The sequence below is a fragment of the Rhizobium sp. BK491 genome (assembly GCF_014194925.1).
GTDB lineage: Bacteria > Pseudomonadota > Alphaproteobacteria > Rhizobiales > Rhizobiaceae > Rhizobium.
This window is the reverse complement of sequence record NZ_JACIAR010000015.1, coordinates 1-47,318: the sequence shown is the minus strand read 5'-3', so window position 1 is coordinate 47,318 and position 47,318 is coordinate 1. Positions and strand designations below refer to the sequence as shown.

46 protein-coding genes and 8 pseudogenes are annotated in these 47,318 nt (G+C 58.6%); 20 read left to right on the top strand and 34 right to left on the bottom strand.

From position 1 onward, the window contains the following. The 10 genes and pseudogenes from FHX05_RS28555 to FHX05_RS28510 all read right to left on the bottom strand — a co-directional run. Window positions 1-514 (bottom strand): annotated as a pseudogene (locus tag FHX05_RS28555) (IS3 family transposase); the annotation flags it as partial. Between the two features lie 229 nt (window positions 515-743). After that, the gene (locus FHX05_RS28550) at window positions 744-1,133 is read right to left on the bottom strand and encodes a response regulator (RefSeq protein WP_183876125.1); all 390 of its coding nucleotides are present in this window, start codon (window positions 1,131-1,133) and stop codon (window positions 744-746) included. A 14-nt stretch (window positions 1,134-1,147) separates the two neighbouring features. Next, entirely contained in the window at window positions 1,148-2,188 is a 1,041-nt protein-coding gene (locus FHX05_RS28545) for a sensor histidine kinase (protein ID WP_183876122.1), read from the bottom strand. A 6-nt stretch (window positions 2,189-2,194) separates the two neighbouring features. Further along, window positions 2,195-3,634, bottom strand: coding sequence for an ATPase domain-containing protein (locus FHX05_RS28540; protein ID WP_183876120.1), 1,440 nt, complete (start codon window positions 3,632-3,634; stop codon window positions 2,195-2,197). A gap of 344 nt (window positions 3,635-3,978) precedes the next feature. After that, on the bottom strand, window positions 3,979-4,587 hold the full coding sequence (locus FHX05_RS28535; RefSeq protein ID WP_183876117.1) for a general stress protein: 609 nt from the start codon (window positions 4,585-4,587) through the stop codon (window positions 3,979-3,981). Between the two features lie 25 nt (window positions 4,588-4,612). Then, window positions 4,613-4,921 carry a PepSY domain-containing protein gene (locus FHX05_RS28530; RefSeq protein WP_112339583.1) on the bottom strand — a complete coding sequence of 103 codons (309 nt, stop codon included), beginning with the start codon at window positions 4,919-4,921 and terminating at the stop codon, window positions 4,613-4,615. 797 nt (window positions 4,922-5,718) lie between these two features. Continuing rightward, a pseudogene (locus tag FHX05_RS30620) lies at window positions 5,719-5,907 on the bottom strand (hypothetical protein); the annotation flags it as partial. Window positions 5,908-6,362: 455 nt separating this feature from the next. After that, complete coding sequence (locus FHX05_RS28520) at window positions 6,363-6,986, bottom strand: PAS domain S-box protein (RefSeq protein ID WP_183876115.1); 624 nt, start codon at window positions 6,984-6,986, stop codon at window positions 6,363-6,365. A 48-nt stretch (window positions 6,987-7,034) separates the two neighbouring features. After that, window positions 7,035-9,236 carry an ATP-binding protein gene (locus FHX05_RS28515; RefSeq protein WP_183876113.1) on the bottom strand — a complete coding sequence of 734 codons (2,202 nt, stop codon included), beginning with the start codon at window positions 9,234-9,236 and terminating at the stop codon, window positions 7,035-7,037. A gap of 325 nt (window positions 9,237-9,561) precedes the next feature. Continuing rightward, window positions 9,562-9,960, bottom strand: coding sequence for a response regulator (locus tag FHX05_RS28510; RefSeq protein ID WP_183876111.1), 399 nt, complete (start codon window positions 9,958-9,960; stop codon window positions 9,562-9,564). Window positions 9,961-10,727: 767 nt separating this feature from the next. Here FHX05_RS28510 and FHX05_RS28505 point away from each other — a divergent pair. The 7 genes from FHX05_RS28505 (at window position 10,728) to FHX05_RS28475 (ending at window position 14,494) form a co-directional block, all read left to right on the top strand. Then, window positions 10,728-11,042, top strand: coding sequence for a plasmid stabilization protein (locus FHX05_RS28505; RefSeq protein ID WP_183876108.1), 315 nt, complete (start codon window positions 10,728-10,730; stop codon window positions 11,040-11,042). Window positions 11,043-11,093: 51 nt separating this feature from the next. Beyond that, window positions 11,094-11,387 (top strand): DUF3175 domain-containing protein, encoded by a 294-nt coding sequence (locus tag FHX05_RS28500; protein WP_183876106.1) that lies wholly within the window; start codon window positions 11,094-11,096, stop codon window positions 11,385-11,387. A 33-nt stretch (window positions 11,388-11,420) separates the two neighbouring features. After that, window positions 11,421-11,585, top strand: a complete 165-nt coding sequence (locus FHX05_RS28495) for a hypothetical protein (protein ID WP_183876104.1) — start codon at window positions 11,421-11,423, stop codon at window positions 11,583-11,585. 306 nt (window positions 11,586-11,891) lie between these two features. After that, window positions 11,892-13,007: an NADP-dependent oxidoreductase gene (locus FHX05_RS28490; protein ID WP_246699141.1), complete on the top strand. Its 1,116-nt coding sequence runs from the start codon at window positions 11,892-11,894 to the stop codon at window positions 13,005-13,007. 121 nt (window positions 13,008-13,128) lie between these two features. Then, window positions 13,129-13,656 (top strand): DUF4142 domain-containing protein, encoded by a 528-nt coding sequence (locus FHX05_RS28485; RefSeq protein ID WP_183876127.1) that lies wholly within the window; start codon window positions 13,129-13,131, stop codon window positions 13,654-13,656. A gap of 26 nt (window positions 13,657-13,682) precedes the next feature. Then, on the top strand, window positions 13,683-14,261 hold the full coding sequence (locus FHX05_RS28480) for a DUF2934 domain-containing protein (RefSeq protein ID WP_183876102.1): 579 nt from the start codon (window positions 13,683-13,685) through the stop codon (window positions 14,259-14,261). Beyond that, entirely contained in the window at window positions 14,258-14,494 is a 237-nt protein-coding gene (locus tag FHX05_RS28475; protein ID WP_183876100.1) for a hypothetical protein, read from the top strand. The genes FHX05_RS28480 and FHX05_RS28475 overlap by 4 nt, the downstream gene beginning before the upstream one ends. A gap of 343 nt (window positions 14,495-14,837) precedes the next feature. Here the strand turns inward: FHX05_RS28475 and FHX05_RS28470 are convergent, their stop codons facing one another. The 13 genes from FHX05_RS28470 to FHX05_RS28410 all read right to left on the bottom strand — a co-directional run bounded on the left by FHX05_RS28470 (window position 14,838) and on the right by FHX05_RS28410 (window position 27,006). Beyond that, the gene (locus tag FHX05_RS28470) at window positions 14,838-14,993 is read right to left on the bottom strand and encodes a hypothetical protein (protein ID WP_183876097.1); all 156 of its coding nucleotides are present in this window, start codon (window positions 14,991-14,993) and stop codon (window positions 14,838-14,840) included. Between the two features lie 199 nt (window positions 14,994-15,192). Beyond that, window positions 15,193-15,468, bottom strand: coding sequence for a cytochrome C oxidase subunit IV family protein (locus FHX05_RS28465; protein WP_183876095.1), 276 nt, complete (start codon window positions 15,466-15,468; stop codon window positions 15,193-15,195). A 7-nt stretch (window positions 15,469-15,475) separates the two neighbouring features. Further along, window positions 15,476-16,114 carry a cytochrome c oxidase subunit 3 gene (locus tag FHX05_RS28460; protein WP_183876093.1) on the bottom strand — a complete coding sequence of 213 codons (639 nt, stop codon included), beginning with the start codon at window positions 16,112-16,114 and terminating at the stop codon, window positions 15,476-15,478. Next, window positions 16,107-17,777 carry a cbb3-type cytochrome c oxidase subunit I gene (locus FHX05_RS28455; protein ID WP_183876091.1) on the bottom strand — a complete coding sequence of 557 codons (1,671 nt, stop codon included), beginning with the start codon at window positions 17,775-17,777 and terminating at the stop codon, window positions 16,107-16,109. The genes FHX05_RS28460 and FHX05_RS28455 overlap by 8 nt, the downstream gene beginning before the upstream one ends. Continuing rightward, on the bottom strand, window positions 17,774-18,715 hold the full coding sequence (gene coxB, locus FHX05_RS28450) for a cytochrome c oxidase subunit II (RefSeq protein ID WP_348648354.1): 942 nt from the start codon (window positions 18,713-18,715) through the stop codon (window positions 17,774-17,776). The genes FHX05_RS28455 and coxB overlap by 4 nt, the downstream gene beginning before the upstream one ends. Beyond that, entirely contained in the window at window positions 18,712-19,518 is an 807-nt protein-coding gene (locus tag FHX05_RS28445; protein WP_183876087.1) for an SCO family protein, read from the bottom strand. The genes coxB and FHX05_RS28445 overlap by 4 nt, the downstream gene beginning before the upstream one ends. After that, window positions 19,515-19,916: a hypothetical protein gene (locus tag FHX05_RS28440; protein ID WP_183876085.1), complete on the bottom strand. Its 402-nt coding sequence runs from the start codon at window positions 19,914-19,916 to the stop codon at window positions 19,515-19,517. Before FHX05_RS28440 ends, FHX05_RS28445 begins: the two co-directional genes overlap by 4 nt. Continuing rightward, window positions 19,916-20,968: a hypothetical protein gene (locus FHX05_RS28435; protein WP_183876083.1), complete on the bottom strand. Its 1,053-nt coding sequence runs from the start codon at window positions 20,966-20,968 to the stop codon at window positions 19,916-19,918. The genes FHX05_RS28440 and FHX05_RS28435 overlap by 1 nt, the downstream gene beginning before the upstream one ends. Further along, window positions 20,965-21,498 carry a cytochrome c gene (locus FHX05_RS28430; RefSeq protein ID WP_183876082.1) on the bottom strand — a complete coding sequence of 178 codons (534 nt, stop codon included), beginning with the start codon at window positions 21,496-21,498 and terminating at the stop codon, window positions 20,965-20,967. Before FHX05_RS28430 ends, FHX05_RS28435 begins: the two co-directional genes overlap by 4 nt. After that, window positions 21,495-22,055 carry a DUF3341 domain-containing protein gene (locus tag FHX05_RS28425; protein WP_183876080.1) on the bottom strand — a complete coding sequence of 187 codons (561 nt, stop codon included), beginning with the start codon at window positions 22,053-22,055 and terminating at the stop codon, window positions 21,495-21,497. Before FHX05_RS28425 ends, FHX05_RS28430 begins: the two co-directional genes overlap by 4 nt. Then, window positions 22,048-23,385, bottom strand: a complete 1,338-nt coding sequence (gene nrfD / locus FHX05_RS28420; protein WP_183876078.1) for an NrfD/PsrC family molybdoenzyme membrane anchor subunit — start codon at window positions 23,383-23,385, stop codon at window positions 22,048-22,050. Before nrfD ends, FHX05_RS28425 begins: the two co-directional genes overlap by 8 nt. Next, the gene (locus FHX05_RS28415) at window positions 23,382-26,333 is read right to left on the bottom strand and encodes a TAT-variant-translocated molybdopterin oxidoreductase (protein ID WP_183876076.1); all 2,952 of its coding nucleotides are present in this window, start codon (window positions 26,331-26,333) and stop codon (window positions 23,382-23,384) included. The genes nrfD and FHX05_RS28415 overlap by 4 nt, the downstream gene beginning before the upstream one ends. A 4-nt stretch (window positions 26,334-26,337) precedes the next feature. Next, window positions 26,338-27,006, bottom strand: coding sequence for a cytochrome c3 family protein (locus FHX05_RS28410; RefSeq protein ID WP_183876074.1), 669 nt, complete (start codon window positions 27,004-27,006; stop codon window positions 26,338-26,340). Between the two features lie 201 nt (window positions 27,007-27,207). Here FHX05_RS28410 and FHX05_RS28405 point away from each other — a divergent pair, with 201 nt between their 5' ends. After that, window positions 27,208-27,414: a hypothetical protein gene (locus FHX05_RS28405; protein ID WP_183876072.1), complete on the top strand. Its 207-nt coding sequence runs from the start codon at window positions 27,208-27,210 to the stop codon at window positions 27,412-27,414. A 386-nt stretch (window positions 27,415-27,800) separates the two neighbouring features. On the opposite strand, the gene FHX05_RS28400 is transcribed toward FHX05_RS28405, so the two are convergent. The 6 genes and pseudogenes from FHX05_RS28400 to FHX05_RS28375 form a co-directional block, all read right to left on the bottom strand. Further along, entirely contained in the window at window positions 27,801-30,200 is a 2,400-nt protein-coding gene (locus FHX05_RS28400; protein WP_183876070.1) for a membrane-bound PQQ-dependent dehydrogenase, glucose/quinate/shikimate family, read from the bottom strand. 62 nt (window positions 30,201-30,262) lie between these two features. Beyond that, complete coding sequence (locus FHX05_RS28395; protein ID WP_183876068.1) at window positions 30,263-30,541, bottom strand: DUF2934 domain-containing protein; 279 nt, start codon at window positions 30,539-30,541, stop codon at window positions 30,263-30,265. Window positions 30,542-30,771: 230 nt separating this feature from the next. After that, a pseudogene (locus tag FHX05_RS28390) lies at window positions 30,772-30,946 on the bottom strand (isochorismatase family protein); the annotation flags it as partial. 33 nt (window positions 30,947-30,979) lie between these two features. Continuing rightward, window positions 30,980-31,300 (bottom strand): annotated as a pseudogene (locus tag FHX05_RS28385) (transposase); the annotation flags it as partial. 352 nt (window positions 31,301-31,652) lie between these two features. Next, window positions 31,653-32,711: a GSU2403 family nucleotidyltransferase fold protein gene (locus FHX05_RS28380; RefSeq protein WP_348648355.1), complete on the bottom strand. Its 1,059-nt coding sequence runs from the start codon at window positions 32,709-32,711 to the stop codon at window positions 31,653-31,655. A 409-nt stretch (window positions 32,712-33,120) separates the two neighbouring features. Next, window positions 33,121-34,127: pseudogene (locus tag FHX05_RS28375) on the bottom strand (LysR family transcriptional regulator). 265 nt (window positions 34,128-34,392) lie between these two features. Between FHX05_RS28375 and FHX05_RS28370 the strand changes: the two are divergent. Genes FHX05_RS28370 through FHX05_RS28355 form a run of 4 tightly spaced genes read left to right on the top strand, consistent with a single transcriptional unit; the run spans window position 34,393 to window position 37,653 of the window. Then, window positions 34,393-35,364 (top strand): alpha/beta hydrolase, encoded by a 972-nt coding sequence (locus tag FHX05_RS28370; RefSeq protein ID WP_183876064.1) that lies wholly within the window; start codon window positions 34,393-34,395, stop codon window positions 35,362-35,364. A 56-nt stretch (window positions 35,365-35,420) separates the two neighbouring features. After that, a complete protein-coding gene (locus FHX05_RS28365; RefSeq protein WP_183876062.1) occupies window positions 35,421-36,272 on the top strand; it encodes a class I SAM-dependent methyltransferase in 852 nt (283 codons plus the stop codon). Then, window positions 36,269-36,790 (top strand): hypothetical protein, encoded by a 522-nt coding sequence (locus FHX05_RS28360; RefSeq protein ID WP_183876060.1) that lies wholly within the window; start codon window positions 36,269-36,271, stop codon window positions 36,788-36,790. The genes FHX05_RS28365 and FHX05_RS28360 overlap by 4 nt, the downstream gene beginning before the upstream one ends. Then, window positions 36,787-37,653, top strand: a complete 867-nt coding sequence (locus FHX05_RS28355; protein ID WP_183876058.1) for a hypothetical protein — start codon at window positions 36,787-36,789, stop codon at window positions 37,651-37,653. The genes FHX05_RS28360 and FHX05_RS28355 overlap by 4 nt, the downstream gene beginning before the upstream one ends. A gap of 188 nt (window positions 37,654-37,841) precedes the next feature. Here FHX05_RS28355 and FHX05_RS28350 read toward each other — a convergent pair. Continuing rightward, window positions 37,842-38,246, bottom strand: a pseudogene (locus FHX05_RS28350) (IS30 family transposase); the annotation flags it as partial. 449 nt (window positions 38,247-38,695) lie between these two features. Then, a complete protein-coding gene (locus FHX05_RS28345; protein WP_112420550.1) occupies window positions 38,696-39,607 on the bottom strand; it encodes a LysR family transcriptional regulator in 912 nt (303 codons plus the stop codon). Between the two features lie 127 nt (window positions 39,608-39,734). Between FHX05_RS28345 and FHX05_RS28340 the strand changes: the two genes are divergently transcribed. From FHX05_RS28340 to FHX05_RS28320, 5 genes are all read left to right on the top strand, one after another. Continuing rightward, window positions 39,735-40,214, top strand: a complete 480-nt coding sequence (locus FHX05_RS28340; RefSeq protein ID WP_112420551.1) for a carboxymuconolactone decarboxylase family protein — start codon at window positions 39,735-39,737, stop codon at window positions 40,212-40,214. A gap of 130 nt (window positions 40,215-40,344) precedes the next feature. Further along, window positions 40,345-41,259, top strand: a complete 915-nt coding sequence (locus FHX05_RS28335) for an MBL fold metallo-hydrolase (RefSeq protein WP_183876056.1) — start codon at window positions 40,345-40,347, stop codon at window positions 41,257-41,259. A gap of 160 nt (window positions 41,260-41,419) precedes the next feature. Next, window positions 41,420-42,172: an SDR family oxidoreductase gene (locus FHX05_RS28330; RefSeq protein ID WP_112413162.1), complete on the top strand. Its 753-nt coding sequence runs from the start codon at window positions 41,420-41,422 to the stop codon at window positions 42,170-42,172. Between the two features lie 59 nt (window positions 42,173-42,231). Then, window positions 42,232-42,648 (top strand): cupin domain-containing protein, encoded by a 417-nt coding sequence (locus tag FHX05_RS28325; RefSeq protein WP_183876054.1) that lies wholly within the window; start codon window positions 42,232-42,234, stop codon window positions 42,646-42,648. Window positions 42,649-42,721: 73 nt separating this feature from the next. Continuing rightward, a complete protein-coding gene (locus FHX05_RS28320; RefSeq protein WP_183876052.1) occupies window positions 42,722-43,744 on the top strand; it encodes a mechanosensitive ion channel family protein in 1,023 nt (340 codons plus the stop codon). On the opposite strand, the gene FHX05_RS28315 is transcribed toward FHX05_RS28320, so the two are convergent. Further along, complete coding sequence (locus FHX05_RS28315; protein ID WP_112420555.1) at window positions 43,727-44,215, bottom strand: Rrf2 family transcriptional regulator; 489 nt, start codon at window positions 44,213-44,215, stop codon at window positions 43,727-43,729. The genes FHX05_RS28320 and FHX05_RS28315 overlap by 18 nt on opposite strands. Window positions 44,216-44,899: 684 nt before the next feature. Here FHX05_RS28315 and FHX05_RS28310 point away from each other — a divergent pair. Beyond that, window positions 44,900-45,250: an antitoxin Xre/MbcA/ParS toxin-binding domain-containing protein gene (locus FHX05_RS28310; RefSeq protein WP_112609663.1), complete on the top strand. Its 351-nt coding sequence runs from the start codon at window positions 44,900-44,902 to the stop codon at window positions 45,248-45,250. A 9-nt stretch (window positions 45,251-45,259) separates the two neighbouring features. Continuing rightward, complete coding sequence (locus tag FHX05_RS28305; RefSeq protein WP_183876050.1) at window positions 45,260-45,757, top strand: RES family NAD+ phosphorylase; 498 nt, start codon at window positions 45,260-45,262, stop codon at window positions 45,755-45,757. Window positions 45,758-45,826: 69 nt separating this feature from the next. Here the strand turns inward: FHX05_RS28305 and FHX05_RS28300 are convergent. Then, window positions 45,827-46,207, bottom strand: a pseudogene (locus FHX05_RS28300) (hypothetical protein); the annotation flags it as partial. Window positions 46,208-46,378: 171 nt separating this feature from the next. Then, a complete protein-coding gene (locus FHX05_RS28295) occupies window positions 46,379-46,807 on the bottom strand; it encodes a histidine kinase (RefSeq protein ID WP_183876048.1) in 429 nt (142 codons plus the stop codon). A 96-nt stretch (window positions 46,808-46,903) separates the two neighbouring features. Here FHX05_RS28295 and FHX05_RS28290 point away from each other — a divergent pair. Next, window positions 46,904-47,318: pseudogene (locus FHX05_RS28290) on the top strand (IS5 family transposase); the annotation flags it as partial.

Sequence of the window (47,318 nt, the reverse complement as noted above, 5' to 3'; positions counted from 1 at the left end):
CAAAAGCCCTTGCAACATCCGACTTCCCGCGAACGGATATTCGAGATGCAGCTCGTCGATCCGGCGCATCAGGGCAAGATCGCTATCGGATACCGCGCGCGGCGAATAGTAGACGCTGCCACGGCTGAAGCCGAGGAGCCTGGCCTGCCTTACGACCGACAGCTTGTGCTCGCGGTCGATCATTTCTTTCCGCCCAGCAATCTCGCCTTGCCGAGCGCACCGGACAAAAAATCGTTCTCCAGTGTCAGTTCGCCGATCTCAGCGCAAACGCAGTTTGTCGCCGGGCATGAAGCGTTTTAACATCGACGGTCGGAGCCGCCGGTTCCGCCTTCGCTTCATCACCGAAGACGCCTGTCGCACCCTCAAGGAGCTGGTCTTTCCACTGCTTGATCTGATTGGCATGCACGTCGAACTGCTGGGATAATTCCACCAGTGTCTGCTCACCTCGGATCGCAGCAAGCGCCACTTTTGCCTTGAAAGCCGGGCTGTGGTTCCGGCGCGGTCGTCTCGTCATCGTATCTCCTGTTCCCGGCATCTAAGCCGAACTCAGGCAGAAATTCCACTTATCCTAGCTGTCCAGATTTCCCGAGCCACCTCTAAGTGACCACTTTCTCCGGCGGCGGGGCGATCGCGCTGCCGACAAGCTTTGTGATCGGTAAGGATGCCGCAAAGGCTATGAGCCTCGGCCTCAGACCGACAGAGACCATGGCAAACCAGCAACGCTTTATGTCGCACGTGATTTGTCAGCGTCCTCGGCTACAGCGGTTGGTGTCCCTAAATAGCTCCAGCTTTTCTGCGAGCTCAATCTCGGACACCGGCTTGCCCATAATTGCAAGCACCACTTGCGAATACGCCGCTGCGAGCGCCTCCTGACCTGTGACGAAGATGCTTGGAATCCCCTGTTCGGAAAGCCAGATCGCCACATCAGGACCAGTGCGTCCATCAGCAAGATCGATATCCACCAGCACTCCATCGATGCCACGGAGGTCCTGTCTTTTAACAAGGTCGGCGAAGCTTATGGCAGACCCTGCAAAGATATGCCCCAAATCCTCAATCATGGCCTCGATTTGGAAGATGATCAGTGGATTGTCTTCAACACAGAATATGCGCAACGGAGGCGCCGAAGATGCCATGGCTAACAAGCCTCCTAGAGCTGAAGGTCCTTGGGTGACACGCGCGCAAGCGGACCGATCTGAGTACAGCTTAGCCCCTGTGGATGGAACAGGATGGTGGGCGGCCTGCCAAAGAGGTTGTATAACGCCGAGCGGATGTAGCGTGTTCCATATCCGCTCCTTTTTGGTTCCGACACGGGCGGACCTCCTCTCTCCAGCCATTCAAGATCCAGGTTCCCATCTTGTGAGACCGACCACGTCAGACTGATCCGACCCTCTGGTTTTAAGAGGGCGCCATATTTAAGCGCGTTTGTCGCAAGCTCATGGAAGCACAAGGCCAGCGTCGTTGCGGCTTCGGCACTCAGAAAGATTTCCGGCCCCTTGAAACTAATGCGATCCGCGCCTTTCGCCCGATATGGGCTGAAGGTTAATTCGACAATATGGGAGAACTGGGCTGCATCGCCGTTCGCCTGGAACACTGCGGAATGTACATTGGCAAGAGCGGCAAGCCGACCGGCGAAATCATCGGCGAACTCATCCAGCGAAACTGCACGCCGACGGGTCATCTGGAAGATTGAAGAAATGCTGGAGAGAATGTTCTTCACGCGATGATTGAGCTCACGCCGAAGTTCGCTCTCGCGCTCAATGTGGTCCCGCACATCGCGCTGGCGCAGGCGCGCAAGCAGGCTCGATTGAACGCCACTCAGCAATTCGAGCATTGTCACTGGACGTTGGTAATAGAGTTGCCGTGAGCGGGGCCAAACGGCTGACAGCTTAGCCCGGACGCGGGTCGGAGGAACCATCCGATCCAATAGGATGAGAATAGGCATCTCCGACCATTCTGGCTGCTCGACGAGGTGGCGACCAATCGCCTCCTGCACCTCCGGATCAAGTGCCTCCTGGGTGGTAACAAGGACGCCAGGTGTTTGCGCTAACAAGGCCATCAACTGTTCCAAGCCCTCCGCCCGCCGCACAGCTACACCATTCTGAGCCAGGAGCGTCTCCAAATGTTCGGCGTCGCGCCGATAGGGCGCGATGACCAAAACCCAGTCGAGATGGCTGTCATTCACGACCACGAGCGATCAGGCCTCCGGGATCGGGTTATATGAGACCACCGTGACGCCGGAGCTTTGAATGAACAATTCCCGGACGTCGAGATCGTGCGGACCGTGCCGTTTCTTCACGACAGTAATGCTACGCCGCAGCCTACCCTCATGCTCGGTAATTCGTAGCAGCAGCACCGTGTCGCCCAGAAAACTTACATCGACATCAATACCAATCCCTTGGCCAAGCAGACCGTGCTGCGCGACGATAAGCATGGTAAGCACACCTGCGCGCGCGAGAAATTTCAGGAGCGATTGGATGTCGAGGACCGCCTTCTCACGATGCGGCAATGAATTCAGATATCCGGTGAAGCTATCGATGACGACGACCTTCACCCTTTCACTGCTCACCGCCTGCTGCACGATCTGGCCGAACTCACCCGGCGAGATCTCATTGGGGTTGAAATCCCGGATGATCAGCTGACCATCCTTGTGAAATTGGCGCAGATCCATGCCCAATCCTTCCGAGCGCCGGAAGAAAGTCTCTATTCGTTCCTCGAACAGAAACAGGCCTACACTCTCACCTCGTTTGAGAGCTGCGGTCGCATAGAGCGAGGCCATAGTCGATTTACCGGTGCCCGCCTGACCTATGACGAGGGTGGTGGTTCCCGATTCCTGCCCGCCACCGAACATTTCATCGAGCGTATCCACGCCGGACTTGATTAACTGCGGCTCGACCGTTCTCGCCACGGCGCCAGGTATGATCCGCGGGAACACGACCACGCCCTCGCCTTCGCGGATCGCCATGTCGTGATAGCCGTCGGCGACAGGCACACCGCGCATCTTACTGACCTCGACGCGGCGGCGGACCGCACCATATTCCTCAAGCGATTTGTCGAGACGAATGACGCCGTGAGCAATGCCATCGACTTCTTCGCCTGTTCGATCGGTCTCTGGTGTTTGGGTGTCAAGCAGCAGAGCCACGATGTCGCGTTTGGCAAGAAACGCCTTGAAAGCGATCAGCTCGCGACGAAAGCGGGGTGAATCACCAGTGATCAACCGTATTTCCAGCAGTGAGTCATAGACCAATCGGCTGGGTTTGTGCTCCTCAATCGCTGTTTCGATCATCTTCCGTGTCTCATCCAGACGGAGTTCAGCCGTCTGAAAAATCGACTGGTCGCTCGCTCCCTGGATCGAATCTGAAGCCGCGAGCTCTTCCACCCGGATGCCTTCAAGCGTCCAGCCGTGGGACAGGGCGATCGCTTCCAGCTCTGCCCTGGTCTGAGACAGACTGACATAAATGCAGCGCTCTCCGTTCGCCGCACCGGCACGGAGGAATTGTAACGCTGCGGTCGTCTTGCCCGACCCCGGCGCACCCTGAACGATATAGAGATTTGATGCGGGCAGACCTCCGCGAAGTATTTCGTCCAATCCGGGGATCCCGGAACTCACTACAGTCAGCTTCTTGCTCTCGACCACGTTCACCTCTCGCGTACGCGTAAATTGATGACGTACAACGCCCGATCACGATATCGAGTTCCTGAGTGGTGCAATAACCATGCGGGCAGACCGACTGCGTTCCGACGCTTGGTCACACGCAAATTGCTATTTCGAAGAGAAGGCAGACCCTCTGGCTTTCTTACTTCGGTGCGTGGAAGAGGCCATTTTTTCGCGAGCATGGAGGGTGGCTATAATCTGGCTGAGGCGGGAACGAAGAAACGAAAACGATGCGGAGCCGAACCTTGCACGTCACGCAAGTGAGAAATTCGCGCAAAGGCGTCCGCTGCCACGGACGCCCTCTTGCCTTCGAACTGCTGTGCTTTTCAGAGCCGGTTCATGCGATATCGCTGACGCTCGGCTTCGATCTGCTCAGGCGTATAGGGTTCGGCCGTCTCGTCGAAGCGTGTCCAGCCCTCTTCCGCATAGAGTGCCCGGCGGGATGCTATGTCGACGGGCCGTGACCGGTCGAGGATCGCCTGGGCCTGCGGCAGCTTTGCCTCATCAACCCTTGCGGTCACAACCGAACCTCCACGCCGGATGCCTTCGGCGTAGACATGCGCCTCGTCTTCCGGGACGCCTTCGCTGATCATCGCTCCGACGATACCTCCGACGGCACCGCCAGCAACAGCTCCGGCCACCGCTCCAGCGGCAGTGGCCGCGAGCCAGCCCGCTGCGACAACGGGGCCGACGCCGGGGATGGCCATCATGCCAAGGCCGGCCAAAAGACCGCCGGCGCCGCCGGCGACAGCCCCGACGCCGGCACCTGTTCCTGCCCCCTCGGCTGCGTAAGTACCCTGTCCTTCGACCTCGACGCCATTTGCCTTGTTGGTAACGATGCTGATGTCGTCGGACAGGATGCCTGCATCCTCGAGAGATTTCACCGCAGCCTTGGCGTCGTCATAACTGTCATAGAGTCCGGTAATGGTGCGCATAGCGCGTCTCCTTGTTCTCAATTCGTTACTTGGCCATCGTGACGTTGCCCTGGAAGTCCAACGACACGCCTGTGTCCTTGCCGTCCTTCTTGGCAGTCGCTCGCCAAACGCCCTGATCATCCAGTTTGAGAGCCGTGACGTCGGTGTAGCCCGCGGCTTCGATGCGGGATTTGGCCTGGTCTTCTGTGAAGCTGTTCTTGCCAGCAACCGGCGCTCCTGGGTTCTGACCCGTATTGACTGCCGGAGTTGTCTGGGACGTCGATGGCGTCTGGCTCTGGGCCAAGGCTGCCGTCGCAGAAAGAAGAAGTGTGGCGGCGAAGATGGATCTCTTCATGGGAAGTTTCCTCCTGTTACACTAGTCGAACAAGAGAAAGCTCAATTTGTTCCGCACGTTATGATGACCGGCCTCGCCCAGGACGAAAGGTGGCGACGAATTCCAAGGGTAGTCTGGTCGGTTCCACCACGCGCGAACGATTAAGCAACGTGGCCATAGAGCAAGTAGATCAATAAAGCGCTCGCAAATTGTCTCCACAGTCAGAGGTGCCGCTGCTGTAGCTCTCAAGCCGCACTAATCTTTGCGCGTGCACAATATTTCGTTCTCAAAGGAACGTTCAGCTCATCGATCGAGTTGTTTTCATCGGAATCAGGAGGGTCATCAAAGACGGAGACAGAACGTTCTTTCGAACGGCGCCGGCCGACAAGAGGCGTGCCTTATTGTTTGGCGGATTTCCAAAAGAAATGCGGACTCGATGACGCGACGGCCGAGGATCTGTTTGTTCGGTTCGGGCCTTCTTCAATCGAGCTCGATTTGCTCATGGCGGCAAAGAGCAAAATACTTTCCTGCGACGACCTGACGCAAGAGATGCCCTTACGACCGGGCTGCTCGAGAGCGACCAAAACCATTTTCAGGAGAAGGGAGAAACTTCAACGGCCGGCAACGAAGAAAAGAATGACGAGAAGCGCCGCGAGGCGTGCCTACAGGATCTGGGAGGAGGAAGGCAGGCTCTCAAGCGCCATCCCGACTATTGGCAACGAGCGGGGATTAGCATGAAGAGACCGAGCTAGAGGCCGATACGCCCGTCAGCTCGAAAAGCGACCCGTCAGGACGCGATGATAAATAGTGCCGATCGTCTAATCGTACTGTTCGCCATGACCGATCTGATGGCGAGCAAGATCGCTGGTAACCGGATCTTCGGCAGGATCAGGATCGGCGGCATTCGCTATCACGAGAAGCCTTGCTGCCTCTCGGATCGCGGCAACAATTTCATGCGTGCCCCAGCCGGCTTCATTAGCCGCTGCGATTAGGCTGTCCAGTTCGTTGCAGACGACAGTCTGCGCCTCCTTGGCGCGGTCCCCCTCCATGTGGGTTGTCGGTGACGGAAATACATGCTCTCCCGCGTCGTGACCCGCCACGGGTTTCAATTCTTCACGGTCCGCAGTATCTGCCTCGCCATCATGGTGGGAAACGACAACATCGAGATCATCTGAAAGCTTGGTCGCTTGGCTGGCGTTCATGATGCCCATCGGCACTTCCTCGCCGTTGTCTGTCATCACGTTCACCTCAACGATTTTCTTTTTCTCGGTCATGGCGGTCTCCTTCAAAGGGAAACCTCCCGAGCTCGCTTCGGTTCCATCGGGGCGCACAACGCGGTGAATGTCTATCTTCCAGCTGGGCTTCAAAGCGATCGAACGGAAGTTCGATCTCCCATAAGGCGGCCCGGATACGCTCCAGGTCAGCCCTCCGAGGACGCTACCCGCGCTCACGACGACTGCTGTCAACCGATTCTGTGGGCGTCCTCCTGCGGCAGTCCGCCGGCATCACCGCTGGGTTCGAAGGGCCTATGTCTGAGTAGCTCCGCTGCTTTGGCTTCATATTCATCGGCCATGCGGTTCAGGCTATCCGCCGCGAAATCATTCGCCACCCCATTGGCCAGTCGCCGGCAGCGCCGCGCCTGGACCTGGAAATCGTTGGCGCGTACTTCGTCTGTGACGTCTTCCAGCAGGTTGACCGCCCCTGCAAACCTGCCATCTCTGTCAAAAATCGGGGTCGGATAAGGTCGAAAGTTCACACGCGTTCCGTCCGGCCTTTCCGCCACTGCCGTCACGCCGCGGATCGGCCTCTGGGTGTTGATCGCCACCGCCATTGGGCATTCGTCATGAGGCAGGAAGTCGCCGGCATTGGTGTAAAGGCGCCAGGTAACGCACCAGCGGTCCTTTGCGACCTCGGGCCGACGACCGGTGAAGTCGATGCACGCCCGGTTGAAGTAGGTGATCACTCCGTCGGCGTCGGTGACGTAGATGGCAGCGGCGAGCTCGTCGAGCGCTTCGGGGAGCGCCTGATCTCCAGCCATCGCGGCGCTCATCGCCTGCTCCAGCATGGTCTCTAGCGCATCTGACATGGGCTTACCCGCTTTGACCACCTTTAGCGCGAAATAACCCGACCAATTTTAAAGCGGATCATCGAGTACGTCTCGAATTCTCGCCGCCAGATCGGCGGAGCTGAAGGGCTTGGTGATCAGCTTCACGCCTTTGTCCAGTCGGCCTTGGTGGATGATCGCGTTGCGGGCGTAGCCCGTCGTGAACAAGACCTTCAGGCCAGGCTTCAATTTGCGCGCCTGCTCGGCCACCTGGGCGCCGGTCATGCCGCCGGGCAGCACGACGTCGGTAAATAAGAGGTCCACGTGTCCCTGCCGTTCCAAAAGGCGAAGGGCGGACGGCCCGTCATGGGCTTCGACCACGCGATAGCCCTGCTCGCGCAGGATTTCGACGGAATAGGTTCTAACATCGTCGTCGTCTTCAAGGACGAGGATGGTCTCCTCTCCATCGCCATCCAGGATCGCGGGATCGTTCTCGCTCTCGGCGTCCGCGGTGCCGATGGCCACGAGTCGCGGAAGGTAGATCTTCACGGTCGTCCCCTGTTCAACCTCGGAATAGATTTTCACATGACCGGCCGACTGCTTGACGAAGCCGTAGACCTGACTGAGGCCGAGGCCTGTGCCCTTGCCTACCGGCTTGGTGGTGAAAAACGGCTCGAACGCTCGGCCCAGAGTCTCTTCGTCCATCCCTGTGCCAGTATCCGAAATGGAGATGCATACATACTGGCCAGCGGCCACCTCGGCATAGTTGGCTGCGTACGCCTCGTCGATGTGAGTATTGGCAGTCTCGATGGTGAGGCGCCCGCCCTCCGGCATGGCGTCCCGGGCGTTCACCGCCAGATTGAGGATCGTTGCCTCGAGTTCGTTGGCGTCCGCTTCAACCTGCCACAGACCGGCACCCAGTACAGTCTCGACCGACACCGTCTCACCAAGCGTCCGGTGCACCATTTCGGAGAGACCAGTCATCAATCCGTTCACGTTCAGTGGTTTCGGATCGAGGGGCTGGCGCCGCGAGAATGCCAGCAGGCGTTGGGTGAGGGCCGCAGCGCGTCGCGCGCCGGTGAGCGCTTGACTTGCCGCCCGCTTCAGCCGCGGCGTATCGTCCGCAACATGGCGCAGGATAGTGTCCAGATTGCCGATAATCACCTGCAGCAGGTTGTTGAAGTCATGGGCTATACCGCCGGTGAGCTGGCCGATTGCCTCCATTTTTTGCGATTGCCGCAGCACTTCTTCGTTCAATTTGAGCTGAGCCGTCCGTTCCGCGATCTGCTGTTCCAGAGTGGCGTTTAAATCCCGCAAAGCTTCTTCGGCGCGACGGCGCTCAGCGATTTCGCGCTGCGCCGCCTGGGAAAGCCTGACGTTGTCGATCGCCACCGCGGCTTCCGCGGCCAGACCCGCCAGCCCCCTTTCGGACCGCTCATCGAACATCCCCGTCGTGGCATGGCCGAAAAACAGCCCACCCAAAACTTCCCCGTTTCTTGAAACGACAGGAACGGCCAGATAACTACGCACGGGAAGGTGGCCCTCGGGCATCCCTTTGCGAGGCGCGTTCTTGCCGTAGCGCGGGTCTTTGGTGATGTCGTCGGAGCGAACAATGCCCTCCCCGCGGAAGGTCGGGCCGAACACCTCCGTGTTGCGCGGCATCGGGAATTTCGAGAACGCTTCGATTGGCGCTCCGGACAAGGTATAGAGCGTATAGCTCTCACCCTGCTCGTTGAGCACGTTGTAAAAGAATGCTCCGAACTCGGCACCGGACAGATCGACCCCGGCATCGGTAACGACCTGTACCAGCTTGTGTAGGTCGGTTTCCGCCGCCAGGGCCGAGCCTGCTCGATTGAGGATCTCGAGCGCGCGGCGTTCCTCGGCGGCTTCTTCCTCCGCTACCTTGGCTCGAGTGCGATCGCGCAGGATCTTCACAAAGCCTGTGATCTCTCCGCCCGCATTGCGAATCGGGGTCATTTCGCCGACCGCCCACAGCCGGTCGCCGCCCTTCCTCATCCGCCACCCCTCTGCGCCGCCACCGCGGCCGTGGGTACGGGCTTCCTCGAATTCGCGTCCGATTTGGCTCGCATCTTCGAACAGGCGATCGAGCGTCTGGCCGAGCATTTCCTCCTCGGTCCAGCCGAGCAGTCGATGGGCGCCCTCGTTCCAGCTCGTCACCAAACCTGCCTGATTGGTGGTGATGATCGCCGTGTCGGTCGCGCTTTGGACGATCTGGCGCCAGTCGGATGCGCTGATCGCGTTAGGTCTGAACTCTGAGTTAGAGTCGCTCATGCCCGCTCCTTGGAACGCTCGGGCTCCGGCCAAACGGTGACGTCTGACGGAATAACGCCGTTAAGGCCTGCTGCATAAATCCCCTCCAATGGCAATGTGAAAATAAGCGGCTTCGTTCCAACGCTGCCGCTACCTGGCTACCGAGTTCCAGCGGCGGCTAGCCGTCCTAAGCCTCTGAAATCATCTGTTGGACCGAGGTCCCACTCGCAGCTTAATAGGAAACAAGCGCACCTCCCGCGCGGACACACGCTCTCTCAAAAGACGAGATCCAGGCGATCAACAGCTGTCTAATGATGCAGGATTCTGTTCCTTCTCCCCGGGTTTTCTATTTAGAATGTTTCTCCGGCACATCGACGATCGAGGAAAGCATGACGCTACTTATCACGCGTTCCACGTCGTCGATGACATAGGGCTTGGCCAAGGTCGGGACGTTCTTAAAAGCGGGGTCTAGTTCGTTTCCGCCATAGCCCGTTGAAAAGACGAAGGGCATGCCGCGCTCGCGTAATATCTCGGCAATCGGATAGCTCGGCTCCCCGTTAAGGTTGACGTCGAGAATTGCCAAATCGAATTCCCCGGTTCGAGCGATCTCGCATCCTTCGGGCAGTCGCGTCGCCATGACAGGCACCTCATGGCCCAGATCGACGAGGATGTCTTCCATCCACGTTGCCAGGAGTGCTTCATCCTCGACCACAAAGATGCGCAGCTTGTTGGCAGTTGCCTTCATGTCTAGCCGTTCCATCGTGGGTAGAAATGCAATCCAGCTAGGCACGCAGGGGACGTCAGCCCCTGAAAGAGGGAGGGAAAGCTACTTTTCGGCACTCGAAATTTAAACCGCATGCGGCATATATTCCTATCAAGGCTCGCAAGAGGCTGCGACGCACCCCTCAAAACGCTTCTCAGATCGTTTGGTTCCATGGGCGAATTGCAGCATTGCCGCGCACCAAACGGCAGTGAGGCCAGTGCAGGGATATAAATTGCGTCGGCCAGGATTGTCGGAATCCATACCAGCACCGCAGCGTACAAGAAACAAAATGACAGATACCAGCACATCGCTATGACAACGCCTTAGGATCAAATAAAGGATCCTGCGCAGCCGCTTGGTGACAACCAGCGGAACGGCCCGATCTTCGTCGGTTATCTACGCATCGACCGGATGGCGACCGCGCGGCAGGATTGCGAAGGCAACTTTATTCGGTGGTGTTCGGAGACGGTAACTGGGAGCTTATCCGAACATGCGACTGACGCCCCAAGAGTGAAGGCGAGAAACGATGAAACCACCAACTGCCTGTGCCATGGAAATTGCCTTTCGATGTCATGGTCAGGATATGTGCCAGCAAACCCTCGCCTGGCCGCGGTGGTTCCGCTCGCAAACAAGGACTGGCCAAAACGCAAGGCCGGTGACACCGGCTGCGCCCACCCTGTGGACAATCCCCGGAACTTTGCCGCGAAACCGCAGTTTTCCTTGCTTCACATCAGCTAAGGAGATGTTCCATGCCGCAGGGTGACAAATCTACCTATACCGACAAGCAGAAGCGCAAGGCTGAGCACATCGAGGAAGGTTACGAAGACCGTGGCGTTTCCGAGAAGGAAGCCGAGCGCCGCGCCTGGGCCACCGTCAACAGGGAAAGCGGTGGCGGCAAGAAATCCGGCTCCGGCCGCGGCCATGCCGAAAACCATGCCTCCTCCGAAAAGGGCGGGCGCAAGGGCGGTGCCGCGGTGGCATCGCGAACCAAAGAAGAGCGTTCCGCTTCGGCCAAAAAGGCCGCTGCCACTCGCAAGCGCAATGAGCATCACGTCCATCATTGATCTGAGTACGGCGTCATCACAGATGGCGCCGCTTCGTAAAGGAGGTCTGCTATGCCGAAGAAGAAGTCGAAGAAATGGTCGCAAGACGTGACCGATAATAGCGATGCAATGGATCTGGAGGGCGGCGTTTTCAAACAAGGCAGCGCCAAGAAGATCGCGGATTCGCTCAAGCGTTCGGCGGAAGAGAGCCCGCGGCGGAAAGCCAGCCCCTTCCAGTCTGCGATGTCGATGCTCACCTTTTACATCAATCGCGCCGGCAAGCAGTTGTCCAAGTCTCGTCTGGCGACACTCAATCGCGCCAAGGACGAATTGCGCAAGGACTTCGGCAAGCAACCGAAGCGCTGACGCGCCATTTATCGGGTGCGGGTGGACATTTACGTGCCGCTGATACAGCCGCCGAATGACAATCCACGCGACGACGATCTCGAAAGCCAGCAGACTTTGGAACCTTCGTTTTTGTCGGTCATTGAGGAAGCCGTCGCTGCCGGCTGGCTTCGTCGCCTGGTGCTGCAATTGCTCGGCGATCTCACCGATAACCTTTGAACCGATGAAGAGCCGCCCGGACCGCAGCCGGAACTCCCGGCCGTCGACAGTTTCGACCCTTAGACGTGTTTCCTTGTCGTCATCCGCGAGGCGTTCAGGTGTTCGCCGATGCTCTTGAGCTCGCTGATAATGCGTCACCGCTCGCTGTCGCGATCATCTCGGTCGCGGATGCGCAGCAGGTAGGAGGGATGGAATGGTTTTGGTTTCCGCGCCGTGCTTCTTGAACTCTTCGGCAATGAGTTCGAGCAATTTGCCGGTGAAGGATGCCTCTGAGACATCCGAAGACTTTAGGGTGCCGTTCAAGACATGGTTGCTCCTGTCGTGAGTGAGGGTCATTCCATCGACCCAATGTTCGTGCGCATTGGTGCCTCGGGTTTGCGAGGCGAAACCGATCATCAGGCGAGTTGTTCCCTGTGTGTCGGTTGCCAGGGAACAATCACTTTGCAGTACTGTTTCCGTTTGAAGAACAAAGGATCCCGTCCTCAAAGGAGTTTCATCATGCAAGCTGTGCGTATTCATCGCTTCGGCGGGCCCGAGGTCATGGCGCTGGAGGACATTGACCGTCCGATCCCATCTGCCAACGAAGTCCTCATCAAAGTCTTTGCCGCGAGCGTCAATCCGGTCGATGCGAAGATGCGTGAGGGGAAGTATCCTGTGGTCACCGAGAAGAACCTTCCCTACGTGCTCGGCCGCGATGTCAGCGGACAAATCGCTGCGGCCGGCGACAACGTCTCAACCTACCTCATCGGCGATGACGTCTTTGCGCTTCTTTCGCCTGAACACGGTGGGTGTGAGGAATTCGTGCTGGCCCGGGTCGACGAGGTCGCAACCAAGCCAAAATCACTGGACCAGGTCGGCGCGGCGGCCGTTCCGCTCGCCGGGATCACCGCTTGGCAGGGTCTCTTCGACCACGGCGGTCTTCGCGAGGGCCAGCGTGTTCTGATCCACGGCGGCGCTGGTGGTGTTGGCCATTTTGCCGTTCAGTTCGCCAAGGCAAAGAGCGCCTGGGTCGCAACCACCACAGCCGACAAGGAGTTCGTCAGCGACCTCGGCGCCGATCAGGTGATCGATTACAAGGCCGAAAAATTCGAGGACCTGGTTGAGCCTGTGGACCTGGTGTTCGACCTAATCGGCGGTGAGACCCAGGAGCGAAGCTTCAGCGTCGTCAAACCGGAAGGAGCCCTCATTTCGACCCTCCAGGAACCTGACAAGAGGCGCGCTGCTGAGCGAAATATTCGCGTCGGCAGGTACACCGCGCAGCCGAACGGCGCTCAATTGCAGGAAATCGCGGACTTGATCGATGAGGGCAAGGTGAAAGTCGTCGTCGCAAGCATCTTTGAGCTCTGTGAGGTTGCCGAGGCTCAGGCAGCTCTCAAGGACAAGCATCTCCGCGGGAAGGTCGTTCTCAAAATTGTCGGTTGATACCTGCACTCGGACCGGGACGCGCCGGGTGATTTCGAGCGGTCCGCTGGGGATTGGATTTTCCGTGGAACACTCAGGTCGAAAACCCGTTTTTATTCGGAAACCAATCCAGGAGATTTCTATGAAACAGCTCGCTATCTTGTCAGTGGCCGTTGTGCTCGCGGGTCCGGCCTTCGCACAGTCTGCGGCCGAAAAGACCGGCGTCAACTCCCTGATCGGCGTTGCGCCGAAAACCGAGGACTTCGTCCAGGAGGCTGCGACAAGCGACATGTTCGAGATCGCGTCGAGCAAACTTGCCCTCGAGCGCGGTGACGAGGCAACAAAAGCCTTTGCCCAGCAGATGCTTACCGATCACCAGAAGACCACAGATGAACTCAAGGGGTTGGTTGCAAGCGGCAAGGTGAAAGCACCGCTTCCGGCATCCATGTCATCCAGTCAACAAAGCATGCTCGACAAGCTGAACGGCCTTCAGGGCGCCGACTTCAACAAGCAATACCACTCTGATCAGGAATCCGTGCATGAAGATGCGGTCGATCTGTTCAAGCGGTATGGCGATGAAGGCGACAATGCCGATTTGAAAGCGTGGGCCGCCAGTACGCGTCCGGCTCTGGAACACCATCTGATGATGGCAAAGGACCTTAACAAGTAGTGTTGTGAAAAGTCAGGAGGCAAGTCATGGTCGACGAAGAGGAAAAAAGACTGCGCGCCTACCAGATCTGGGAAAGCGAGGGGCGGCCGGAAGGACGGGATCTTGCGCACTGGTATCAGGCGGCAGACGGCGAGGCCAGCGCTACCGGCGAAGGCGCTCACTACATGCCTTACTCTGCTGGCGCGGCCTCTGCCGGGTCACTGGTGATCAAGTTTTATCATTCCGGCGATCAAATTCGCGGATATGTCCGCAAAATCGCCGAAGCCGGCGAAGACGATTCGATATTTCCTGGTGAGGAGATGGAGCCGGAGGCTGCTTTCAAACTGGCCCAATCCCACAATGGAGAAAGCGGCAAACCAATCTTCGTGGAGCTCACTGAAGGCGTCGAATGGGATCCGTCATGGGGGGCACTCGGAAATAATGATCTCGAGACGGTTCCAGCCGAAACGGATGCTTCTCGCTCTGCGGATAATCCCGCCGCCGCCCGGCGTCGCACGCGTCTGGCTCGAGAGGCTGAAAAGGGACTGCGCCGCGCAGTGGGCGAGACGCAGGCTGAAGAGGATATGAGAAACCGCCGGTCCGACCGCCCAGGAGCCTACTCATGACAAAAAATGGCAGATCGTCCAAAGCGCAGATTGAACAGGACGCCAGAGGGCAGTCCGAAAGCAACCATGCAGGTGGCACCAACAACGGTGTCAGCAGCGCCAAGCCGCGCGTGATCACCCATTCCGACGACGCGACGGTTAACAAGAAAGCGCCGGGCAAGGGCAAAGACACCAAGGACTGGGACATCAATTACGACGAGCGCGACATGAACGAGGGCGAGTTTCGAGGATAGTGATGAGAGGCAAAGCTGCGCCCTTCCGGCGCATGCAGGAACATGGTGCGACATCGAAGGTTTTACTGTTATCGAGGAGCCTCAACCGAGAGGACTCGCCTCGTCGTATAGCTTGAGGCATCCATGACGTCGAAAACACGATTTGCGAAAATCCAACCCTATTCCGGACCAGCGGGCGGATGGGGTTCCGCAAAATCCGTTGCTGGGATTACTCTTAAAGAGCACATCGCTCTGCGCGGACCGGAGCTGCTCTCAACGACGTCACAACCCTTTTCGACCCAGCTCAGCGGCGGCGGTGGGTTATCAGGAAATCAAGGTGAACCGTATCGATTGGATTGCGCTGTCAGTTCGCTTGAGACGACACGGCCCCAGTGGTCGGCGGAACCGGCTCGCCGGGATGAAGTGCAAAGGTGAAATAGACAGCGATGAGGCAGGCAAGAACGAAAATCGTCACGACGAAAATCATCATGCGACGGCGTGCATCTGAGTGGTGGTCCATGTGATCTCCTCGCGAGCTACTAATGCGTACTTGTCTGCTCGGCATCTATCGTCAACAAGGACAGAACCATACCCGGCGGAAAATGTTCCGAAGAGGCTTTTTCAAGGGCGCGCATATCTCCATCGTTTGCCACGATCGCGCGTGATGATCCGCCGGCGAATGTTGCGTGTTTTTCTCGCCCGACACGGCTCGGACGCAACTAGACGAGCGCGCGGGTCCAGTAATCGACGCCGAGAAAGCCAAGCAGGATCAGCAGCCAGAGACCGGCGGCAAGCGCGGCAATGCGGTTAAGCGGCGTCTCCTCGTTCAGATGCATATAGCGCCAATAGATCATCGCGGATTTGATCGCCGCGATCGAAAGGCTGACGACGAGGCCCACCGGCCCGCTCAGCATGAAGCTTGCCGCGATAGTTGCACTTAGCAAAACCAGCAAGATTGCCCAGATAACGACGAGAGGATTTGCGAGGCGCGGCATCTAAGGTTCACCTCGCAAGATAGAATACAGGATAGAGGAACACCCAGATCACATCGACCAGGTGCCAATAGAGGCCAACGGTGACGAGAACGATCGCCCGCTCCGGTAGTTTGATCGAGCCGAGCGTCAAGCGAAACGATAGCGCGATCAAAAGCACGATGCCGATGGACAGATGCACCGCATGCAGGCTGGTGGCGATGAGATAGAGGTTCATGAAAAGATGCTGAACGTCGCCCACATAGCGGGAATGCACGCCCTCTATCGGAAGCAGCCCTTCTGTAAACTCCATCCAATACTCGTAGGCTTTTATCACAAGGAACACCAAGCCGAGGGCAGCGGCTCCCCCGAGCCAACCGGACGCTATTTTGGCGCGGCCCTCCTTGGCGCTCTCCACGCCCAGGGCGACAAAAAGGCTTGAGGTCAGCAAGATCGCCGTGTTTATTCCGCCGATACCGGAATGTAATGCATGGGAGGCGCGGACAATCTCAGGCGCATGCGCCAGACGCACGGCGGCGGCAACGCAGAACAAGCCTCCGAAGAGCATGATTTCACTACCGAGAAAGACGTACATCCCCATCATCGCGGCACGATGCTGCTGGAGGGGATCCGTGAATGGCTCGGCGACGGAGGGCCTTGCGTCAGACATGCTCGTCCCTCATCTCGATCTCATAGTCGTAAGGCGGGCGATCGACGACTGGCAGCGTTTCGAAATTATGCTTCGGCGGCGGCGATGGCGTCGTCCATTCCAGTCCGGTCGCATCCCATGGGTCGTTGGGTGCCGGCTTGCCGTACCGCATCGAATAGATCAGATAAATCAATGGCATGAGGTAGGCGATCCCAAGAACGGCTGCGCCGCCAGTTGAAACGACGTTCAGCACCTGAAATTCCGGCGGATAGACATGATAGCGCCTCGGCATGCCAAGATAGCCGAGCAGAAATTGCGGAAAGAATGTTAGGTTGAATCCAATGAAGAAGAAGATCGCCGTGACCCGCCCCCAGGCCAGCGAATACATGCGTCCGACGATCTTCGGCCACCAGTAATGCAGCGCGCCGAAGAAGGCCGATATCGTTCCGCCGACCATGATGTAATGGAAATGCGCAATCACGAAATAGGTGTCGTGCACGTGGACGTCGATTGCAAGCATCGCCAGCATCAGCCCGGTCAATCCACCGAAGACGAAAAGGCCGATGAAGGTCATGGCGAAGAGAAACGGCGGATCGAGCGAGATGTGACCTTTGAACAGCGTTGCCGTCCAGTTATAAACTTTCACGCCGGAGGGGATCGCCACCGCGATGCTGAGAAAGGAAAATGCGGCACTTGCATAAAGCGATTGCCCCGAAACGAACATGTGGTGGCCCCAAACGAAGAAACCGAGGGCCGCGATCGCGATCGAGGAGCCGGCCACGAACTGATAGCCGAAGATCGGCTTGTGGGCGCCGGCTGCGACAAGTTCGCTGACCACCCCGAGGGCGGGCAGGACCATGATGTAGACGGCCGGATGGCTATAGAACCAGAAAAGATGCTGGAATAGCAGCGGATCGCCGCCGATCGCAGGGGTGAATATGCCGAGCCCGAATAGTCGTTCCAGCCAGATGAGGACGAGCGTGATCGAGAGCACCGGCGTTGCCAGAACCAGGATGAGCGACGTCGCGTAGATGGACCAGACGAAAAGCGGCAGTCTGCCCCAGGTCATGCCGGGACAACGCAGGGTGTGGACCGTGACGATGAAGTTCAACCCGGTGAGGATCGAGGAAAAGCCGACGATGAGCACCGCGGTTGCGGCCAGGATCACGTTGCCATTGGCATACATTGTCGAAAGCGGCGTATAGAACGTCCATCCCGTATCGACGCCGCCCGCGATCAGGATGAATAGCGTAAACAGCCCGGCGAGCATGTAGATATACCAGCTCAGCAGGTTCAGCTTGGGAAAGGCGAGATCCTTGGCGCCGATCATCAACGGGATCAGGAAATTCCCGAATGTGTTCGGGATGGATGGAATGAGAAAGAACCAGACCATGACGACGCCATGGATCGTGAAGGCGCGATTATAGCCTTCATTGGTCAGAAGGTCTCCCGCCGGCGTTAGCAGATCGAGTCGGATCAGCGCGGCCGCGGCCGCACCGATGAAGAAGAAAAACGTGATGGAGAGTGTATAGAGAACACCGATGCGCTTGTGGTCCGTCGTCAGCAGCCAGGACTTGAGACTATGCCCGGCGCGCAGGTAGCTGATACGCTGCGCCGTGGTTTCCGTTGAGCCGCCTCCGCCGACATTGGCCTCTTCAAGCTTGGGATCAGCGACATCGGTCATTGTGTGACACCCGCCTGCCCTAGTGATTTGACATAGGCGACGAGCTTCATGACATCCTCCTCGCTCAGAACGTTCTGAAACGTCGGCATGATCGGCTGATAGCCGGCAACGACTTGCGATTGCGGCAGCAAGATGCTGTCGCGAATATATTGATCATCGGCGATGACGGTCTCTCCTGATTGAAGCGGCACGGGATTGCCGTAGACGCCTACCAGAGAAGGTGCGCGGACGAAGGCTCCCGGGTCGTGGCAGCCGCTGCAGCCGCGGCTGCGAAAGAGTGCCGCACCTTCGGCGGCAAGGCTTACGTCATTCGAGGACAGAGACAGCCATTTGGCATAGTCGGCTGGGTTCATGACGACGAAGCTGCCCGTCATCTCGGAATGATTGCTACCGCAATATTGCGAGCAGGCGATACGATAGGTGCCTGGCTTGTCGGCCACGAACCAGCTCGACGTATATCGTCCCGGCACAACGTCCTGCTTGATGCGCAGGGCCGGGATGAAGAGGCTGTGAATGACGTCCTGCGAGGCCATGGTAAGCTTGACGGGTTGGCCGGCGGGGACGTGTAGCTCATTGATCTCGGCCTGACCTTCCGGATGCTGGAATTTCCACATCCATTGCTTGGCGACGACATCGACCTGCATGGCATCTGTAGGCGGATGATAGAGCGTGGCGAAGAGGTCGGTCGACCAGACATAGAAGCCGAGCAAGGCAACAAACGGGATGATGGTCCAGGAAAGCTCCAGGAGAATGTTGCGGTTCGGCGCATGCCTGCGATCGGCCTCCTTGCCCCGCCGATATTTGACGATGAAGACGAGGAGCAGGACGAACACCGGCGCCGATAGCGCCACGATCAGCACGGTGAAGGCAATGACGAGCAAATCGATCTGATGACTATAAGCGGACGCGCCGGAGGGCCAGAGCGGAATGAAATTCACGGCAGCCTCCTTCCGGCATCTTTCGAACGGCACTCGCGAAGGAGCAAGATGACAAGCACACCGATGCCGAGGATCGCGACGAGGCCGCATGCGACACGAAGCGCAATCAGAATAAGGGACGAATATCGCCCGGTAAGCGGATCATAATGATAGCACAGCAACAAAAGCTGGTCCTGCCAGCTACCGATGCGCCCCTCACCGGCCTCGGTGAGCGCAAGTTTCAGGTCTCCGCTCGTCGGCGCAAGTCCGTAGAGCCACCGGCTTAACCGCCCGTCCGGTGTTAAGACGGCGACAGCGGCATCGTGGGCATATTGGCCAATGTCGGGATCCCAGGCATAACGATAGCCGAGAGCATCGGTGACGCTGTGAATGGCGGCCACCTCGCCCGTCAGCGCATGCACGCCGTCGTTTGTGAGTGAGGGAAAACGGCGCTTCAGCTGTTTGAGCGAAGCCGAAGCTTCTTTGGGACCCTCGCGTGCATCTATGCCAAAGGCGACAATTGTAAAATCGGTAGCCGGCCGAAATGACTGTCCCTCTACCGCCTCCATCAGGCCCGACAAGGTGACACCACAGATATTGGGACAATTATGCAGGACGGGCGCCAGCACGATCGGCTTGCCATCCCCAAGCTGGCGAAGGGAGACGACGCGACCGGCCTCATCATGGAAAGGCAGATCGAGGGGGATGAAGGCATCCGGCTTCTGATCGATTCCGGTCACCGAGAATGGATCGAAGGCGGCCGCGCGCGCCTCGCAGGCGCAGACAAGCAAGGCAAGAGCCAGCGTGAATGCGGCCGTCCTCATCGCGCTTCCTCCCGTTCATCGTGATCCGGCCAGCCGCGCGCCGCCAGAATGACCATGGCCCTGTCGATCGGAATATGCGCCGCCCCGACTTGGCGATCGATCCAGCCGTAACCCTGAAGACGCTGTTCCGCCTGCCGCTGAAGCAGCTCGCGATTGGCGGATGGTGACACTTCGAGGCGTGGGCCCAGCTCCGCCTGCTTAGATCCGAACTTCGTCCGCGGCGGCGCGGCGTTCGGCGCAATCCACCACAAAATGCCAAAGACAAGGAGAACCGAAAGACCCATGCCGAGGAAGAGACCAAGCGTCACCCAGAGCACCAGCCGGGGAGAGACATCCTTCGGTTCGAATAGTCGCGACGCTTTCTGCCGCCGCGGCTTCCTGGAAAGCGAGGCAGCCATCACGAAGCCTCCGCCGTCGTGGTCGTCGCCAGCCGGCGCGCGACCTTGCTCGCGCGGGAAAGAATGGCAAGCGTGATCTGCGCGATACCGGCAAGCGACAAACCATAGGCTATGATAGCGTAGCCCAGATGCGCTGTCAGCCTCGGCAGGACGAGCCAGGCGTATTCCAGCAACCGCCCGGCGAGGATGATCGATACCAGACCCACCAACCACCGTCTGGACCGGCGGATCGGTGGAAAGAACAGAAGGAAAAGTGGCGTCAGATGCAGGAAGGTAATCGAGACCTCGACCAACGACCAAATGCCCGTACCACGGCGCTGAAACCAGAGTGCGCCCTGAATCAGATTGCCCGACCAGATGATGAAATATTGCATGAACGCCAAATAGGCCCAACAGAGGATGGCGGTGATCAACAGCGAACCGACGACGCTCGGCTTGGCGACACCACGCTCGCCCAGGCTCATGAGCACCAGCAAGGCAAGCGCGGTCAGCATCTGGCCGGCGAGTACATAGAGCGCGAAACCGGAGGAATGAAAGTGGGGATCGAGCGACATTAGCCAATCGGTCGCAAGGATTTCCTGCAGGAGGATGAAACCGATGAGTCCGCCGATCGCAATCGATCGAGATTGGCTGCGCAACAGTGCCTGCGCAAGCAGGTAAGCGGCGGCGAGAATAAAGAGGGTTCTGAGGTCAAAGAATAACGGCGTCAGGTAGATCGCCTTGAACGGTTCCATTGGAGGCTGCCGAACCCATTCATAGACGGATGACAGGCCGAACAGGATCGGCAGCCAGGCGATCAGCACGAGCGGCAGCAGCGACAGCGACGATCTCGCCGCATGATCGAGATCGTGCCGCCAGATTCCGGGAATTATACGCATCATCATGACCAGACAAAGCGCACCCAGCGGGAGCGCGCTTACGAAGACCAGCGCGGAAAGCCAACCGAGCAAGGCAGGCGCGGGCGCGACCAGCGCCAGGGAAAGGGCCGCGAGGCAGAAGATCACGCCGCTCAGCGCCAGCAAGCGGGTCGGCAGGGCTTCGACCCGGCTCATGATCCCGTCCTCTTCAGCTGCGCCTGATCCTCCGGCGGCAGGCTCGCGACACTGGCACCCTGACTTAGCTGGAGCGCCCGGATATAGGCCGCGATCGCCCATCGATCCCGGGGAGAAACGCGGTCCGCATAGGAATACATCACGCCGTGGCCCTTGGAGATCACCTCGACGAAATAACGGGATGGTGCCTGTCGCAGTCGGTCGATGTGAAAACTCGGCGGATGGGGAAAGCCTCGCGCCGGCACCGTGCCATTGCCGTACCCGGCGTTGTCATGACAAGGCGTGCAATAGATGCCGAATTCCTGCTGTCCGCGCTGGAGAAGCTCGATATTCATCGCTGGACGATCGGCGAGCGCCTGCGCATTCTGGAGATCGTCCCGCCCTATCGTTCCATCGGGCGGCGCCTGCAGCGCCTTGCCATCGGCAAAGAGCGAGCTCATTTCATAGGAATCATAGCGCGGCTGGTGATTCATGTCGTCGCAGCCGGCGAGCAGAAGCATCGGCGCAAGAATGAGAAGGCCGCACCTCATTCCGGTTGCTCCGTATGCTCGACGGCTTCCACACTGATTGGCTCGAGCATGCCGAGAAAGGCGCGTGTGCGCTTCGCATGGAAGCGCTGGTCGTTACTCAGAATGATGAGAAAGAACTTGTCGGACTGCCCGAGCTGAAACGCCTCGATGTCGAATAGCGGGTGATGCAGTCGCGGCAAGCGGTTCAGAAGCAGCATGCCGAAAATTGCGGAAAGTACGGCAAAAAGAACCGTGAGTTCGAAGGTGATGAGCATGAAGGACTGCCAGGCAAAGAGCGGCCGACCGCCAATTTCGATCGGATAGGCGTAGTTGGTGTAGAGTTGCAGCCCGTAGCCGAGCGCCGCGCCGAAGAGACCGCCGGCCAAAGTCAGCCACGGAATGATGTTCTCCTCGAAGCCGAGCGCCTCCGTCAGCTCTTCGACCGGATACGGAGAATATGCCTCCATGGCGGTAAAGCCGGCCCTGCGCGCGCGTTTCACCGCCTCGATCAGTCGCTCTGGCCTGTCGAATTCGGCCAGCAGCCCAAACAGATCTCCTCCGGGACGCGGTTCACGCATGCCTCAAATCTCCCGTCTCGCGTAGAGCCTCCTCCACTTCAAACGTGGAGATCACGGGCAGGAAGCGCACGAAGAGAAGGAACGGTGTCAGGAAGACGCCGAGCATTCCGGCATAAAGGCCCCATTCCCAAACGCTCGGATGATATTGGCCCCAGGAGGAAACCAGATAGTCGCGATATAGCGATGTCGTCAGCAACATGTAACGCTCGAACCACATGCCGATCGTGACGGACAGGCCGATCAGGAAGAGCATGGCCGGCTGCCGTCTGACGTTTTCGAACCATAACAGCTGCAGCGGTAGGAAATTCAAAATGACGGCGCCCCAATAGCTGAAGGCATAGGCGCCGGCCAGCCGGTCCATCAGCGTTCCCACGTCCTGCAATTCACCGCCGTAAAGGCTGTCGAACACTTCCGCGACGTAACCGTAGGCCGTCATCAGGCCGGTTGCGAGCAGGAAGCGTCCGAGCAGGTCGAGATGGCGGTCGGTGACCAGCATGCCAAGACCGAGGGCGTGGCGCAGCACGACGGCGATCATGGCGACGACGGCGAAACCGGAAAAGGCCGCCCCAAGCACGAAATAGGGCGGGAAGACCGTGGAGGTCCAGCCCGGTATCGGACCGGCGGCGAAGAGCAGCGAAATTTCCGAATGAACCGAGACCACCAGCGGAACGGCGATCGCCGCAGTCAGCCTGTAGGCCTGGTTCCATCGTGCCCAGTGCCGGGCGGATCCCCGCCAGCCGAGCGCCGCGAGCCCGTAAATCACCTGCTGCCAGCGTCGCCTGGCGCGGTCGCGTACCGCCGCAAGATCCGGGATAATGCCGATATACCAAAACAGTATGGAAACAGTGAGATAGGTCAGGACGGCGAAGAAATCCCAGCTCAGCGGGCTCTTGAACTGCGGCGAAATCGTCATCGTATTGGGATAGGGCGCGATCCAGTAGAAGAACCATGGCCGCCCAAGATGCAGGATGGGATATAGCCCGGCGCAAATGACGGCAAACAGCGTCATCGCTTCGGCGAAGCGGTTGAGCGAATTGCGCCAGTGGGCACCCAATAGAAGCAACATTGCCGAGATCAACGTCCCGGCGTGCCCGATGCCCAGGAACCAGATGTAGTTGGCGATCGCCAGACCCCAATTGACGGGAATATTGTTGCCCCAGACGCCGACTCCGGAAATGAGAAGCACCTTCGCCGAAACCACAAAGGATAAAAGCAGCAGCAGGGAAAATGCGAAGCATATCCACCATGCGACGGGTGCCGGATATTTCAACGGGATCCGCGTGATCCGCTCCGCGGCCGCAGCGTCCTGATCGCGAATTTTCCCGCTCATCCTGCCGCCTCCGCCTTTCCGAGGGACGGATCTTCGATCCGAGCAAGATAGGTCGTTCGTGGCCGGGTGTTTGCTTCCTCGAGTAGACTATAGTCACGGAAGCCAGCCTTCAGACGACTGACGCCGGAATTGGGATCCGCGACATTGCCGAAGGAAATCGCCTGCGTCGGGCAGGCTTGCTGGCAGGCGGTAACGATCTCGCCATCGCGGATCGGCCGACCCTCCTTGTCTGCCACGATCCGTGCCTCGGCGATACGCTGGACGCAATAGGTACATTTTTCCATGACGCCGCGGCTGCGCACCGTCACATCCGGATTGCGCATGGCTTTGACCGACTCCGCATCGTCGCTGGTGAAATCGAACCAGTTGAAACGGCGTACTTTGTAGGGACAGTAGGACGAACATGTGCGAGTGCCGATGCAGCGATTATACACTTGGAGGTTCAGGCCATCGATGCTATGGACTGCTGCGTTGACGGGGCAGCCCATTTCGCAGGGCGCCTGCTCGCAATGCATGCAGGGAACCGGCTGGAAATAGGACTTCGGCGCCGTGGCATCACCCTCATGGTAGTGATCGATGCGCAGCCAATGCATTTGCCGTCCTTCAGCGACAAGCTCCTTGCCGACCACCGGAATGTTGTTTTCAGCCTGGCAGGCGGTCACGCAGGCATTGCAGCCGATGCAAAGATCGAGATCAATCGACATGCCCCAGGACGGATCCGACATCGGCCTATCGGGATAGAGCGATGGCGGCTTTTGCTTGTGATCCGGCCGGGACTGTGGATCGAGCTGGCCGATCTCCACCGTCCGGATGAAATCGAAGCCGTGGATTGCCTGGTGCAGCTGCGTCGTTGCCACCTGCAACATTTTGCCCGTCGCCTCGATCGCGACGCCGGCAATGTGCCAAGGGTTCGTCGATCGTCGCAGGCCATAGGCGTCATAGCCGAGACCGGCGGCTATGGAGTCCTTCAGCTTGCGTCCATAGCCGAGCGTAATGGCGATCGTATGGGCTTCCTGCCCCGGCATGATCCAGACCGGCCCCTGAATGGAAGCCTTTCCCGCCGTCAAACTGACTTCGGCGCCGTTTTCCAGCTGCCGTTCTGATGCAAGCTGCGGACTGATGAGGATTACATTGCCCCATGTGATCTTGGTCAGAGGCCGCGGCGTCTCCTGCGACCAGGGATTTTCCGAGAGCGTACCATCCCAGATACCGTCATCCGGGCGGATGACCAGGGAGAGCCCGGAATCGGCATCCGGCGCAGCCTGTGGAGCCGAGCGGTCCAGAACGGCCGGGTTGAGCAACGGTGCAGCACTCCCGGCAACGAAGCCGCGATTGAGCGCGTCGCGCCAACGCTCGTCAAATTCTCCGACCCAGACCGCGTGCCAAGTCTGCTGTACCAGATCCCTGTCACTCGATGTGCGTCCCATGAGCGTTTCGAGTACGACGTGCGCCGAACGCACCGCATAGAAGGGCCGGACCAACGGCTGGATCAATGTCGCGCTGCCGTCGGCGGCACGCGCGTCGCTCCAGCTTTCAAGATCATGCTGAAGCGGCACATGCCAATGCGAAAGGGAGGCTGTTTCATCGACGTAGAGACCGGCATGAATGCGGACCGTCACGTTCCGCAGGGCGTCTCGAAATGCGAGGTCGCCCGGCGCAAAATAGGCGGGATCGGTGCCGACGACCGCCAGTGTCGACACGTTGCCGGCGTTCATGTCGGCGGTCAGCATGTCGAGCGATCGCGGGCCGTCCGGCGCCTGGACATTGATGGGTTCGGAGAAATGAAGCGTGTTTCCGAAGCTTCCCAAACTCTCATTGATCAGCAAAGCAAGCGCCTGAAGATCGCCGCCATGATGGGCGCCGATCAACAGCAAGGCATTGGCCTTGGATGCCTGAAGAGCGGCTGAGGCAGCGACCACCCATTGCCGTTCGTGATCAGCGAGACTGATGTCCCCCACGCCCTTGAGACCCATCTGGACGCCAATGGCGCGTAGCAGATGATCCATCGACGAATGCGAGGCAACGAGGCGCACATCGGCAACCGCACCCGTGGCCGACGGTGTCGCTTCGGCTACGAACAGGCGACTCGATCCGCGCTTTTGTTGGCGCAACCGCCGGCGGTCGGCGAAGCCACGGGCATGTGGCGTCTGCCGAGGACCGGGGCCGAGGAAATTGTCATCGAGACTCACGATGGTCTCGGCAGCGGCGAAAGCCGGCTGAAACTCCAGCGGGCGGCCGAAAATGCGCCGCGTAGCGTTCAGTCTGCCCGTCTCGAGCAATGGATCGCAAACGTGCCACCGCGCTTTCGGCCACCGCTGCATCATCATTTCGATCTGCCGACGCATTGTCGGCGAGCTGAAGGGGGCGGTCAGCAGTCGGAATCCTTGCCCTTCAACCTTATCCAATTCACTCGCCTGTGCGGTCATCTCGGCATCGAATGCGTTCCAATCTGCAGGCTTGCCCAGACGAAGGGGCATTTGCGAGCGGCCGGGATCATAGAGGCCTAGCAGCGCGGCTTGCGTAAAAGCGTCGGTGGCGCCGCCGGATACGGGATGATCGGGATTGCCTTCAAGCTTGACTGGTCTGCCGGTGAAGGTTTTGCCGAGGATGGGCTGCGCGTAGCCGCCAAAAGTCACGGCGGTCGCAAACCATTTGGCAACGCCGACGGTCACGCCGTCAGGCGCCTGAACGTAAGGCAGCGCCTCCTCGTCCTCTTCACCCTTGCAGGCCGAAAGCCCCGCAAGCGCGAGCGATGCCGCCATGATCTTCAAGAGGGAGCGGCGATCGACGGCGATGGGATTGCCGTGCAACATGGGGAACTCTCGCCTCGAGAAGCGATGAAACTCCTTTGTATCGGCCAGCTCCTCCAGTGCCCGCCAGAACCGCCTTCCCGTCTTGCCGGCGAGATGCCTGCGGATCGTGTCTTTCTCAGCTGCGCGCTCGCTCATCGCATCACCTGTGACAGATATTGCATTGGATGAGTTTCCTCGGTTCGATGCCATAGGTCTTCACCACCTGCGTGCCGAAATCCTTGTGCTCTTCGGAGTTGGCATCCCAGTCGGACCAGTCCATGCGTGTCACTTGATCCGGCGGGCGAAGATTCGGCGCGGGATTCCGATGACAGTCCAGACACCATTGCATCTGGAAAGGCTGGGCGCGCATCATCAGCGGCATCCGGTCGACGCGCCCATGGCAGGTGACACAGGGAACACCGCGGGCAACATGGATCGAATGGTTGAAATAGACGTAATCGGGTAGCCTGCTTACGCGATTCCAAGCGAGCGGCACGTTGTCGGCAAGGCTATGGCGTACGGGCGCCAGCATGGCCGCGCCGGTCCAGATCTGCGAATGGCAGCTCATGCAGATATGAGTCGCTGGTAATCCCGCGCGGGCGCTTGTCTCGACGGAGGTGTGACAATACCGACAATCGATGCCGAGACCTGCCACGTGGTGCTCATGGCTGAAGGGTACCGGCTGATCCTGCACCCAGCCGACCAGGGTGCCATAGCTGGAACTGGCATATCCGCCGACAAACAGGACGATCAGAAATATAAGGAGCGCAGCAACGAGCAGGAACGCGCGCAACCTCGTATCAGCCGATGCCGTAAAGATCTGCGCCACGCAATTCCCCTGAATTCGCCCTCGCAATAGGGCCAAACGAAAAACCGGGATTGAAAGTTCCACCTAGCTGTCATGAAGGCCACTGAGAGCGCATCCCATTCCGTTTGCGAGGAACAATCTGGACCGCAGGCGGTTTTTACGAACGAAGGCGGACCGTCATTGCCGCGACCGCTGCAAACTGCATCCCGGAGGAGATCGGCTATGAAACATCAGCAACCGCGTGAAGGTGGTGCGCCAGGAACGACGGATCAGTCACCGCGATGGGAAGGATCCGCTCGATCAAAGCCGGCTGGATATCTGCCGGCGAAGGATGGCGGTGAAAAAGCGCGCGACGCCCATGGCGAAAATATCGATCATCCCCGCAAACACCGTGTGTCCGACGCCCTAAAACAGAAGGGTGACGATTGACGCCGCCGCCTCGGGCTGAATGAAGGCTTGCCCTATTGGCCCACGATGACTTGTATGATCGCTTGAGACCTGCCTGCAGCTTATTGCAGACGCGCTGGCTTTTTGCGCGTGCTGGCTCGTATGGCCGATCCGACGCCCCTGCAGGACAACATGCCGACAACAGCCATTTCGAATTCGATTACGAATTCTTGTGGCGTTGCTGAGCCTTTACATGCTGCTCATGGGATCCACGTTGGGAAGCCACGATGCTTTTCCTTTAGTTTGTTCTCGAGACCGTCCTTGGTCTTGCGCCCCGAACAGACGGCCAGAAGATTGCTTCCCATCCCATTCCTGGAAAAATGTGGTTAGACCGTGCCTATCACAGCGATGGAGAATTGCTTCATGAGCTAGCCATGCGGCAACGCGAACGCGACGATTTCGTCACCATTGCGCGACTGCACACCGCCGTGCCCACCGGCTGCAACGACGACGTACTGTCTTCCGTCCGTGCCGAGATAGGTCAAGGGGGTGGCGTTTCCACCTGCCGGCAGGTGAAACTGCCAGACGACTTTTCCCGTCTTGCCATCAAGCGCACGGATGTATTGATCCGTCGTCGCAGCAATGAAGATCAAGCCGCTATGGGTGGCAACACTTCCGCCCATGCTGAATATTCCGGTGGGCAGACCAAATGGCAGACGCAGACCAAATGGCCCCATATCCTCCGTCGTTCCCAGCGGACGCTGCCATGCGACCTTTTTTGCCAACAGATCGATTGCCTGCATCTGCCCCCAAGGCGGGCGGGTACAAGGAATGTCAAGCACACCGAGCCAGGCTTTGACGACAATGGAAAAAGGCGTGCCATGCTCGGGGTTATTCTGGAAGTCAGGCTGCGGATAGGGTTGGTTCCAACCACCCCAGGGTGCAAAGAGCCCTTTGGCAAGTGCCGAAGCATAGGGAAGCATCTGCAGTTGAAACGGCATGAAGGTCGTGTTGATATACAAGAGTTTGCGCTCCGGGTCGATCGTTGCGCCATACCAATCGGAGGTGCCGTCGAAGGCTGGCCAGCCGATGGTGGGTTTCAATCCTGGCGGCGTAAACAAACCATCGTCCCGCATCCGCCGAAACGAGATCCGGCAAAGAAGCTGATCGATTGGAGTTGCACCCCACATATCCGTTTCCCGAAGTTTGGGCGCGAGCAGCTGCGGCATGCCGGTCGAGAAGGGCTGTGTGGGCGAATAGCGTTCGCCCGGTATATCGCCCTGCGGTACCGGCCGTTCATCGACCTCAGTCAGAGGATGGCCATCGCGACGGTCAAGGAGGAAAAGCTGGCCCTGTTTGCTGGTTTGAACAAGCGCCGGGATACTCCCGCCTTTGTCGTCTGGAAGATCGACAAGCGATGGCCCCACGGGAAGATCGAAATCCCACAGATCATGATGTACGGTTTGAAAATGCCATCTCTCCTGCCCGGTGGTCAGATCCAACGCCACCAGCGAGCTTGAATAGCGATCGTCAAAAGATCTGCGTTGCCCCCCGAAATAGTCCGGGGTCGCGTTACCCAGGGGCACGAAGACGAGATTGAGCTTTGGATCGGCCGTATAGACACCCCAGCCGTTCGGCGTTCCGCGTGTATAGGTTTCATCCGTATCAAGCGGCTTATTGGCGGGATGCTTTCCCATGTCCCACGACCATGCAAGTCGCCCCGTATTTGCGTCAAAGGCACGTATGACGCCTGAAGGCTCGCCGACGGTCTGATTGTCGTAGACCCATCCTCCCAGAACTATACGCCCGTTGAGGACAAGCGGCGGCGAGGAAATGAAATGAAACCCTGGCGGAACCGGCCCCATATGATCGCGCAAATCGACCATTCCTTGCTCACCGAACTGCTCGCAGGGCTTGCCTGTATCGGCATCAAGTTCGAATAGCCTTGGAAGATCCGATGCGGTCGAGATTATGCGGCGCGCGCATGGGCCTGCGGATGTCACGGCCGAGGCATCGTAATATGAAACCCCGCGACAAGCTTGATAGACGTTGTGCGACATGTCACCGCCCGGGTCATAACGCCATCTCAGCTTTCCGGTCGTTGCATCGAGCGCGATAACCTCGCGATGCGGCGTGCAGAAATAAAGGCTATTTCCAATCTTTATCGGTGTCGCTTCAAAGCTGAACTCCCTGCCTTTGGAATTCTCACCCGACCTCGGCTTGTCGCCCGTCGAAAACGACCAAGCTTGTTTCAAAAGATCGACATTGTCAGGCGTGATTTTATCGAGAGACGAATACCTGTCTCCCGCCGGCGTGCCTCCGTAGTAGGCCCAGTCGCCTGCTGAACCCGCGTCGCTCCCGTCTCCATCCATCGCCTTCCAGCGGGCGGGATCGCCGAAATTGATGGTCCTAGCCTCGCTGATGCGATAGCCTGCGCCAAAGACGAAGAATAGGATCGCCAATGCAAAGACGAAATTGGCGACGAGGATTATTCTTGCCCTTGCCAAGCGCTCGATGCGACCGGCAACCCAAGGGGACCAGATCCATAGGCCAAGAACCGCCGGAGCGACGAGTCTCGGGATAAGCGCCCAGCCGTCGAATGAGGATTCGGCCAGAGCCCATGCCAGCGTTCCGATCAACAATAATGTGTAAAGCCATGGACCGAAGACGCTTCGCCTGACCAACAGCATCGCAACACATAAAAGGATGACGCCAGCGATCAAATAATAGGAGGTACCGCCGAGTAGGAACAGCCATGCGCCAAGGCACGCGATCGTGATGCCGATCAGCCCGACGAGACAGGCCGAAGAAATGAAAAGAATGCGCATCAAGGCTCCTCCCTTTGGCGCAAGGCACACTTAGGCGTTCGACCGATTAGAAGTAAGCCGTCTCACTTGTTCTCGGAGGCAAGCTCTCCTGGCCTGAATCTTCCGGGCTTGGCTTCTTGTGACGGAATGGCATCCGACGACGTGGGAGCTGGGTGGGTTTCATCCTCCGACTCCGTCATCACGCCGGCATGATGGTCAGCAGACGACGTTTTCAGGAAATCTTCGTCACCCGCCTTTAGCTCACGTTCCGCAACCAACCGATGGCGCAATTTCTGCCCATCCGGCTGTCCTTGCATTTCCCGTCTAACATGGGCAGCCTTTCTGATGTCCTCTTTTGTCATCGGAGAATCCTTTCACAAATGCCGACATCCAACTGCGCCGGAGCCGCAGAGTTCCCGAACAGACCAGACCTTCAACAACTCCGACCGACAAGCCGCGCAACGCGATGCTTGGATGGTCTTCGGCGCGATCCTGATTGCTTACCCGCATAAACCTTACCGTCCGCAGTAAAACACTCTTGCCGGCAGGGCGATTCATGCTGACTGCCGGTCAGCCAGAAACTCTTCGACCGTCACAATCTTGGTCTGTAGGGAAATCGCCTTTCAAACAACGTGAGCGCTGCATCACGTGCATCGCCGCTGCAACAGGATAATAACGTCATAACCGAGATCGATGGCGCCAAGTGCCGCAATCAGAACGCAGACATCCGTCTCTCCCCCGCTTATAACCAAGGTGTCGACACCTTGACGCAGCTAGGCGGTTTCCCGAGCGCACGATCTGAGCGTGGTGTGATCGGGCACAGGCAGATCCAATCCCATCATATCAAGCACTGAATTCAAAAAACCTTCACTCTGGTGCAGCCGCAATCCGAATACCACGCCCAGCATCAGCGTCGTTTCGATCGCCAGATCCGAATAGAGAGGCTGGCCACCTCGCGTCTTGCGTCGTGGGGCAGACCAACCATCAAGTGCTTCCGGCGTTACCCAAAGGGTCAGACTGCCACGGCGGCGAAGGCCCGCCTCATACTCCGCCCAGTTCGTCACCCCGACCTTCATTTTACCGATGTGATGGCGGCGGGCGGCGTTATGTTTGTGTGGCATGCTTGGATCAATCAACCTATTTTCGATCCGGCCGCATAGATGCAAAATGTTGAAATTTGATCCCTGCACCAATTCTCCGTAGACCAGATGAGCGATTTACGGCGGCGATGTCGCTAGGTTTTCCTTGTCGAACACACTTGGGTTTGAAAGGAAAAATGCTCATGAAAAGAGTGATTTATGTTGGGCTGGACGTTCACGCCCTTCTGCAGGACAAGGCAGCATTGGCCGCCAAGATTTTGAACCAAGACTGGAAAGCGGAATGAAGAGCTGAGTCAGAGAAAGGTTAGGCCGAGTGCAACCTGATACGAATGAGCGTTGCCGTAGGGCCTGCCTTTTCGAGCAGGCCTATCCTTTATCTCTTGAGAATACCAACCATTCGATTGATAGCGCCCCAATATTCCTTGTGCATGGTTTCGGCTGCCTCCGAGATCGCCAGCTTCCAAGCAGGCCCGCGATCCCATGCCTCTTCCAGCGCGTCAGCCAGTGATGGTCCATGGCCTGTGACCGGCAGAGCGTCGAATAGTATTCCTGCCTGTCTAAGGTCTTTATCCCGTTTGGCCTGGCCGCCGGCGTCATTCCGGCGGCGACCGGCAATGATAAGCTTGTGCACCGCGTACCTGCAAGGATCAGGGATAACAACTGAGATCCCGGCACCATGTAGCAAGATCGAACGAACGGGATCGCGGATCAAGAAATCCATGAATCTCAGCGGTTCGGCTGATGCGCCGCCGAGAGCGGGCATGTTGGCGGGTTTGTCCGAATATTCTTCGGCTCCCCTGTTTGTCGTCATGAACTCGACCCTGTAACCGGTTTGATTCCGGAAAGCATGAGATCGAGAGCTGCCGCTGATATGCGGCACCGCGCGGAATGTTGGATCAAGCCCTTTTAGGAGATCGAGGATCGGCGGTAGCGAATCCGCCACCTCCGCGGAAATCGCGAAGTCCTGGGCCAGGTCTGCATCACCTGTTAGGATCGCCGCCGAAGGCAGACGGATGCCGAGATAAGCCGAGTAGCATTGAAAAGCGACAGTGCCGATGAGAACACCGCGCAGCCGGAAGAGACCGGCCTTGGCAAGCGCCTGTACGATATCGCCGGTAAAGCGATCAGCGGCAATCAAACCGGCCTCGCGCGTTAGCGTGGAAACGTACTTGCGGCGAGCCTTATAGTCTGACTTCTCACCCTTGAAGGTTTCGACCCGTTCCGAAATCAAGGGGTCGTCGGCAGGCCCGACATACCGGCGCTTCTGCCCACCCTCACCGTCGGGTTGGTCGAAATACCAATAACGCCGACCATCAACTGCCACCGGCACGAATCTACCCGATGGGGGGAAGTCTTCCGCCCAATCATCATCAAATGCCCGTTGCTGGAGTTCCGCGACCATGGTGCGAAACATGAGGTCAATCTGCTTAATCACGGCGGCCTCTATATCTTTTTCACAAATCTAGTATAGTTACGACCAGCAAGCAAGCTTGGCGACTTTTACCCAGTGGACTCTGCCCGCCTCCGCTACTCCAATACAAGGCACTACCCACCTTGATCCTCGTTATACTAATTTCTCGAACATAGTATAGCGCCACTGTCGAGATGCCCCGCCTTGAAGAGAATCGAACCAACACCGCTTTCTGGAGTTTATCTAATCTGATGAGTCGTGTGCCTTTCATGGGGATGAGGTTCTGTTATGGAACATGTGTAGGGGTGGTCTTACAGTTTGCCGGACAAGGCCGATTATTCATCGTGTTGAGATTTCACTCCATTTTGCGTTTCGTCGCGACCATGGCGCGAGCTATAGCCAGATGAGCGGCCCGCGCGTTCGATCCGAGCTAGCGGTCATTTCGTGGCGTGCCGGCTGGCGCACCTCCGCCTATCCCGCCCAACGGCTGAGTGCGACTATTGGCTGACATTACGACCGTCTCGCGAACAGCATTGCCACTCTTCACATGATCGATGAACGCGCGGAGTTTCGGCAGCATCTGCCGACGGTGAGGAAAGTAGAGGAAAACCCCCGGTGTAATGGGAGCGAAAGGTTCCAGGACACTTTTGAGCGTTCCCGCCTCCAGCGCAGAAGCGACAATCGGGCGCGGAAGCTGCGCCAGGCCCATACCCTCGAGCGCCGCCCCAAGCAGGGTAGGAAAGTCATTTGCGATCAGCGGGCCGGTGACCGCCAACTCCAAGACACCACTGTTTGTCGTGAAGGACCAAAGCGCGAGCGCGCCGTTCGACCGCCGCCATCTTATGCAGGCATGTTCCCGCAAATCTTCCGGCCGGTTCGGCTGGACGCGACGTGAGAAATAAGAGGGACTGCCAACGACCACCATCGGGAAAGGCGGCGTCATACGCACCGCCACCATGTCGGCAGCGATGAACTGGCCCATGCGAATACCGGCATCGAACCCGTGCACGGCAAGATCGATCAATTCCTCGCTGACGGCGATCTCGACCTCGATCTCAGGATAGGCCTCCGAAAATGAGGCGAGGAGCGGTTCCAAGAGGATCGGCACGACCGCGCGCGGCACCGCTAATCTGAGTAGCCCGATGGTCGCTGTCCCAGGTCATAAGCTGCCCGACCGGCCGCAACGAGCTCTTCGAAGGCCGGTTTAGCCCGCGAAAAGAAGCGCTCTCCTGCCTCGGTAAGACCGACACTGCGCGTGGTGCGGATGAAAAGCGGCGCTCCCATCCGGCTTTCGAGAGCCCGGATGGCTTGGCTGACTGCGGAGGGAGTCACCCCCAGCTCAGCGGCAGCGCGCCGGAAATTCCGATGCTCGGCGACGCTCAGGAATGCCTCGACACCATCCAGGGCGCCTTGTCGGACCGTGAAGTTCTGCTTCATAGCCCGTGAACATTATCGAGAATAGTCGCTCTCGGAAAGGGGTCATATTGTTTCCTTGCGAAACGGAGTGACACGGATGGCAAACCGGAATGGACGAGAGGCTGGAGACTCCAAATCCAACAACGACGAAGCCCGCCTATCGAGACGCGCGGTGCTGTTGGGGTCAGGCGCGTTCGCAAGTGTCGTGGCTGCTAGACCACTTCTGGCCGTAGCGGCAGGGTTCGTCAGGCATGACGATGAGCCGACAGCCTGGGTGGATCCGCAGATGCCGGAACTTACGCACCACGTAGTCGATGCCAATGGCATACGAGTGCATGTTGTGGAGCAGGGTTCGGGGCCCCTGGTTATCCTCCTCCATGGCTTTCCGGAATGCTGGTATTCGTGGCGGCATCAGCTGACGATGCTGGCCCAGGCGGGGTTTCGTGCGATTGCGCCGGATCTCCGCGGCTATGGTCGCAGCGACTGCCCGCCAGACGGAGGGAAATACACCATCCTTGATTATATCGGCGATATGGTGGGCCTGATCGACACCCTGGGTGTCGATCAGGCGGTCATCGCCGGTCACGATTTCGGAGCGACCATTGCGTGGCAGGCGGCATTGATGCGGCCGGATAAGTTCCGTGCCGTCATTGGCCTCAGTGCCCCCTTCAGGCCTCGAGGGTTCGGCACCTCGGTTTTGCCGACGACGCTCATGCCGCAGAACGACAAGGCGGTTTACTACCAGCTCTATCTGGCTACTCCTCAAGCCGAAATCGGAATGGAGCAGAATAGGCGGCAGACGCTGCGCTCCCTCTTCTACCAGATGTCTGGTGAGGCGTCGCAGGCCGCTAGCGCGACGAGCGCGGACCTTGGGCCTGGAATGATCCCACGAAGCGGTGCCGCTCTACTGGAGAGCCCACCTTTGCCCGGTTGGATCACGTCTGCCGAGTTGGAGGTCTACATCGAAGAATTCACCCGCAGCGGTTTCCGTGGCCCCTTGAGCTGGTACCGCAACATCGATCGAAGTTGGGAGCTTTTAGAGATGACGCTGGGCGCAGAAGTAACCGTTCCGGCTCTCTATGTCACGGGCGACCGCGACTTCGTCGCCGCCGCCAATCGTGAATTTATTCCGCTTCAGGCCAAGTTTGTTCCGAAGCTACGCCGCCCGTTGATACTGCCCGGTTGCGGCCACTGGACCCAACAGGAGCGTGCCACCGACGTCAGTGCCGCAATGATCGATTTCCTACAACAACTCTAGACGCGAATGAAAGCGTGCTCTGGAATTTGCAGCCTTTCTCTAAAAAGGAAACTCCAATGACCGACGAACTCGATGGCGTACGCGCCCACTATCGCGTCACCGGCCTGACCGACCGATTAAAAGCCGCACTCTCCAGCTTCGGGTCGGAGGAAAAAACGCTCCATGCCCGTGAGCTTGCCACCCTCGATCAATTTCATACGCGAGGCATGGCCGCGACGGTGGAACTTGCTGCTCTCGCCGGACTTAACGCTGGGATGTCCGTGCTTGATGTTGGGGCTGGTGTCGGGGGACCCGCGCGCTTCCTCGCGGCGACGTATGGTTGCTCCGTAAAAGGCATCGACCTTAGTGAACCCTTTATCCAGGCTGCCCGCTATCTGACCCAGCGTACCGGCCAGCAGGACCAGGTCGACTTCGAGGTAGGAAGCGCCCTCGATCTGCCATTTGACAATGCCCGATTTGACGCGGTATTCTTGCAACATGTGGCTATGAACATCGGAGCCCGCGATCGACTTTATGCCGAGATCCGGCGTGTGCTGAGGGTCGGCGGCAGGTTTGCGACCTATGACGTCGTCCTGCTCGGCGGCGAACCCGATTATCCCCTGCCATGGGCCTCCACATCCTCGACGAGCTTTCTACTGCCGAGCCAGCTGACACAGAAGATGATTGAACAGGCGGGATTCCGAGCATTGGTCGTGGGCGACGACGCGGAAGCAGCCAGGGAATGGGCAAGCCAGCTCCGCCCGACCGCCACACCGCCGGCGCTCAATCTCGGGCTCCTCATGGGGCCGGACTTTGCAAAAGCTGCCGTCAATCTCGGGCGCAATCTGCTTGATGGCCGGCTTGGCATCCTCTGCGCCGTATTCGAAGCCAAGGCTGTCGGTATCCGCGACGAAGGAGAAGCCGCATGACCGCTACCACCATCTTTCAGCTCCACCTTATTCTTGGTTATGTGCCGTGGCTGCTGCTTATGGCCGCCTACGGATGGCCGCGCTTGAGAACGTTAGATCGGGCTGAAGCACATCGCGCCATTGCCGCCTTGCACAGCTTCCGCTTTTTCGGGCTGGTCTTTCTGATTCCCGGCGTTGTCGGGCCAAACCTGCCTCGGGGATTTGCCGAATTTGCCGCATATGGCGACTTTGCAACCGGCATATTGGCCATGCTCGCCGTGGCCGCAGTGAGCTTCCGTCCGTTATTTTGGATGTTGGTGATTGCTTTCAACGTGGTGGGCATCATTGATATCACTGTCGACTATGCTCACGGTCTCCAGTTGAGCTTGCCTCCAGGCGAGCTCGGATCCGCCTACGGCATCGTCATCCTTTATGTGCCTTTGCTGTTCATCACGCATGTCACCGCCCTTGTACTGTGGCTGCCGGTCAGACGATCCGGCTCTATCTCATTGGGACGGCGACCGGGAACGAACCCGTGAGCGAAAGGAACAAAGGGCAGACCGCCTTCCGAGTCAGCGGAGAAGAGGAACAGATTCCAGCGAAAAATTTCCGACCTCCTCACCGCATGCGCTTTGTGAGGATGATAGCGATCGTGCTGATATCTGGGATAGTCGCGCTGAGCGGCATGTCATTGACGTATCCGCCCCTAGCCGCCGAGGTTTGTCCAAATTGCATGGGCTTCAACAATTCTGGAGACCAAATATTTGTAGAGCAAGGCATGCCAGCGGTTCGGATGCAGGAGGCGGTTGAGACAATCGGCCTCGCGCGAGATCGTGTTCGCAATTTCTACCGAGATGTGGTCGGCAAGCCGGATATCTTCGTTTGCGGTGATGACGACTGTTATCGCCGGATCGGCGGGGGCGGCTCCAGAGGTATGGCATTGCTGGACATTGCTCTGTTCCTATCGCCGCGGGGCAACACCGTAACCATTGCCGCCCATGAACTATCCCATATCGAGCTGCATCGTCGCATCGGCATCACCAAGGCCTACCGGCGTATGGTGCCGCAATGGTTCGATGAAGGGCTAGCAGTCTTCGTCTCCGATGACGGCCGCTATTTGAAGCCTGCTTCTGCTGAGGACCGTTGCCTCGCGTCGCCTGACGGTCCGATGCCCACGACACGTGAAGCCTGGGTCGAGTCCGCCCAAACATCCGGCCTATATGCCAAAGCCGCATGCCGCGTCAGCCGATGGATATCAGGCCACGGCGGTTCAGATGCTGTGATTGCTCTCCTACAGGCGGTGGCAAACGGCACTTCTTTCGCGGAAGCATATGATCGGAGCGATACTGCGGTGCCCGTCGCACGATCGATGAGCTCGCTGCAAGTTCTAGGCTCGCGATGAAATACAAAGATGGGTGAAATCTCGACACAAATTAACAAACGCCGCTTTTAAAGACCACGACTACAGTCAAAAAAATCGGATCCGTATGATGTGAAGGGATACGAACCGCTGCTTTCGCGCCGCATCCCACATTATCAATGACTGGAGAAGCTCCCAAGTGCATCACGCCTATTTTGCAGGGTAGGGGATCACGCCTGATCCTGCAAATGCGCCATGAACACCTCGGCCGGCGTCTTGTATCCAAGGCATTTACGGGGTTGGTCGTTCAGATGGCGAGGGAGTTGAACCAGCCCCGATTGCGGCACTTCGGCCAGATTTGTGTCGCCTGGCATGAAGCGGCGAATGCGCTTGTTGCCGTTTTCGACCGCACCTTTTTGCCACGGCGCGCTGGGATCGCAGAAACAACTGCATGCGCCGATGCCATCTTGCAAAGCCCTGAAGCCGGCAAACTCGGTGCCGCGGTCAAAGGTGAAGCTCTGGCGTGCAAAGGCTGGCAAAGGCGAGAAGGCTTCGATGATCTTGTCCATGATCGGCCGCGAATGCCGGCTTGGGTTCTTGATCGTCACGGTGTAGCGGCTCTTTCGCTCGACGAGGTAATGAAGGCGACGGCGGTCGGCGAGGGTCAATTGCGAATAGCAGCGGGACATGCGAAAATCTCCAAAGTGAAACCATTGAAATCATTGGCATGTTGCACTTGAACATAGAATATACCACTTAGGCATCCGTGATCTGGCATAGTCTATGATATGGAAGCATGCCCAGCGCCCATCATAGTGACGTCGGCACCCATCGTCTTCTCCATCAAAACTTGGCGCTCGCTTAAGACACAAGTTTTGCTACCCGTTAAGACAACGCCATCGCATGAGGAAACAGAGCGTGAGGCCGATACGTCCGTCAGCTTGGAAGGCTCCCCTGTCACAGCTCATTCGAACCCCATGGCTTGCCTTTAGGTGTGGCCGAAACCGGTTTTTACAAAGCGGTCCGATTTAAAGCTTTCGATGCCATGCCTGCCAAGCAACGCAAAAACGCGTCATCAACACAATCAATGAGAAGACGCGGGCGCCATCAGCGGATCCCTGCCGACTATCTCAATCAGGAAGTCGAGGACCGTCCTGATGCGCAACGGCAGGTTCCGACGCGACGGGTAGACGACGCTGATGGCGACCCGGCTCGGCGGAAAGTCTGGCATGACATTCACCAGCCTGCCTTCTTCGATGTCGGACCCGACAAGAATGTGGGAAAGTACCGCAATCCCATTGCCAGCCAGCACGGCACGGTGAACGGCAACCGCATTGCTGGCGACGAGGCGCGGCGCGGTCCGCACGGTAACGTCCTCGGCGCCATTTGAGAACGACCATGCCTGGCCATTTCCGGCGCGATTGTAACAGATGCAATCATGAGCGCTGACATCGTCCGGCGTTTTGGGTGCTGCCCGCTTTTGTAGATAGGAAGGTGCGGCAACGAGAAAGGCCGTCGTCCATCCAATTCTGCGGCACATCAGACTGCAGTCCGCGACCGTTCCCAGCCGTACCTCAAGATCGATCCCCTCTTCAACAAGGTCGGACGGTTCCTCACGAAAGAGCAAATCGACGGAAAGTCCCCGATGGCGTTCGAGCAGCATCCCGAGCCGGTCGCTGACGTAAAGCCCGAGCGGTGTCGGCAAAGCCAGCCGCACCTTGCCGGCTATGCGCCCGCCATCACGACATGTGGTTTCACTAAGCGCCTCGACCGCTTCGATGACCTTGCGTGCCATCGGGATGATCTGCTCCCCCTCCGCCGTCAGCGCCAGCGCGGTGGTCGTGCGATGCAGCAGACGTGTGTTGAGATGCGCTTCCAGCGCCGAAACCTGGCGTGAAACAGCAGGCTGCGTCAGCCTGAGATCAATCGCTGCGGCGGAAAAGGAGCCAGTCTCCACCACCCGCATGAATGTTTGCAATGCGCATACGATATCCATTCCCACCCCATACTCTTCGGCATAGGCCTTATGTTCAAACCTTAGGCCGGAAGGACTTTACTGTCCAGCTATCAAGGATATCTTTTATCCATAAGGACATTTTATATCCTTAATAACGGAGCCGACCATGACCCAGCGTTTGAACTATGCCCAGCAATCACCGGAACTCTTCAGGAAACTCTCGGAACTCAGCATGGCTCTGAAGGACAGCGCCATCGAACAGAAGATCCAGGATCTCGTTCACATTCGCGCATCGCAGATTAACGGCTGCGCTTTCTGCCTGGACATGCATGTCAAGGAAGCCAAGATCCATGGCGAGAGCGAACTCCGGCTCCACCACATAGCCGTCTGGCGGGAATCCAATCTCTTCATTCCCCGGGAGCGTGCCGCGCTCGCCTGGACTGAAGCGGTGACGAAACTGCATGAAGGCGGCATTCCCGACGAGCTCTACGAGCGCGTGCGCGGCCAACTTTCCGAGAAGGAAATCTCCGATCTCACCTTCGTAATCATGGTCATCAATGCCTGGAACCGCGCCAGCATCGCCTTCAAGACCGTGCCGGGCTCGGCCGACAAGGCCTATGGCCTCGACAGGGCCGGCCTCAACTAAGCCTCTCACGAAAGGCTCGGTAAGCGATGCGCGGCCGTTCCGGCGGCCGCGATCAAGACTCTCATGACAATCGTTTCAACCATGGAGCCGGCCAAATCGGTTCCAAGATCTCGAACAACAGGAGACAAACATGGACCTGGACACTTCTCATCCCGCTAAATCAAACCCTGACGAACTGGTCCCGTCGCGCTACGCAGTGCAGATCGGCGACATCGAGGTGCTCGTGATCAGCGACGGCGTGTTGCCGCTGCCGACCAAGATGCTGGGACATAATGCCGACCCGGCCGAGCGCGCGGCATGGCTGAACGACATGTTCCTGCCGCAGGACGCTTTCGACTGGGCGCTGAACGCGGTCGTGGTGCGCAGCGGCAAGCAGACCATTCTCATCGACGCCGGCCTAGGACTGGACCCGGAGTTGAACCTGCCGCGGGCCGGGCAGTTGATCAAGCGACTGGAAGCCGCCGGCATCGACCTTGGATCCGTTACCGACGTGGTGCTGACCCATATGCATATGGACCACGTTGGCGGGCTGCTCGTCGACGGGGTGAAGGAGCGGCTGCGTGCAGACCTCAGGATCCATGTGGCGGCGGCAGAGGTCAAATTCTGGGAGGCGCCCGATTTCTCTCATGTGTCCATGCCACCCGGCTTCCCGGACGCGCTTCGAGCGGCCGCCAAGCAGTTCAGAAAAGAGTACGACAGCCACCTCAGATTGTTCGATGATGGGTACGAGGTCGCGCCGGGTGTGGTCGTCTCCCGAACCGGCGGCCACACGCCCGGGCACAGCGTGGTCCGAGTGGCGTCGGGCAAGGATCGGCTGATGTTTGCTGGCGATGCCGTGTTCGCGGTCGGTTTCGATCATCCCGACTGGTTCAACGGCTTCGAACACGATCCGGAGGAGGCTGCCCGCGTCCGTGTCCGTCTTCTGCGGGAGCTGGCCGAGACCCGCGGACTTCTGGTGGCGACCCATATGCCGTTCCCGTCGGTCGGCCATGTGGCAGCCGACGGCGATGTCTTCCGTTGGGTGCCGGTGTTCTGGGACTATTAATTCCTCGTGAGCGAGTGTCGGGCCGGCGTGCAGCCGTCAGGGCCGCGCCCGGCTCAGCCGAGCGGACATAAAGCGTCGGCCGAACCGCCCGACCTGCAACCCATCATACAGAAACGAACGAACAATGCGGCGCATGACGCAGCCGCGAATGGAGAAGCTCATGAAAATCGTCATCATCGGCGGGACCGGTCTGATCGGTTCGAAAACAGCCGACCGCCTTCGCAAGCAGGGCCATGAGGTCATCGCGGCCGCGCCGAACACCGGCGTCAATACGATGACTGGCGAAGGTCTCGCCGAAGCGTTGGCCGGCGCCTCCGTCGTCATGGACCTCGCAAACTCGCCCTCCTTCGAGGACAAAGCGGTGCTCGAATTCTTCGAGACGTCAGGCCGAAATCTGGCGGCAGCGGAAAAGACGGCCGGCGTGAAGCATCATATCGCCCTTTCCATCATCGGCGTCGATCGCCTGCCCGAAAGCGGCTACATGCGCGCCAAGGTCGCGCAGGAAAAGATCATCCGCGACTCCGGTATCCCCTATACGATCGTCCATTCGACGCAGTTCATGGAATTCTTAAGCGGCATCGCTCAGTCCGGCACAGTGGGCGATACGGTGCGCCTGTCGCCGGCCTATGTGCAGCCGATCGCTTCCGACGACGTCGCCGACAACATGACCGTCGTCGCGAACTCGGCGGCAATCAACGGCATCGTAGAGATCTCGGGTCCGGAACGTGTCCGGCTGAACGAGCTCGTCGCCCGCTACCTCAAGACCCTGGGCGATGCCCGCAAGGTCGTGGCGGATCCGGAAGCCCGCTATTTCGGCGCCAGGCTGGAAGACGGCTCGCTCGTATCCGACGGCAACCCGCGCCTCGGCCGCATCACCTTCGAGCAATGGTTCGCAACCTCCGCCCGTAAGTGACTGGAAACGGCGTGGCGCCCTGGCGCCGCACCGCCCAACTCTCAAGAAAGGAATTCGAGATGATCAAGTCTATCCTCGGCCTTACCCTGGCCGCTCTCCTGTCCACGACAGCTGCTGCCCACGATGCCGGCGAGAAGGATGCCAAGGTCACGCTTGTCTACGAACACGAACTGCCGAATGTTCCCGGCAAGAGCATCAAGGGCGTCCTCGTGGAATACGGTCCCGGAGGCTTTTCCTCGGGCCACACCCATCCGGATTCGGCCTTCATCTATGCGACCGTCCTGGAGGGTGCGATCCGCAGCCAGGTCAACGACGGCCCGGTCAAGGTTTTCAAGGCCGGCGAGAGCTTCTCGGAAATGCCGGGCGACCGCCATGGTGTCAGCGAGAATGCCAGCAAGGCCAAGCCGGCGAAGCTGTTGGCCGTCTTCGTCGTCGACACTAACCAAAAGGAACTGACCTTCCCGATCAAGAAATAGCTGGATGCGGGACTGGCGCCGCAGGCGCCTGTCCCTTCCCGACTTCAGGAAATTATCGTCGGTGAGTCCTATCATGTTTGGCGAACATCATTTTCTGCCGCTCGTCTTGATCAATCTGCTCGGACTGGCCGGTATCGTCATTTGGCATATTCAGGGGCGTCGGCGTCCGACGGCTCGCCTCGTCGTGCAGATCCTGTTCTTTTGCTGCATGAGCCTCGTGCTCTGGCTTGCCGGAATTTCGCCTTATCACCTTGATGACAGCGAGCTGCGGGATGCCGGCATCCTGCTTGCCAAGTCCGCAAGGGTTCTCTGGTGGCTGCATCTCGCCTGGACGATGATCGGCTTCCTCCATATCTATCTCACCCTCAACCGCCGGCCGCAGGAGGCGCACCTTCTTCAAGATCTGATAGTCGGCATCGTCTATCTCGGCGTCGCCCTGTCCGTCATCGGCTTCGTCTTCGGCGCACCGGTTGGGCCATTGATTGCCACCTCAGGTATCGTCGTCGTCATCATCGGCCTTGCGCTGCAGAACACGCTTGCCGATGTCTTTTCCGGGATCGCGCTGGCACTCGGTCGCGCCTACGTCATCGGCGACTGGATCCAGCTCGCCGACGGCACCGAAGGTCGCGTCGTCGAAACCAACTGGCGCTCCACCAATCTGCTTTCGGGCGGATATAACGTCGTCGTCCTGCCGAACAGCGTGCTGGCGAAACAGGGTGTTACCAATCGCAGCCGCCCTGATGAGTCGCACCAGATCTCACTGACGATACGAATATCCGCCATACACAAGCCGCGGCTCGTCGAAGAGGTCATGCTTGCCGTCCTGCAGGGCTGCGAAGGGATCGTCATGAACCCGCCGCCGGTCGTCGCGCTCAAGACGATCGACGCAATCGCCATCGAGGTCGAGCTGTTCTTCCGCGTCGCGAGCGCGGCAGGCCGCATGCCGGCACAGAACGAGATCATCGACCTCATCTACGAACATTGCAGGGCGAACGGAATATCATTGGCGATGCCGGCCCAAAGTCTCATCTGCCTCCCGACGGGCGAACAGAAGGAACAGGCCACTCCCAGGGCGATATCATCCGGCGCGCTCTAGCACCCATTCGAAAGAACTTTTCCAGAGTTCCGGCGGGATCTCCTTCGACAGAATGCCGACGAGGTCTGACAATTTGACGCTGCCCAGTTTCGCGCGCCACGCTTCGTCGGCCTCCCACATGATGCGCGCCACCGCACAAGGGCTGCTCTCGCAATAGTCCTTCGGGCGGCAGGGATTGTTGGCCCTGATATTGCTGCAGACGAACGTACGCTGCCGGCCTTCCACAGCTTCAACAATTTCGAGGAAAGTGATATCCGTCGAAGGCTTTGCCAGTCGGTAGCCGCCGGACGGACCAAGAGACGTGTCGACAAGTCCCGCGTGGGACAGGCCCTGCAGGGCCTTGGAAAGGTATTCCTTCGGGAGCCCATGAAATTCGGCAAGCGCTTTGGTCGAGAGATAGCGACCGTCGGGCAGAGCGGCAAGAATAGCACAGCAGTGGAGTGCCCATTCGACTTGGCTTTTCAAAATCATGAATTCACTTCCAAGGCCTCGGCACATGCTATCAAGGATAACAAATATCCTTATCTCGTCCCCGTGTAAACAAAAGGTGGAGCTCTTGACCACCTAATCCCAATGCCGAGCCTCAGCAGGATGAATAGCTCTACTGGTTTCGCTCCGAGGCAACATAGCCTGCGCGATTCTTGCTGGACGACCGATTGCATTGAAAGGAGCAACTCGACGAGAGTCAGAATGACCGCCTTGAGCGGATTAGAACCGGCGACCGGGTTGTTACGAAAGCGAACCGTCTGAAATTCCCCAGTAGCGGACATTAGCCCTTCCGGCATGTAATGACCGACATAGGGGCCGGAAGCAGACCGACATCCCAGAATAGCAAGATATAGCTTCCCCTGGTTAGAGGGATTTCGCCGGAGCTGACCAGGCCAGTCGGCGGCATCAGTCGAGGCACACCCGGCTGCGTGCCGATGTGCGTACCGAGGATCAGATCGACGGCGAGGTTAACCAAGATGAGGCGGACATTGCTCGCGCGCCATTTGACGGCCAAGGATTGTCGCGGCGGTGATTCAGTGACAATTCCACCGATCTGCGAGAGGAGTTTCCCGTCCTCCCTCATTTTTTCCGAAGGGCATTGAATGCCGCCATTATTGACGCTATATAGCGTCTATATTAATGGCACCATGAAGATGGAGGCGGATCATGGGCATCGCCCAATATGCAGACGATGGGCTGTTCGCACCACGCAAGATCGCGGATGCATTTCGCACGACCAGCGAAGAGATCGCGCGCACTGCCGGACTTGGAAAAGACGCGATCCAACGTAAGGATCGTATTCGCTCCGACAGAACGCAGCGGCGCCTGCGGGAGATGATTGAGATCGTCAATAAGGTCGAACCGCGCTTCGGCTCGGCGCTGATGGCCTACGCTTGGTATCGCTCCGAGCCGCTGTCTGGTTTCTCCGGTCAGACGGCGATGCAACTGGTCCGCAACGGTCGCGCCGACGAGGTGCTCGACTATATCGACGCGGTCGACGCCGGCATTCACGCATAACCCCCGCCGATGCAGTATCAAGGAAAGCTCTACCGGGCGCTCAACCCGATCTACGCCCGCGAGCCTTTGTCGGGACGCGGAGCGGAACTCTATGGCGGCCGCTTCAACCCGAAAGGCGTGCCGGCCCTCTATACGTCGCTGACAATCATGACGGCGTTGAAGGAAGCCAATCAGGTCGGAAATCTGCAACCGACGACGCTGGTTTCCTATGATGCCAATATCGAACATGTGTTCGACTGCCGGGACGACGCGGCCCTTCGGGCGCGGGGCATGGATGCGAAGGCACTCGCCGATCCAACATGGCGTGACCAGATGAAGGTTTCGGGTGAGGCGAAAACACAAGCCTTCGCGCGCCAGCTTGCTGTCGACGGCTGTTGCGGGCTGTTCGTGAAGAGCTTCGCACCCGCTGCAACGAACGACGATTTCAATCTCGTCCTCTGGACGTGGGGCAGCACACCGCCTAGCCGCCTAATCCTGATTGACGACGAACACCGACTGTCACGATAATCTGCGCAGCACATCATCTATCTCGCCGCGGAAAAACTTGCCGCGGATGACCACGCGACCGGCCCATCATTGCATCAACCGCTCATCGCCCGACGCGATAGCTTTGGCCATGGCGAATTGGTCGGCGGTACCCTTGCCAATATCCTCAAGCCTCCGGATCGAGGTGAAGCCGGAGAGTGCCGCGGCGATGAACCGCGCCTTGCGCTCGTTGTTCTGCCACATCGAGGCGGCAAGCGAGCCTTCGGTAGTATGGGCGAAGATATCGACCTCCTCATGCTGATTGCCCTGGCGGACAATCCGTCCCTCGTGCTGCTCAATCTGCGATGGCAACCGCGGGACGTCGAGATGCTGGAGCGTTTTGAGCCTGAGCTGGGCATTGACGCCGGTGCTCATCGTCTCCGACGAGCCTATCAGGAAACGAACCTTGCCGGCGCGGGCACCGCCGAACAGCCAGTTGAAGGTCTACGTCTGCGTCATCTCAGCCCCATCGAATACCGAAAAAGTCTCGGCCTTAACGTGAAAATCAGTCCAACTTTTAATCCGCCCCCCGAAGGTCAACTCGCGGCGGTATTCGACAACCCAGTGGCAGCGGCGATAACTTCACCGCTGCCACAGATACGGTCACTCAACCGGCTTGATCGAGGCGATGATCGCCTTGACTTCAGCATCGTGCTTATCTTCCTCGCCCTTGTCTCCCCAGTACGTCACGACGAGAGCGTTGTCAGCGCTCACCTGCGCGATTAGCAAGCCGACGCTAACGGGACCGTCTTCATCCTTGCCATCCCATTCCAGGGTGGCCATCTGCATACCGTTGACGTCGGTTGCAGGTGTCTCCTTTTGGGTAGATGGGTCGATCGTTACTTTGTTCTTTGCGAGAAAATCGATTGCACCGGTAACAACTTTCTCCATGGATTTGCCGCTGGCGACCTCGACTGAAAGATAGACCGCGGAATCGTCGGAGGTCCCTTGGACGCCACCGTCGGTTTCCTCCGGCTTCCAGCTATCCGGAATGGTGATACTCGCGACAGGCTTGTCACTGGGAAATGTCAAGGTCGCGGCCTGCGCCGCGAAAGGAGACGCTAGGCCGTGTCCCCATAACTGGGTTCATGTTGGTGCTGGTGTGTGATTCAATCTCCAGAAAAGGAGATTGCCATGCGCCGTCATGAATTGACCGACGAGGAATGGGCGGTTATCGCGCCGTTGCTGCCGACCAACAGCCGTGGAATTGAGCGCGTAGATGACCGCCGGGTGATCAATGGTATCCTATGGCGCTTCCGGACTGGCTCATCCTGGCGTGATGTGCCGGAGCGCTATGGTCCACGCACAACGCTTTACAATCGGTTCTCGCGCTGGCGTAAAGCGGGCGTCTGGGATCGCCTTCTGGCTGCTGTTTCAAAACGTTATGCCGGCGACATAGTGATGATCGATTCCTCCTGCGTCCGCGTTCACCAACATGGTGCCAATGCAAAAAGGGGGATCTGCCGATCCTTGCATGGGACGTTCGCGTGGCGGCCTGACAACAAAGATCCACGCGCTCGTCGATGCTGATGGCTTGCCTGTT

Bases quoted from the DNA above. Each gene is read 5' to 3' on its own strand.
- FHX05_RS28550 (WP_183876125.1), bottom strand. From the start codon at position 1,133: ATGGCATCTTCGGCGCCTCCGTTGCGCATATTCTGTGTTGAAGACAAT.
- FHX05_RS28535 (WP_183876117.1), bottom strand. From the start codon at position 4,587: ATGCGCACCATTACCGGACTCTATGACAGTTATGACGACGCCAAGGCT.
- FHX05_RS28530 (WP_112339583.1), bottom strand. From the start codon at position 4,921: ATGAAGAGATCCATCTTCGCCGCCACACTTCTTCTTTCTGCGACGGCA.
- FHX05_RS28520 (WP_183876115.1), bottom strand. From the start codon at position 6,986: ATGTCAGATGCGCTAGAGACCATGCTGGAGCAGGCGATGAGCGCCGCG.
- FHX05_RS28515 (WP_183876113.1), bottom strand. From the start codon at position 9,236: ATGAGCGACTCTAACTCAGAGTTCAGACCTAACGCGATCAGCGCATCC.
- FHX05_RS28510 (WP_183876111.1), bottom strand. From the start codon at position 9,960: ATGAAGGCAACTGCCAACAAGCTGCGCATCTTTGTGGTCGAGGATGAA.
- FHX05_RS28505 (WP_183876108.1), top strand. From the start codon at position 10,728: ATGCCGCAGGGTGACAAATCTACCTATACCGACAAGCAGAAGCGCAAG.
- FHX05_RS28500 (WP_183876106.1), top strand. From the start codon at position 11,094: ATGCCGAAGAAGAAGTCGAAGAAATGGTCGCAAGACGTGACCGATAAT.
- FHX05_RS28490 (WP_246699141.1), top strand. From the start codon at position 11,892: ATGGTTGCTCCTGTCGTGAGTGAGGGTCATTCCATCGACCCAATGTTC.
- FHX05_RS28485 (WP_183876127.1), top strand. From the start codon at position 13,129: ATGAAACAGCTCGCTATCTTGTCAGTGGCCGTTGTGCTCGCGGGTCCG.
- FHX05_RS28480 (WP_183876102.1), top strand. From the start codon at position 13,683: ATGGTCGACGAAGAGGAAAAAAGACTGCGCGCCTACCAGATCTGGGAA.
- FHX05_RS28475 (WP_183876100.1), top strand. From the start codon at position 14,258: ATGACAAAAAATGGCAGATCGTCCAAAGCGCAGATTGAACAGGACGCC.
- FHX05_RS28470 (WP_183876097.1), bottom strand. From the start codon at position 14,993: ATGGACCACCACTCAGATGCACGCCGTCGCATGATGATTTTCGTCGTG.
- FHX05_RS28465 (WP_183876095.1), bottom strand. From the start codon at position 15,468: ATGCCGCGCCTCGCAAATCCTCTCGTCGTTATCTGGGCAATCTTGCTG.
- FHX05_RS28460 (WP_183876093.1), bottom strand. From the start codon at position 16,114: ATGTCTGACGCAAGGCCCTCCGTCGCCGAGCCATTCACGGATCCCCTC.
- FHX05_RS28455 (WP_183876091.1), bottom strand. From the start codon at position 17,777: ATGACCGATGTCGCTGATCCCAAGCTTGAAGAGGCCAATGTCGGCGGA.
- FHX05_RS28445 (WP_183876087.1), bottom strand. From the start codon at position 19,518: ATGAGGACGGCCGCATTCACGCTGGCTCTTGCCTTGCTTGTCTGCGCC.
- FHX05_RS28440 (WP_183876085.1), bottom strand. From the start codon at position 19,916: ATGGCTGCCTCGCTTTCCAGGAAGCCGCGGCGGCAGAAAGCGTCGCGA.
- FHX05_RS28435 (WP_183876083.1), bottom strand. From the start codon at position 20,968: ATGAGCCGGGTCGAAGCCCTGCCGACCCGCTTGCTGGCGCTGAGCGGC.
- FHX05_RS28430 (WP_183876082.1), bottom strand. From the start codon at position 21,498: ATGAGGTGCGGCCTTCTCATTCTTGCGCCGATGCTTCTGCTCGCCGGC.
- FHX05_RS28425 (WP_183876080.1), bottom strand. From the start codon at position 22,055: ATGCGTGAACCGCGTCCCGGAGGAGATCTGTTTGGGCTGCTGGCCGAA.
- nrfD (WP_183876078.1), bottom strand. From the start codon at position 23,385: ATGAGCGGGAAAATTCGCGATCAGGACGCTGCGGCCGCGGAGCGGATC.
- FHX05_RS28415 (WP_183876076.1), bottom strand. From the start codon at position 26,333: ATGAGCGAGCGCGCAGCTGAGAAAGACACGATCCGCAGGCATCTCGCC.
- FHX05_RS28405 (WP_183876072.1), top strand. From the start codon at position 27,208: ATGAAACATCAGCAACCGCGTGAAGGTGGTGCGCCAGGAACGACGGAT.
- FHX05_RS28400 (WP_183876070.1), bottom strand. From the start codon at position 30,200: ATGCGCATTCTTTTCATTTCTTCGGCCTGTCTCGTCGGGCTGATCGGC.
- FHX05_RS28395 (WP_183876068.1), bottom strand. From the start codon at position 30,541: ATGACAAAAGAGGACATCAGAAAGGCTGCCCATGTTAGACGGGAAATG.
- FHX05_RS28370 (WP_183876064.1), top strand. From the start codon at position 34,393: ATGCCGGAACTTACGCACCACGTAGTCGATGCCAATGGCATACGAGTG.
- FHX05_RS28365 (WP_183876062.1), top strand. From the start codon at position 35,421: ATGACCGACGAACTCGATGGCGTACGCGCCCACTATCGCGTCACCGGC.
- FHX05_RS28360 (WP_183876060.1), top strand. From the start codon at position 36,269: ATGACCGCTACCACCATCTTTCAGCTCCACCTTATTCTTGGTTATGTG.
- FHX05_RS28345 (WP_112420550.1), bottom strand. From the start codon at position 39,607: ATGGATATCGTATGCGCATTGCAAACATTCATGCGGGTGGTGGAGACT.
- FHX05_RS28340 (WP_112420551.1), top strand. From the start codon at position 39,735: ATGACCCAGCGTTTGAACTATGCCCAGCAATCACCGGAACTCTTCAGG.
- FHX05_RS28335 (WP_183876056.1), top strand. From the start codon at position 40,345: ATGGACCTGGACACTTCTCATCCCGCTAAATCAAACCCTGACGAACTG.
- FHX05_RS28330 (WP_112413162.1), top strand. From the start codon at position 41,420: ATGAAAATCGTCATCATCGGCGGGACCGGTCTGATCGGTTCGAAAACA.
- FHX05_RS28325 (WP_183876054.1), top strand. From the start codon at position 42,232: ATGATCAAGTCTATCCTCGGCCTTACCCTGGCCGCTCTCCTGTCCACG.
- FHX05_RS28320 (WP_183876052.1), top strand. From the start codon at position 42,722: ATGTTTGGCGAACATCATTTTCTGCCGCTCGTCTTGATCAATCTGCTC.
- FHX05_RS28315 (WP_112420555.1), bottom strand. From the start codon at position 44,215: ATGATTTTGAAAAGCCAAGTCGAATGGGCACTCCACTGCTGTGCTATT.
- FHX05_RS28310 (WP_112609663.1), top strand. From the start codon at position 44,900: ATGGGCATCGCCCAATATGCAGACGATGGGCTGTTCGCACCACGCAAG.
- FHX05_RS28305 (WP_183876050.1), top strand. From the start codon at position 45,260: ATGCAGTATCAAGGAAAGCTCTACCGGGCGCTCAACCCGATCTACGCC.